The organism is Paraburkholderia sp. NPDC080076, from assembly GCF_050281145.1.
In the GTDB taxonomy this organism is placed as follows: Bacteria; Pseudomonadota; Gammaproteobacteria; order Burkholderiales; family Burkholderiaceae; genus Paraburkholderia.
Genome location: NZ_JBNNWQ010000001.1, coordinates 56,474 through 114,144, shown reverse-complemented (window position 1 = coordinate 114,144; position 57,671 = coordinate 56,474). Strand labels below are relative to the sequence as shown.

At 63.9% G+C, this 57,671-nt stretch carries 37 protein-coding genes and 1 pseudogene (2 of these 38 running past the window's edge); 16 read left to right on the top strand and 22 right to left on the bottom strand.

Translation table 11 applies throughout. From position 1 onward, the window contains the following. Window positions 1-434, top strand: partial view of an MFS transporter gene (locus ACQKRQ_RS00450; RefSeq protein WP_132379474.1) — the 3' end only. Its footprint begins 1,075 nt before the window's first position; the window shows 434 of its 1,509 coding nt (coding positions 1,076-1,509); the start codon falls outside the window, past its left edge; it ends in the stop codon at window positions 432-434. A 43-nt stretch (window positions 435-477) separates the two neighbouring features. On the opposite strand, the gene kdgD is transcribed toward ACQKRQ_RS00450, so the two are convergent. From kdgD to ACQKRQ_RS00435, 3 genes are all read right to left on the bottom strand, one after another. Further along, window positions 478-1,395: a 5-dehydro-4-deoxyglucarate dehydratase gene (gene kdgD / locus ACQKRQ_RS00445; protein WP_427474641.1), complete on the bottom strand. Its 918-nt coding sequence runs from the start codon at window positions 1,393-1,395 to the stop codon at window positions 478-480. Between the two features lie 74 nt (window positions 1,396-1,469). Continuing rightward, on the bottom strand, window positions 1,470-2,819 hold the full coding sequence (gene gudD, locus ACQKRQ_RS00440) for a glucarate dehydratase (protein ID WP_408314242.1): 1,350 nt from the start codon (window positions 2,817-2,819) through the stop codon (window positions 1,470-1,472). A 132-nt stretch (window positions 2,820-2,951) separates the two neighbouring features. Further along, window positions 2,952-4,283 carry an MFS transporter gene (locus tag ACQKRQ_RS00435; RefSeq protein ID WP_408314244.1) on the bottom strand — a complete coding sequence of 444 codons (1,332 nt, stop codon included), beginning with the start codon at window positions 4,281-4,283 and terminating at the stop codon, window positions 2,952-2,954. 424 nt (window positions 4,284-4,707) lie between these two features. On the opposite strand from ACQKRQ_RS00435, the gene ACQKRQ_RS00430 reads away from it, so the two are divergent. From ACQKRQ_RS00430 to ACQKRQ_RS00410, 5 genes are all read left to right on the top strand, one after another. Continuing rightward, window positions 4,708-5,418: a FadR/GntR family transcriptional regulator gene (locus ACQKRQ_RS00430; RefSeq protein WP_427474640.1), complete on the top strand. Its 711-nt coding sequence runs from the start codon at window positions 4,708-4,710 to the stop codon at window positions 5,416-5,418. Between the two features lie 259 nt (window positions 5,419-5,677). Continuing rightward, window positions 5,678-6,424 carry an SDR family oxidoreductase gene (locus ACQKRQ_RS00425; protein ID WP_132378738.1) on the top strand — a complete coding sequence of 249 codons (747 nt, stop codon included), beginning with the start codon at window positions 5,678-5,680 and terminating at the stop codon, window positions 6,422-6,424. Between the two features lie 81 nt (window positions 6,425-6,505). Then, window positions 6,506-7,639 (top strand): Gfo/Idh/MocA family protein, encoded by a 1,134-nt coding sequence (locus ACQKRQ_RS00420; protein WP_427474639.1) that lies wholly within the window; start codon window positions 6,506-6,508, stop codon window positions 7,637-7,639. 78 nt (window positions 7,640-7,717) lie between these two features. Next, complete coding sequence (locus ACQKRQ_RS00415) at window positions 7,718-8,302, top strand: TetR family transcriptional regulator C-terminal domain-containing protein (protein WP_408283827.1); 585 nt, start codon at window positions 7,718-7,720, stop codon at window positions 8,300-8,302. Window positions 8,303-8,315: 13 nt separating this feature from the next. Then, entirely contained in the window at window positions 8,316-9,332 is a 1,017-nt protein-coding gene (locus ACQKRQ_RS00410; protein ID WP_427474638.1) for a LysR family transcriptional regulator, read from the top strand. 119 nt (window positions 9,333-9,451) lie between these two features. Here the strand turns inward: ACQKRQ_RS00410 and ACQKRQ_RS00405 are convergent, their stop codons facing one another. Both ACQKRQ_RS00405 and ACQKRQ_RS00400 read right to left on the bottom strand, forming a co-directional pair. After that, on the bottom strand, window positions 9,452-10,561 hold the full coding sequence (locus ACQKRQ_RS00405) for an alkene reductase (protein WP_427474637.1): 1,110 nt from the start codon (window positions 10,559-10,561) through the stop codon (window positions 9,452-9,454). A 235-nt stretch (window positions 10,562-10,796) separates the two neighbouring features. Beyond that, window positions 10,797-12,056 carry an MFS transporter gene (locus ACQKRQ_RS00400; protein ID WP_427474636.1) on the bottom strand — a complete coding sequence of 420 codons (1,260 nt, stop codon included), beginning with the start codon at window positions 12,054-12,056 and terminating at the stop codon, window positions 10,797-10,799. Window positions 12,057-12,241: 185 nt separating this feature from the next. On the opposite strand from ACQKRQ_RS00400, the gene ACQKRQ_RS00395 reads away from it, so the two are divergent. Continuing rightward, on the top strand, window positions 12,242-13,159 hold the full coding sequence (locus ACQKRQ_RS00395) for a LysR family transcriptional regulator (protein WP_427474635.1): 918 nt from the start codon (window positions 12,242-12,244) through the stop codon (window positions 13,157-13,159). Between the two features lie 19 nt (window positions 13,160-13,178). Here the strand turns inward: ACQKRQ_RS00395 and ACQKRQ_RS00390 are convergent, their stop codons facing one another. Genes ACQKRQ_RS00390 through ACQKRQ_RS00380 form a run of 3 tightly spaced genes read right to left on the bottom strand, consistent with a single transcriptional unit; the run spans window position 13,179 to window position 16,183 of the window. Further along, window positions 13,179-13,493, bottom strand: coding sequence for an AtuA-related protein (locus ACQKRQ_RS00390; RefSeq protein ID WP_427474634.1), 315 nt, complete (start codon window positions 13,491-13,493; stop codon window positions 13,179-13,181). Window position 13,494: 1 nt separating this feature from the next. Beyond that, a complete protein-coding gene (locus tag ACQKRQ_RS00385) occupies window positions 13,495-14,853 on the bottom strand; it encodes an acyclic terpene utilization AtuA family protein (RefSeq protein ID WP_427474633.1) in 1,359 nt (452 codons plus the stop codon). Window positions 14,854-14,878: 25 nt separating this feature from the next. Beyond that, window positions 14,879-16,183, bottom strand: a complete 1,305-nt coding sequence (locus ACQKRQ_RS00380) for a CitMHS family transporter (protein ID WP_408180211.1) — start codon at window positions 16,181-16,183, stop codon at window positions 14,879-14,881. A gap of 99 nt (window positions 16,184-16,282) precedes the next feature. Between ACQKRQ_RS00380 and ACQKRQ_RS00375 the strand changes: the two genes are divergently transcribed. The 5 genes from ACQKRQ_RS00375 to ACQKRQ_RS00355 all read left to right on the top strand — a co-directional run bounded on the left by ACQKRQ_RS00375 (window position 16,283) and on the right by ACQKRQ_RS00355 (window position 20,962). After that, on the top strand, window positions 16,283-17,176 hold the full coding sequence (locus ACQKRQ_RS00375; RefSeq protein ID WP_132378756.1) for a LysR family transcriptional regulator: 894 nt from the start codon (window positions 16,283-16,285) through the stop codon (window positions 17,174-17,176). A gap of 158 nt (window positions 17,177-17,334) precedes the next feature. Further along, window positions 17,335-17,841: a DUF2844 domain-containing protein gene (locus tag ACQKRQ_RS00370; protein ID WP_132378758.1), complete on the top strand. Its 507-nt coding sequence runs from the start codon at window positions 17,335-17,337 to the stop codon at window positions 17,839-17,841. Window positions 17,842-17,871: 30 nt separating this feature from the next. Further along, window positions 17,872-19,200, top strand: a complete 1,329-nt coding sequence (locus ACQKRQ_RS00365) for a DUF3443 domain-containing protein (RefSeq protein WP_427474632.1) — start codon at window positions 17,872-17,874, stop codon at window positions 19,198-19,200. A gap of 317 nt (window positions 19,201-19,517) precedes the next feature. Continuing rightward, window positions 19,518-20,336 carry an alpha/beta fold hydrolase gene (locus tag ACQKRQ_RS00360; protein WP_427474631.1) on the top strand — a complete coding sequence of 273 codons (819 nt, stop codon included), beginning with the start codon at window positions 19,518-19,520 and terminating at the stop codon, window positions 20,334-20,336. Between the two features lie 395 nt (window positions 20,337-20,731). Continuing rightward, window positions 20,732-20,962: a hypothetical protein gene (locus tag ACQKRQ_RS00355; RefSeq protein WP_132378762.1), complete on the top strand. Its 231-nt coding sequence runs from the start codon at window positions 20,732-20,734 to the stop codon at window positions 20,960-20,962. A gap of 89 nt (window positions 20,963-21,051) precedes the next feature. Here ACQKRQ_RS00355 and ACQKRQ_RS00350 read toward each other — a convergent pair whose 3' ends face one another. Continuing rightward, window positions 21,052-23,280 carry an NADP-dependent isocitrate dehydrogenase gene (locus tag ACQKRQ_RS00350; protein ID WP_427474630.1) on the bottom strand — a complete coding sequence of 743 codons (2,229 nt, stop codon included), beginning with the start codon at window positions 23,278-23,280 and terminating at the stop codon, window positions 21,052-21,054. A gap of 412 nt (window positions 23,281-23,692) precedes the next feature. On the opposite strand from ACQKRQ_RS00350, the gene ACQKRQ_RS00345 reads away from it, so the two are divergent. After that, window positions 23,693-25,876: a TonB-dependent siderophore receptor gene (locus ACQKRQ_RS00345; protein ID WP_427476024.1), complete on the top strand. Its 2,184-nt coding sequence runs from the start codon at window positions 23,693-23,695 to the stop codon at window positions 25,874-25,876. Here the strand turns inward: ACQKRQ_RS00345 and ACQKRQ_RS00340 are convergent. Further along, a complete protein-coding gene (locus ACQKRQ_RS00340; protein WP_427474629.1) occupies window positions 25,873-26,811 on the bottom strand; it encodes a LysR substrate-binding domain-containing protein in 939 nt (312 codons plus the stop codon). The genes ACQKRQ_RS00345 and ACQKRQ_RS00340 overlap by 4 nt on opposite strands. Window positions 26,812-26,939: 128 nt before the next feature. Here ACQKRQ_RS00340 and ACQKRQ_RS00335 point away from each other — a divergent pair, with 128 nt between their 5' ends. Beyond that, window positions 26,940-28,649 (top strand): MFS transporter, encoded by a 1,710-nt coding sequence (locus ACQKRQ_RS00335; RefSeq protein WP_427474628.1) that lies wholly within the window; start codon window positions 26,940-26,942, stop codon window positions 28,647-28,649. A 65-nt stretch (window positions 28,650-28,714) separates the two neighbouring features. Here the strand turns inward: ACQKRQ_RS00335 and ACQKRQ_RS00330 are convergent, their stop codons facing one another. The 5 genes from ACQKRQ_RS00330 to ACQKRQ_RS00310 all read right to left on the bottom strand — a co-directional run bounded on the left by ACQKRQ_RS00330 (window position 28,715) and on the right by ACQKRQ_RS00310 (window position 48,123). After that, on the bottom strand, window positions 28,715-29,557 hold the full coding sequence (locus ACQKRQ_RS00330; RefSeq protein ID WP_427474627.1) for a N(5)-hydroxyornithine transformylase PvdF: 843 nt from the start codon (window positions 29,555-29,557) through the stop codon (window positions 28,715-28,717). Between the two features lie 34 nt (window positions 29,558-29,591). Beyond that, window positions 29,592-31,817: a TonB-dependent siderophore receptor gene (locus tag ACQKRQ_RS00325; protein WP_427474626.1), complete on the bottom strand. Its 2,226-nt coding sequence runs from the start codon at window positions 31,815-31,817 to the stop codon at window positions 29,592-29,594. A gap of 45 nt (window positions 31,818-31,862) precedes the next feature. Continuing rightward, entirely contained in the window at window positions 31,863-33,233 is a 1,371-nt protein-coding gene (locus ACQKRQ_RS00320) for a lysine N(6)-hydroxylase/L-ornithine N(5)-oxygenase family protein (RefSeq protein ID WP_427474625.1), read from the bottom strand. A 115-nt stretch (window positions 33,234-33,348) separates the two neighbouring features. After that, a complete protein-coding gene (locus ACQKRQ_RS00315) occupies window positions 33,349-38,373 on the bottom strand; it encodes an amino acid adenylation domain-containing protein (protein ID WP_427474624.1) in 5,025 nt (1,674 codons plus the stop codon). 63 nt (window positions 38,374-38,436) lie between these two features. Continuing rightward, complete coding sequence (locus ACQKRQ_RS00310; RefSeq protein ID WP_427474623.1) at window positions 38,437-48,123, bottom strand: amino acid adenylation domain-containing protein; 9,687 nt, start codon at window positions 48,121-48,123, stop codon at window positions 38,437-38,439. 281 nt (window positions 48,124-48,404) lie between these two features. On the opposite strand from ACQKRQ_RS00310, the gene ACQKRQ_RS00305 reads away from it, so the two are divergent. Further along, on the top strand, window positions 48,405-50,171 hold the full coding sequence (locus ACQKRQ_RS00305) for a cyclic peptide export ABC transporter (protein WP_427474622.1): 1,767 nt from the start codon (window positions 48,405-48,407) through the stop codon (window positions 50,169-50,171). A gap of 63 nt (window positions 50,172-50,234) precedes the next feature. Here the strand turns inward: ACQKRQ_RS00305 and ACQKRQ_RS00300 are convergent, their stop codons facing one another. The 7 genes from ACQKRQ_RS00300 to ACQKRQ_RS00270 all read right to left on the bottom strand — a co-directional run bounded on the left by ACQKRQ_RS00300 (window position 50,235) and on the right by ACQKRQ_RS00270 (window position 57,213). Next, window positions 50,235-51,335 (bottom strand): ABC transporter substrate-binding protein, encoded by a 1,101-nt coding sequence (locus tag ACQKRQ_RS00300; protein ID WP_427476022.1) that lies wholly within the window; start codon window positions 51,333-51,335, stop codon window positions 50,235-50,237. A 5-nt stretch (window positions 51,336-51,340) separates the two neighbouring features. Next, entirely contained in the window at window positions 51,341-52,156 is an 816-nt protein-coding gene (gene fhuF, locus ACQKRQ_RS00295) for a siderophore-iron reductase FhuF (protein ID WP_427474621.1), read from the bottom strand. Next, window positions 52,156-54,261 (bottom strand): Fe(3+)-hydroxamate ABC transporter permease FhuB, encoded by a 2,106-nt coding sequence (fhuB, locus tag ACQKRQ_RS00290; protein ID WP_427474620.1) that lies wholly within the window; start codon window positions 54,259-54,261, stop codon window positions 52,156-52,158. The genes fhuF and fhuB overlap by 1 nt, the downstream gene beginning before the upstream one ends. Continuing rightward, on the bottom strand, window positions 54,258-55,103 hold the full coding sequence (locus ACQKRQ_RS00285) for an ABC transporter ATP-binding protein (protein WP_132378785.1): 846 nt from the start codon (window positions 55,101-55,103) through the stop codon (window positions 54,258-54,260). Before ACQKRQ_RS00285 ends, fhuB begins: the two co-directional genes overlap by 4 nt. Beyond that, window positions 55,100-56,122: a TauD/TfdA family dioxygenase gene (locus ACQKRQ_RS00280; RefSeq protein ID WP_427474619.1), complete on the bottom strand. Its 1,023-nt coding sequence runs from the start codon at window positions 56,120-56,122 to the stop codon at window positions 55,100-55,102. Before ACQKRQ_RS00280 ends, ACQKRQ_RS00285 begins: the two co-directional genes overlap by 4 nt. Before the next feature lie 85 nt (window positions 56,123-56,207). Continuing rightward, complete coding sequence (locus ACQKRQ_RS00275) at window positions 56,208-56,447, bottom strand: MbtH family protein (protein WP_427474618.1); 240 nt, start codon at window positions 56,445-56,447, stop codon at window positions 56,208-56,210. A 133-nt stretch (window positions 56,448-56,580) separates the two neighbouring features. Beyond that, window positions 56,581-57,213, bottom strand: coding sequence for an RNA polymerase factor sigma-70 (locus ACQKRQ_RS00270; protein ID WP_427474617.1), 633 nt, complete (start codon window positions 57,211-57,213; stop codon window positions 56,581-56,583). A 275-nt stretch (window positions 57,214-57,488) separates the two neighbouring features. Between ACQKRQ_RS00270 and ACQKRQ_RS00265 the strand changes: the two are divergent. After that, window positions 57,489-57,671 (top strand): annotated as a pseudogene (locus ACQKRQ_RS00265) (glycerol-3-phosphate responsive antiterminator); its annotated part runs 72 nt beyond the window's last position; the annotation flags it as partial.

Here is a 57,671-nt window from a genome sequence, read left to right as displayed (position 1 = left end):
TCGGTTTCATCCTCAACAATCTGAATGTGTTCGGCCAGGAGATTGCCGGACGCGAACGCTTCGGCATCACCACGGCACTGCTGCAATCCACGCGCATGGTGGGCGGCATGCTGGGCACGAGCATTGTCGCGACTGTGGTGCAGCATCACTATCGCGACGTGGTCACGCGCACGATGAGCGTGCTCGGCGAGCCGGCCGCGTCGCAATGGCGGCCTCGCTTCGTCGACCTGCGCATTCTTATCGACGAAGCGTCGCGTCTGAAGCTGATCGCGGATATGAAGCCGTCAGGGCTCGATACGTTCGCGTTGATCGACACGGCGCGCGATGCGCTGGTGCAGTCGATTCATATCGGCGTGTGGCTGACGGCAGTGGCGGCGCTAGCGGCCGCGCTGCTGGTGCAGCGGATCTCGCACGTGGTGTTTCGCAAGAGTTGAAAACGGCGGTCGGCCCCGACCGCCGCTATAGCTGGCACGTTGCTTACTGCGCGCCGAGCTTCCTGATCAGCGCATCGAGTTGCGCGATCTCTTCGTCCGTCAGATCGGTCAGCGGCGCGCGGACCGGACCGGCGTCGTGGCCTGCCAGCTTCGCACCCGCCTTCACGATGCTCACCGCGTAACCCGCGCGACGATTCCGGATCGCCAGATACGGCAGGAAGAACTCGTCGAGCAGCCTGCCTTGCGTTGCATGATCGTCCGCAGCGACCGCGCGGTAAAACTCCATCGCCGTCTTCGGAATGAAGTTGAATACCGCCGACGAATACACCGGCACACCCAGCGCCTTATAAGCCGCTGCGTAGACTTCCGCGGTCGGCAGCCCGCCGAGATATGAGAAACGGTCGCCGAGACGGCGGCGAATCGTCACCATCGCTTCGATTTCACCCACGCCGTCCTTGAAGCCGATCAGGTTCGGGCAGCGGTCCGCGAGACGCTCGAGCATGTCCGCGTTCAGCTTCGAGTTCGCGCGGTTGTACACGATCACGCCGATGTTCGGCACGGACTTGCACACCTGCTCCACGTGCGCCGCGATGCCTTCCTGCGACGCCTCGGTCAGATAGTGCGGCATCAGCAAGACGCCGCTTGCGCCGAGACGTTCGGCTTCCTGCGCGTAGTCGATCGCCACGCGGGTCGGGCCGCCCGCACCCGCGAGAATCGGCACCTTGCCTCTGCAGGTATCGGTCGCCGTGCGGATCACGTCCGTGTAGTCGCTTTTCGTCAGCGAAAAGAATTCACCCGTGCCGCCCGCGGCGAACAGCGCGGTCGCGCCGTAGGGCGCCAGCCATTCGAGACGCGCAGCATAGGTGTCGGCACGGAAATCGCCGTGCGCGTCGAAGTCGGTCACGGGAAAGGACAGCAGCCCTTCGGAAACGATGGCTTTGAGTTCTTGAGGTGAAGTCATGGCGTGAATAGCGTTTAAGGCTTCAAGTGTGGTGAGCGCGCGGTCATGCGCGCCAGATCCGGATCATCGTCGGTTTAGCGCACCAGGCACGGGCGCTTGTTATCGAACTTCCAGTTCGGAATCAGATATTGCATCGCCACGCCGTCGTCGCGCGCGCCCAGGCCGTGCTGCTGATAAAGCGCGTGCGCCTTCTCGATCTCATCCATGTCGAGTTCGATACCGAGCCCCGCGGCCTGCGGCACCTTGACCTTGCCGCCGACGATCCGCAGCGGCTCACGCGTCAGACGCTGGCCGTCCTGCCAGATCCAGTGCGTGTCGATTGCGGTGATCTTGCCGGGCGCGGCGGCCGCCACGTGCGTGAACATGGCGAGGGAAATGTCGAAGTGATTGTTCGAGTGCGAACCCCACGTGAGGCCCCAGTCATTGCACATCTGCGCGACGCGCACCGAGCCTTGCATGGTCCAGAAGTGCGGATCGGCAAGCGGAATATCCACGGACTGCAACTGGATCGCGTGGCCCATCTGGCGCCAGTCGGTGGCGATCATGTTGGTCGCCGTCGGCAAGCCGGTCGCGCGGCGGAATTCGGCCATCACCTCGCGGCCCGAATAGCCGTTTTCCGCGCCGCACGGATCTTCCGCATAGGCGAGCACGTCGTGCTGGTCGCGGCACAGGCGCACCGCTTCCGCCAGCGACCAGGCGCCGTTCGGATCCAGCGTCACGCGGGCCTTCGGGAAACGTTCGGCGAGCGCGGTGACGGCTTCGATCTCGGCGTCGCCGGACAGCACCCCGCCTTTGAGCTTGAAGTCGTTGAAGCCGTAGCGCGCCTGCGCGGCTTCGGCGAGACGCACGACGGCCTCGGGCGTCATGGCTTCTTCGGTGCGCACGCGCTCCCAGTCGTCGCGGCCATCGGCGCCGCTCGCGTATTCCAGGTCGGTCTTCTTGCGATCGCCGATGTAGAACAGATAGCCGAGCATTTCCACTTCGTCGCGTTGCTGGCCTTCGCCGAGCAGCGCGGCGACGGGCACGCCCAGATGCTGGCCGAGCAGATCGAGCAGCGCGGCTTCGAGGGCGGTCACCGCATGAATGGTGGTGCGCAGATCGAAGGTCTGCAAACCGCGGCCGCCTGCGTCGCGGTCGGCGAATTGCGTGCGCGCCTTGTTCAGGACCGCTTGCAGATTGCCGATCGACTGACCGACGACGAGCGGACGCGCGTCGTCGATGGTCTTGCGGATGCTCTCGCCGCCCGGCACTTCACCGACGCCGGTATGCCCCGCGCTGTCGCGCAGAATGACGATATTGCGCGTGAAGAACGGGCCATGCGCGCCGCTCAGATTGAGCAACATGCTGTCGCGGCCGGCGACAGGCACGACACGCAGTTCAGTAACGACCGGAGTGGCGTTCGATTCGGAAGGTTTCGTGGACATGATGTTGGACCGGATGAGTTAGTGAGCCGGGCGGCGGAAATCAAGGCGCTGTGCAGTCGCGCTCGACACGGGCACCGGACGGAAACTGGAAAGTGCGCGACGCATGATTGGCGGTTCTGTCAGTCAGTGTAGTCAGTGGACTTCATGCTGGAGCGATTCCGGCAGCGCGTCGTGGTTCACGCGCCGGTTGCGGGTCAGGAAACCGGCCGCCGCCGCAATCAACGAAGCCACGGCAAGGCCATACAGGCCGCCGGTAATCGACCCGGTGTGCTGCTGCAAATAGCCGAACGTGGCCGGCGCGAAGAATCCGCCGAGGTTGCCTACCGAGTTGATCAACGCGATCACCGCTGCGGCCACGCGTGCGTCCAGGTAACCTTGCGGGATCGGCCAGAAGAGCGAAGCCGCCGCCTTGAAGCCAATCGCCGAGAAACAGATGGCCACGAACGACAGCACCGGATTGCCCGAAGTCGAAGCGAACAGCCCGCACGCCGCAATGACGAGCGCCACGGCCAGCCACGCCTGCTGGAAGCGCCATTTCGCCGACAACAACGCGAAGCAGTACATCGCGACCATGGCGATGAGCCAGGGAATCGCGTTGAGCATGCCGACCTCGAAGTCGGACAGGCCACCCATTTTGCGGATGATCGTGGGCAGCCAGAAGGTGGCCGCGTAGATGGTCAGTTGAATGGCGAAGTACAGAAAGCAGAACAGCAGAATCTGCGGATCCTTCAGCAGCTTCATGGCCGGCAGATGCGCGCCGCCGTGCGCCTCGCGTTCGGCCTGCTCGGCCGCGATCGACGTCTGCAGCACGTTCTGCTCTTCAGCCGTAAGCCACGAGGCATCGCGAATACGCGACTTCAGCAGCATCCAGCTCACCGCGCACAGCACGATCGAAAAACCGCCTTCGATGAGAAACATCCATTGCCAGCCGTGCAATCCGAAGCCGCGAATGGACAGCAGACTGCCGGTGACCGGACCGGACAGAACCGATGCGAGCGCTGAGCCGCCGAGAAAAACCGCCACCGCCTTGCCGCGCTCCTTCTGCGGCAGCCACTGCGTGAAGTAAAAAACCACGCCGGGAAAGAAGCCTGCCTCGGCGACGCCAAGCAGGAACCGCAGCACGTAGAACGAGGTGTCGTTCCAGACGAACGCCATCGCCGCCGCGACCAGCCCCCACGTGCCCATGATGCGGGTGAGCCACGCGCGCGCGCCGTACTTCTGCATCAACACGTTCGAGGGCACCTCGAACAGCGCGTAGCCGATAAAGAACAGACCGCTCCCGAGGCCGTACGCCGCAGCGCCAATGCCCAGGTCCGTCTGCATGTGGGAATTGACGAAGCCGATGTTCACGCGGTCGATGTAGTTCGCGATGAACATGATCAGAAACAGCGGCAGCACGTGCCGCTTGACCTTGGAGACCGCGGATTCGAGCGGATCGGCGGCGGTGGTGAGAGCAGAGGTCAAGATGGTCTCCAGTTTCGGCCGCTCTGGCGACCTGATCGAGCGCAACGCTCCGCATTCAAAAGGCCGGTGTCCCGTCCCGAAACGCGTGATACGTTGTCTGACGACAGTCTACCGTGCTTTTATTTGCAATTCCAATGCAGTGTTTACCCTAAAAATGTGCCCATACCACCGTACTGGTAACGCATTCAGCCCGAATGAAGTCGAATATTTAGAATTTGAACTAGGATGTCTGATGACATCGAAATCACTCTCGTTTTTCATCTGTCATGCCGGGGCCAAACCTCATCTCCGCCAACCATAGCGAACGCGAGGATCAAATCGTTCTGATCCGGACAGGCGCTATGATGGCTATGTCGAGGCGTCGCACGACGCCACTCGCACGCAACGTGTGTATTTCCAGCCGAACAATCAACCAGCCACAGAAATGAGCAGCCTAACTGAGAAGGTGGTGGCCACCCTTTCCGATGAAATCCGCCGCGGCACCTTGAGGCCGGGCGACCGCATTCCCACCGAAGTCGCGATGATGAAGCAGCTCTCGGTGAGCCGCTCCGTGGTGCGCGAGGCGATTTCGCGGCTGCAGGCGGCCAAGGTGGTCGAGACACGTCACGGCATCGGCACCTTCGTGCTGGCGCCGGCCACGGAAAAATCCATGCAGTTGCCCGCCGCCGATCTCTCCAGCATGCTGGACGTGATGGCGATCATCGAATTCCGTATCGACGTCGAAGCCGCCTCCGCCGCGCTCGCCGCGGCGCGGCGCACCGACCAGAACCTCAAGCAGATCCGCGGCGCGCTGGAGCGTTTCGAGTCCGAACTCGAGCGCGGCAGCACCGATACGCTCGCGCACGACATCGAGTTTCATTTGCAGATTGCACGCGCGAGCGGGAATCGCTATTTCTTCGACGTGCTCAGCCAGCTTGGCCGCGCGGTGAGTCCTCGCACGCGGCTCGGCTCCGCGGAGATCGCGGAACTCGACCATATCGAGCATCTGCGCAACGTGCTCAGCGAGCATCAGATGATCTGTCGGGCGATCGAACGGCAAGACCCGGACGACGCGCGCGCCGCCATGCGCATGCACCTGAGCAACAGCCGTGAACGGCTGCGCCGCGCTCACGAGTTGAGTAAAGCGGGCGGCTGATTCGCCGGTGAGCGGGCGGCCGCCCACCGCCCTCCTTTCTTCTGAAAAATACAATCGTACTGGTTGACGTATGGACCGGGTGGAACGGCGCGACTGCAAGCGTCGCCGCCCGTGCAGCATTGTTAGTCTCAGCGGAATAGTGCATTCATGTCGAGCCGCTTGATGGGTTTAATACGTTCGTCCATATTTCTCCCATCGCGCGCTTGCTGTCCAACCCCGACAACAACGCGGACCTTGAATCCACTTTGAGATATCCATCATGAAACTCACGGGCAACACTATTTTCATCACCGGCGGCGGTTCGGGCATCGGCCGCGGACTCGCTGAAGCGTTCCACAAACTCGGCAATCAGGTCATCATCGCCGGCCGCCGCAAGGCGAATCTCGAAGAAACGATTGCCGCCAACCCCGGCATGCAGTCGGTCGAGCTGGATATCACGGACCCGCGGAGCATTGCCTCGGTCTCGCAACAACTGATCGCGCAGTACCCGTCGCTAAACGTGCTGATCAACAACGCCGGCATCATGCAGATCGACGACCTCAGCAAACCGGTCGACGACGCGCTGATCGTCTCCACGCTCACCACCAACCTGATGGGCCCGATCCGCCTGACGGGCGAACTCGTCGAGCATCTCAAGCAGCAAGACGACGCGACCATCATCAACGTGTCGTCGGTACTCGGCTTCGTGCCGATGGCCATCTCCGGCGTCTATTCGTCGACCAAGGCCGCGATCCACTCGTACACGCAATCGCTGCGCTACAAGCTGAAGGACACCTCGGTGCGCGTCGTCGAAATTGCGCCGCCGTGGGTGCAGACGGACTTGCTCGACAGCAAGAACGAACCGCGTGCCATGCCGCTTGCACCGTTCATCGAACAGACCATGCATGAACTCGGCACGGACGCCGACGAAGCCGTCGTCGAGATCGCCCGCCCCATGCGCAACAACCCCGGTCCGAACGAAGCCGCATTCGTCACGCAGTTCAACGACCAGTTCGCCGGCGTCTAATCCATTGTTGTTTGGTCCGGCCGGAAACAGGCTAGTGCGTTTCCGGCCGGACCCGTCGCGCGCTCTCGCGCAGGTGTTTCCATGACTCAAAATTCCGCAGTAAATTCCGCAGTATCCAGCGCCGCGCCGATCCGCGTCGGTATCGTCGGCGTGGGCAACTGGGCGCAACACGGACACGTACGCGTGCTGAGCCTGCTGCCCCAATACGAACTCACCGCCGTGTTCAGCCAGCGTCGCGAGGCGGCCGAGGCCGTGGCCGAACGCTACGGCTTCAAATATGTGGTCGATTCACTTGATGAGTTGGTCAAGCATCCCGAAGTCGATCTGGTCATCGTTCTGACGACGGCACCGCAGCACGCAGAAGGCGTGCGCGCCGCGATCGCGGCCGGCAAGGACGTCTACTGCGAGTGGCCGCTGACGCCACGCGTCGCCACCTCGCAGGAACTGATCGATCTGGCGCGCGAGGCCAACGTGCGTCACGTGGTCGGGCTGCAAAGGCGGCTCGCGCCGCACAACCGTTACGTACGCGATCTGCTCGCGCAAGGCTATGTCGGCAAGCTGCGCTCGGTACGCATTCACGTGAGCATGAACTACTTCCAGGCGCTGCGTTCGCAGTCGCTGCGCTGGACCGTGCCGCCGGAAAACTTCTCGAGCGTGATCGCGATCTACGCGGGCCACTTCCTCGACATGCTGTTCGAAGCGACCGGGTGGCCGCACAGCATTGCCGCGCTCAGCATCAATCAGTTCGAGCAGGTGACGATCGCGCAGACCGGCGAAGTCATGCCGACCACCACGCCCGATCAACTGGTGCTCGCCGGCCGCCTTGCAGACGGCGCGGTGCTGTCGGTGCATATCGAAGGCGGCAAGCGCAATGGCTCGGGCGTGCAGATCGACATCACGGGTACGGAAGGCGATCTGCGCATCACGAATCGTTCGGCGTTCGGCAATGTCGGCGACGACTACGTGATCGAGGGCGCGCACGGCGACAACCTGCCGCTCGCGACGCTGCCCGTGCCCGCGTCGTATGACCGGCTGCCGCCGTCCGATCTGCCATCGGCGGTACTGGAGCTCGCCCAGTTGTACGCAGCCTTCGCCGACGACGTCCGCACCGGCACCCATACCGCGCCGACCTTCGAACATGCGGTGCGTCTGCACAAGCTGCTCGACGCCGCCGTAGAATCATCGGACAGCGGCCGCCATATCGAACTCGATTGACGCGGTCCATTCATCAGCCGCCCCGCACTTGTGCATGACACAATGCGGGGCGCCTGTATTGCCAGAGAACTTCCGCCCATGCCGAAACCTTCACACAAAGACACGCTGATCGCCGAAGGCATGCGCGTCATCCACGAATTCGGCTTCAACGGCGCGAGCGTGCGGGACATCGTCAAGGCGGCGGGCGTGCCGCATGGCTCGTTCACGAACCACTTCACGTCGAAGGAAGCATTCGGCCTCGAAGTGATCGAACTGTATTTCGACCGGGCACAGGCCGAGATGCGCGAGACGCTGCTCAACGACGAACTGAAACCGCTATTTCGTCTCAGCAAATACATCGACGTGCATATCCGGCTCATCAGCCAGAACGATTCGCGCAATGGCTGCCTGCTGGGCAATTTCGCCGCCGACTCGAGCGACAGCGAAGCGATCCGCTCGCGGCTCAATGCGATCTTCGCCGAAATCGAAAAGTCCGTTCTGTATTGCCTGCGAGCCGCTGTCACGGCGCGCGAGGTGCGAGCCGATACGAACTGCGAGCAACTCGCCACCTTCATCGTATCGTCGATGCAAGGCGCGTTTCTGCTCGCCAAAGCGCAGCGCGATCCGGCGCCGGTCGTCAATCTGAAGGAAGTGCTGTTTTCCAGCGTTTTGCAGCGGGCCTGACAAGGAGCTCCCGATGACGCCGCCCAATCACGCAGGCCGTCCTGCCGCAGTCACGGCGCGTTCAACGACGCCGGCTGCTACCGGCGAGAGCGGCGCTTCGCAGGGTGCGATGGACCGGTTCGGTTCGCTCAACGTGTTCGTGCGCGCCGCCGAAACCCGCAGCTTCACTGAAGCGGGCCGCCAGTTGGGCATTTCGTCGTCGGCGGTCGGCAAGGCGATCTCGCGGCTCGAAGGACGGCTCGGCGTGCGCCTCTTTCACCGCAGCACGCGCAGCATCGCGTTGACGCCCGAGGGCGCGACCTTTCTGACGCGCTGCCAGCGCATCATCGGAGAAATCGAAGCGGCCGAGACCGAACTGGCGCTCGCCAATTCCGCGCCACGCGGACTGCTGCGCGTCAGTATGCCCATGGTGAGCACGCTGATGATGCCGGTGATCGGCGCGTTTATGAAGGAGTATCCGGATATCACGCTCGATATCGATTTCTCTGATCGTATGGTCGATGTGATCGAGGAAGGGTTTGACGTCGTGACCCGCACCGGCGATGTGAGCGACTCCACGCTGGTTACGCGCGCGATGGGCACGTACCGGCATGTGATCGTCGGCTCGCCCGCTTACTTCGAGCAGCGTGGTGTGCCTGGCGAACCCGAGCAACTGCGCGAGCACGCCTGCCTGCAACATCGTTTTCCGACCACCAACAAACTGCGCCGCTGGCCGCTGAGCCGCGATGGTGAAACGCTGGACATCGACCTTCCAACGGTGGCCATCGCCACCGCCGTCGAGCCGTTGACCATGCTTGCCGAACAGGACCTGGGCCTTGCCTGCGTGCCCGACTTCACGATACGCGCGCAGCTCGCGCGAGGCTCGCTGGTTGCCGTGCTGCAACCGTACACGGATACGCCGACCGTGTTTCGCGCGCTGTGGCCGTCCGGGCGTCAGATCTCGCCTAAGGCGCGAGTCTTCGTCGATTTTCTGAGCGAGCATCTGTTTCCTGACTCCGCTGCGGCGGCACGTGGCGCTGGCCGCGCTTGAGTGGACGATCCGCGCTCGGGACTTTTCACCGCGTACTGCCTCGCACGAAAAAGCCGGCGTATTCATCAACTCACTGAACACACCGGCTTTCACAACATCCGCTTCGACAAGCAACGAGCTTATGCGCTCACCGCCTCTTCTTCATAAAACGGATAGTCCGTGTAGCCCACTTCCGTGCCGCCGAAAAACGTCGGCCGATCGTACGTATTGAGGGGCAACTTGCGGCGCAACCGCTCCGGCAAATCCGGATTGGCGATGAAATCGCGGCCGAACGCGACGAGATCGGCATCTCCATCAACAAGAATCGCTTCCGCCGAATCGCCCTTAAAACCACCCGCAGCGATGATCGTCCCCGCGTAGTGCCGGCGGATCGTCTGCGCGGCGACCGGGTTCGGATCGCGGCTTTCATCTTCGACATTGCCGGCAATGCGCGGCTCGATCAGGTGCAGATACGCGAGATCGAGCTTGGCCAACTCGGCCGCAACGTAGGTGAAGAGACCGACCGGATCGCTGTCCGACATATCGCCCCACGACCCGCTCGGTCCGAGACGCACGGCGACCTTGTTGCTGCCCCACACGGAAATCACCGCACGGGTGGCCTCCATCAAAAAGCGCGCGCGATTCTCGAACGACCCGCCATAGGCGTCCGTGCGCTTGTTGCTGCCATCTTGCAAGAACTGGTCGAACAGATAGCCGTTCGCAGCGTGCAGTTCGACGCCGTCGAAACCCGCCTTCACGCCACGTTCAGCCGCCGTGCGAAAACTCTCGACGATCGCCGCAATCTCGTCGATCTCCAGCGCGCGGTTCGGCGTGTTCGGAATCCAGCCGGCCTTGGTATAAGCGACGCCGCCGTGCAGCACTTCCGACGGGCCCACCGGCCGGCGTCCTTCAGGCTGCAATTCGGCATTCGACTGACGTCCTGCGTGATAGAGCTGCAGGAAGATCTTGCCGCCTTTCGCGTGCACCGCATCGGTGACTTCGCGCCAGCCGGCGATCTGGCTGTCGTCGTAAAGGCCGGGGGCGCCGAGGTAGCCGTTGCCATCGGGCGCGGCAATCGTCGCCTCGCCGATCAGCAATGCGCCCGCGGAAGTGCGCTGCGCGTAATACCCGGCCATCAGGCGACCGGGGCGCGCGCCGTCTTCGGCACGCATGCGGGTCAGCGGTGCGAGCACGACGCGGTGTGCGAATTCATAAGGTCCTACTTTGACGGGGGTAAACAGCTTGCTCATGATGTTCTTTTCTCTTGAAGTCGATCCGGTGAATGATTGCCGCCGAGCGCTTCACGGCGCTGTCCGGCGTTGATTGACAATCTATAGGCGCGGCCCGCGCAGAAAAACGGGCCGCCGCTCCGAAGACTTCGGAGCGTGCAGTCCGCAATGCGCCGAAACCCTTGCGCCTGCTGGACTGCACTCCCATCACCGATTGTTTGGATTGCGCGGCAACTGTGTTTCAACAGCGTGCCGGCTACTTGTCGAGCACGTCCTTCAGGCTCGCGTGACGCGTGCTGAACGTCATGATTACGAGCATGCTCAGCACAGCTAGCAAGCCGCCGAAGTGCATCGTCGAGGCGATGCTGAGGTGATCGACCACCGCGCCGCCGGCCAGCGAGCCGAGCGCGATCGAAGTCTGCACGGTGCTGACGAACATCGACGAACCGGCTTCAGGGCGGTCCGGCGAAGTCCATTGCATCCAGATGCTCAGGCTCAGCGGAATCGCGCCGTACGCGATGCCCCACGCCATCACCGCGGCGATCACACCCACACGCGAGATTTGCAGCATCGGCAACGCGAACAAGGTGAGCGCCATCAGCGCGCCCAACATCAGCAGCGAGACCTTCAGATGGCGCGTCACTACAACGGAAACCGCGAAATTCGCAGCGAAGCCGACCACGCCGAAACCGAGCAACAGCGCCGTGACCCACGACGGACCGAACGCCGCATTGCGCTCGAGGAACGGCGCGATGTACGTATAGGCCGCGAAGTGCGCGCCGAACAGCAACCCGACCAGCCACAGACTGCGGCGCACGTTCGAGCGTTGCAGCATGGCGCGGAAGTCGTTCATGCGGATTGCGGCCTTGGGCGGCAGCGACGGCAGAAATACGGCCTGCGCGGCCAACGCGACGGCGGCGAGCACCGAAGTCGCGATGAACGACATGCGCCACGAACTCAAATCGGCGATCAAGGTGCCGAGCGGCACGCCGATCACCGTCGCCAGCGTGATGCCCATGAATATTGTCGCGCCGGCGCGGGCCGCCTGGTCCTCGCGCACGAGTTGCCCCGACGCGCCGAGCGCGACGGTCCAGAACCCGCCGAGGCTTGCGCCCAGCAACGCGCGGCCCACCAGCATCACGGCGAAGCTCGGTGCGATTGCGGAGATCACGTTCGACGCGAGCAGCAGCACGGCCAGCAGCAACAGGATCAAACGGCGGTTGATGCGCCCCGCGGCAAGCAGCAGCGCCGGCGCCGAGATCGCGGCGATGATGCCCGGCGTCGTCACCATCAGTCCTGCTGTGCCGGGCGTGACGCCGAGATCGTGCGCGATCTGCGACAACAAGCCGACGGGCATGTACTCCGTGGCGACGAAAGCGAATGAGCCGACCGCGACGGATAAAACCGCGGCCCATGACGGTCCGCGCGTGGCCGCCGCCACGGTCGGCATGAGCGGCGTACCGTCGCTCGCGAGTGCCGGTCTCGCGGACGAGCTGGCAAATTGATTGGCATCCATGGATGTTTCTCCGATTCAGACATTGAAATTGAGGGCATTGCGTCCTGAACGGAGAGTAGGAGGATCGATGGGGAATGTGGCTCCCCTTCACCGCGACAGACGGGCGACGCGCTATCATCGGAGCGCGACGGATCGCGCGAAGCCGCTCATCCACGTTGCACACACCCGTTGGGGAGGACCTCGACTTGGCGCTCGGCAACATCAACGACATCGCGACCTTCGTCACCGTGGTCAAGGCCGGCAGTTTTACGTCGGCGGGGCAGCAACTCGGGATCACGCGCTCGGCGGTCGGCAAGATCATTGCCCGTCTCGAAGCACGCTTGCAGGTGCGGCTGCTGCATCGAACGCCGCATAGTCTGGGACTCACGGACGACGGCTCCGTGTTTTACGCGCGCTGCACGCAGATACTCGAAGACCTCGAAGAGACCGAGACGGCCATGGCGGTGCGCAGCGGGACGCCGGCAGGCACGTTACGCATCAGCCTGCCGATTGCGCTCGGTCACCGCCAAGTGTTGCCGATCATCACGTCGTTTCTTGAACGCTGGCCGGCGGTCAGCGCCGAGGTGAGCTTCACGGACCGCTTCGTCGATCTCGTCGACGAGGGGATCGACGTCGCCATCCGCGTCGGCGAACCGAAACCGGACTCGCGGCTCATCGCCCGCACGGTGGCCACGCAAAAGCTGATCACGTGTGCGTCGCCGGCCTATCTGGCGAAGCGCGGCGCGCCGCTCTCGCCGCTCGATCTCGCGCACCACGAGTGCCTGCAATTCGTCAGCCTGGGACGACCGCAACCGTGGCTCTTTGCCGGCGTCGAGCAACAGGTCGTGGAAACCGGCGGCAGATTGAAGATGGACAGCGCCGAGGCTCTAATCGGCGCGGCGGTGAAAGGCGTGGGCATCATCAATCTGCCCACCTATCTGGTTGCGAGCGAAATCCGCCAAGGTCGCTTGCAACCGTTGCTGCAATCGTTCGCAGCGCAGGCGCTGCCGATTCGCGCAATCTATCCGACGCGCCGGCACCTGACTCCGAAAGTGCGGCTTTTCATCGATGAGTTGATCGAAGCCTGGCAGCCGGTGCCGCCTTGGGAAGAAGCGGACGCCTGAAGGCGGCCGCATTCGCGTACTACGCGGCCGGCGCCTCGACATCGAGATCCATCAACGACGAACTCAGCGACTTGCCGTGTGCGTCGAGTGCGAGCGAACGCGTCACGCCGCCGCCGAGCGCATTGCCCAGCACGAAGTTGAACGCGGCAATCGCGGGCAGGTCGTAGCGCGCCACCTCGCCCTGCACTACATCACGCAGATGCGCTTTGACCCGCTCCGGCGTCAGCACCGTGCGTAGATGTTCGTAGTTCTTCGCGTCATAGCAGACCACCGAGATGTTCAGCGTATTGCCTTTGTCGCCGGTACGCGAATGAGCCAGCTCACGTAATTTCATCTCACGCCTCCACCATCGAGAATGCCGGCGTCACATGCTCGCGCGGCAGTAAAACCGATTGCACCGCGACGACTTCGCGCGCCAACTTCGTGACGCCGCCTCCGCCTGCCGGACCATTGGTGTAAAGCGTCTCCACCTCGTTGCCGATCCGCACCGCTTCCGCGAGCGAAGCCGTGCGCCCCGCCACTCGCACACGCACCTCGTACGGCTCGGCATAACCGGCAACCGCCGTTTCGCCATGCAATGCGTTCACGCCGATCAAATCGAAACGCAATTCACGCGTCTGCACGCCGGTCAGCGTGAGCCGTTCCCGCACTATATCGAGCGCGAGCCGCGCGCGCGCCAACGCGCCGGGACCGCCGTACGAAATTTGCCCTTCGCCGATATAACCATCGAAGTAAGCAACCGACACCTTCAGCGTATCCGTGTGCGGCGTGCCTCGTCCGCCGCTCACGCGAACGCGATCCGGCGCTTCCTGCGCGACACGCACCTGTGAGAAATCCGCGACCACATCCGGTTGCAGATAGCGCTGCGGGTCATGAATCTCATACAGCAGTTGCTCCTTGCAGGTCGCCTCAGTGACTCGTCCGCCGGCTTGCGCAAGCTTGGTGACGACCACCGCGCCGTCCGGCCCGACTTCGGCAACCGGAAAGCCGAGTCTCGCCAGGTCAGGAACATCCTTGAAGCCCGGATCCGCAAAATAGCCGCCGGTGATTTGCCCCGCGCATTCGAGCAGATGGCCGATCACCGTCGCCTGCCCGAGCGTCTGCCAGTCGTCCATGCGCCAGCCGAATTCGTGAATCAGCGGCGCGACGAACAGCGACGGATCGGCCACGCGTCCGGTCAACACGATCTGCGCGCCGGCCACGAGCGCATCGACGATCGCGCTCGCGCCGAGATACGCATTCGCGGACACGAGCCGATCCTTGTAGTCCGACACACGCTCTCCGGATTCCACGAAGCAGAAATCGCCCTGCCGAACGACGTCGAGTACATCGTCGCCGGTGACCGCTGCGATCTTCACCTCGCCAAGCCCTAGCGAGCGCGCGATCTCCGCGGTCTTGCGCGCCGCCGCGAGCGGATTCGCCGCGCCCATGTTCGAAATGATCCGCACGCCGTTGCGCAACGCGGCGGGCAGCACCGCCTTCATGCGCGTTTCGAGCAACGGGTCGTAGCCGAGTTGCGGGTCCTTGCTGCGCGCCTGCTGCGCGATCGCAATCGTGCGCTCCGCGAGGCACTCGAAGACGAGGTAATCGAGCGCGCCGTGCTTCGCCAGTTCGACAGCGGGTTCGATGCGGTCGCCGGAATAACCCGCGCCCGCGCCGATGCGCACGGTCCGTTGAGTTTGAGTGGCTGTCATGCTGGTCACATCCATTCGGTGAAGCTCACAGTGAGAATATCCCCAGCGCGACGCAGGCGATCGTCATCACGATCGACGCGCCGAACAGCAAGGGGAACGTGAATTTCTGATGGTCGGCGAGATCGATCCCGCACAGGCCGACCACGAGGAAAGTGGCGGGTGTCAGCGGGCTGACTGGAAAGCCGGTGGTCATCTGGCCGAGCAACGCGGCCTGGCCGACGTGCACCGCGGGCACGCCGAGCTGGCCGGCCACTTCGGCGATCACCGGCAGCACGCCGAAATAGAACGAGTCGGGGTCGAACAACATGCTGAGCGGCATCGACAGCAAGCCGAGCGCGACGGGAATATGACTGGCCATCGCGGGCGGCACGAAACCGACCGCCGACTGCGCCATCGCCTTCAGCATGCCGCTGCCTTGCATCACGCCGGTGAACACGCCGGCCGCGAGCAGAATGCCGGCCATCATCAAGGCCGCGCGGGCATGCGCGTCGATCCGTTTGCGCTGCATGTCGACGTTCGGATAGTTCACCATCAGCGCGATGCACAGGCCGACCATGAACATGATCGCCGGCGGAATCTTCTCGCCCATCACGACCATCGTGCCGAGCACAACCAGCGTCAGCACGATGTTGAACCAGAAGTTCTTTGGCCGGCGCAGCGCCTGCTCTTCGGGCGTCAGTTCGCGTTTAGGCATGGGCACCGAACCGCTCGCGGCCGTGAGACCGAGGCGTTTTTCCTCGCGCCGCCCGAGCCAGAACGCCATGCCGAACACGAATACGAGGCCGATCGCCTGCACCGGAATCAACGGATTGAACAGAGCCGAGATGGGCAGATGAAGCGAGGCGGAGGCGCGAATCATCGGCCCCGTCCACGGCAGAAAGTTGATGCCGGCCGCCATCGAAACCGCTGCGGCCAGCACGCGCCGGTCCATCTTCAGCCGATCGTAGAGCGGCAGCATGGCGGGAATCGTGACCAGAAAGCACACGGCGCCGGAGCCGTCCAGATGGATCAGCAGCGCGAGCAGCGTGGTGCCCATCACGATTCGCGTGGGCCGCGTGCCGACCGCGCGCAGAATGCGGTCGATGATCGGATCGAGCGTGCCCGCGTCGGTGATGGTGCCGAAGTAAAGAATCGCGAACACGAACATGCCGACGACCGGCGCAAGACTCTTGAGCCCGTCGATCACGAACTTGCTGGTCTGAAAGCCGAAGCCGCCGATGAGCGACGCCGCAATCGGCACGATGATGAGCGCCACCAGCGGCGACATGCGTTTCGACAGAATCGCGCCGAGCAGCACGACGATGGTAGCGAGCCCCAGTAATGGCAGCATGTGCTTGTCTCCGAGATTGTTTTTTACTGCGATCCAGCGTAAGTTCGAAGCGGCTATAAATCAATTGAAATGATTTGATCGCAGCAATTACAAACTATCATGGATCTGAATCTTCGGGACATCCGCGCGTTTATCGCCGTCGCGCAAACCGGCAGCTTCACGCGCGCGGCGACGCGGCTGCATCTGTCGCAACCGGCGTTGACGGTGCAGATTCGCCGCCTCGAAGAAACGGTCGGCATGCGCCTGTTCGACCGCAACAGCCGCAATGTCGCGCTCACGCCGACCGGCCGTGAACTGCTGCCGCTCTTGCAAAAGTCGCTGCATGACATGGAGCACGTGCTGATCGACGCCCGCGCGCTCGGCGAAGGCGCGAGCGGCACCGTGCGGATCGCCTGCCTGCCCACGTTCGCGGCCAGCGTGTTGCCCGAACTCGTGCAGGGCATCAAGAAGGCCGTGCCGCGCGTGAGCTTCCATGTACGCGACGTGGTCGCCAGCATGGTCAATACATTGGTGCGCAATGAAGAGGTCGATATCGGGCTGACCGGCGGCCCGCTCGACGACGCCGCTTTCGAGGTGCTGCATGCGGGCATCGACCGGCTGGTTGCCGTGTTCCCAAAGCGGCATGCGCTTGCCCGGCGGCGGCACATCACGCTCGCTGATCTTGCCGCCACGCCGCTCGTGCTGACCGCCCAAGGCACGAGCGTGCGGACAGTGGTCGACAGCGCTTTCGCTAACGCTCACTGCACGCCGGAGATCGCGTGCGAGCCGACCTACATGATGAGCGCGGTCGCGATGGTGCGCGCGGGACTCGGCGTGACGATCCTGCCGGCGTCGGCCCGCGAAGTCAGGGCGGAGCCCGAACTGATCGTGCGCGCGGTCGACGACCCCGCGTTCACTCGCCCCATCGCTCTCATCAAAAAACGCGGCCGGACACTGCCGCCCGTGACGGAAACCTTCGTTGCGATGCTGATCGAGAAACTCGCCGAAGATTGAACGGCGGATGCGCGTTACCTTTCATTTTCAAACAGAGCCCGATTTCCACCATTTATCGTCTGATTTAATCAAACACGCTCACGCTAATATCGGCTTCGCGCGAGTTCGAGGATAAATAACCGCTCGCGCGTATTCTCCAAAACTTCGAAAACGAAAAAATGATAATGAGTCAATTTCGAATACTCGCGGTGACCGCGGCGTCGTTTGCTCTGGCCGCTCCGGCGTATGCGGCATTGGGTGGCGCGCCGACCTATCCGGTTACGGCCAGTAGCACGAGTGCAGGGGCGGCTAACCAGAATAGCGCGGCGGTGGCGCGCTTCGCCGCTAGCGGCAGTGCGGCCTCGGCGAGTTACACCGTGAGCCAGACGACGCTGCCATCGGGCACCGTGGTGAGCGAATACATCGGCGCGGGCAATACGGTCTTCGCGTTGAGCTGGGAAGGCCCGACCATGCCGCCGCTCAAAACGCTGCTCGCCACTTACTTCCCGACCTATGTCCAGGCACTCACCGATGCCCACGCCACGCAAGGCGGCGGCTACGGGCCCGCCGTCGTGCATCAGTCGGCGCTGGTCGTGGAGACCGGCGGCCATATGGGCGCCTTCGTGGGCCGCGCCTATTTACCGCAAGCGCTGCCGCAAGGTGTGAGCGCTGACGACATCAAGTAACTCATTAAAATCATTAGAGAGAGAACAACAGTGCGCAAAATCGCAAGGATTATTGCCGCGGCGCTCGGGCTCGGATTGGCACTCAATCTCGCCGGCTGCGGCGGCGGTGGCGGTGGCTCCAGCAGCAACTCCACGGCAAATGCACCGGCTGCCGCCAGCGCGCCGACGGGACCGGGCGGCACGACGTCCAATCCCCTTACCAACGACTCGACACCCAATGTACTCGCCGTCGACGCGTCTGCCGTGCCGACGCCGGCCGGCCCCGGCAACACGATGTCGGTGACGGTGAGCGGAACGGGCATTCACAACCAGCCGATGGTCAGCGTCAAAATCTGCGCGCCCGGCTCCAACGCGACCGCGAGTTGCACGACGATTCCGAACGTGATTGTCGATACGGCATCGTTCGGGCTACGTCTGGTTCGCTCAGCGATTCCGAATGCCACCTTCAGTGCGCTCACCGCCGAAACGGATCAGTCGAGCGGCCTGCCGCTCGCTGAATGCGCGTTGTTCGGCAGCGGCTATGCATGGGGTTCGGTGCATCTCGCGGACATCGCGCTGTCGAGCGAGATTGCACCGTCGGTGCCGATTCATGTGATCGGCGATTCAGCGCTGACCCTTGCCGCGCCGAGCGAATGCCAGGTAGGCCGGCCACTGGCCACCGCGGCCGATCTCGGCGCCAACGGCATTCTCGGCATCGGCGTGAGCCCGACGGACTGCGGCTCGCAGTGTGCCCTGACGACGCTCTCGCAGTTCTATTACACCAATGCCGGCAATGCCACCTCGGTGCCCGTCGCAAAACAGATCAGCAACCCGGTCGCGCGATTCCCGCAGGATAACAACGGTGTGATTCTGGAAATGGCGCAGGTGTCCGATAGCGGCAGCACAACGGCTCAAGGCACGCTCGTGTTCGGCATCGACACGCAGGCCAACAACGTGCTGAACGGCACGGGCGCGCCGATTATCCGAACGGACCTGAACGGCGACTTCACGTCGTCCTATGGCGGCACCACGTTCACGCAGACGTTCTTCGATTCGGGCTCGACGGTGCTGTTCTTCCCGGACACGACCATCGCGCGCGACGTGTCGTCGGGATACTACATTCCGGCTGCGACCGTGGGCCGTACCTCGACGCTGGCGGGGACCAATCCGGCGAGCGTGACACTCGGCTTCAATATCGCAAACGGCGCGACGCTGACTTCATCGGGGAATAACGCATTCAATAATCTCGGCATCTATATGACCCGGCAGTTCGACTTCGGTTTGCCGTTCTTTTATGGCCGTCATGTGTATTACGGGATTTCGGGCCGCGCTTCTTCGGGCGGTGGCACGGGGCCATATGTGGCGTACGTTTCTAGCTAAGTGTCGATAATCCCGCGCGGTGGTTATCGTCAATCCCGTCGATATCCACCGTTCGCGGGACATGCAAAAGCTCGCTTGACGGAGCAGCAATCAAAACAGTGCAGACCGCACGCCTTTTTTCCGTTGTCCCGGGGGGTTCTCCAAGCGTGATCTGATCGTGACCATCGACCCGAATGGGGTGGTATCGGATGTGAGTTACGAGTCGTCCGGTATGCAGTGACAGCGGACTTGTCGGCACGCAAAAACTCGTAGGTCGGTTGATCTTCTGGTGACAACGCTGGCAACCTAGCGAATCCCATACAGCGGAGACAACAGCGATGGAATCCTCCACCAACCCGCACGACGACGACCTCGAACACTTCGAAGCGCACGGCGCGGCGCCGCTGCCGGTCCCGAGCGACGAAGGCTATGCCGAGCACGAAGGCGCGCGAATCTGGTACGCGTCGTATGGCGCCGGCGCGCCGGTGATTCTGCTGCACGGCGGTCTCGGGCACAGCGGCAATTGGGGCTACCAGGTGCCCGCGCTGCTCGGCGCGGGGCATCGCGTGGTGGTCGTCGACAGCCGCGGCCACGGCCGCAGCACTCGCGACGCGCGACCCTACCGCTACGAGCTGATGGCGTCCGACGTGCTGGCCGTCATGGATACGCTGCAACTCGAACGCGCTGCGCTGGTAGGCTGGAGCGACGGCGCCTGCGTCGCGATGGTATTGGGCAGCACCGCGCCGCAGCGCGTGGCGGGCGTGTTCTTCTTCGGCTGCAACATGCACCCGAGCGGCACGAAGCCGTTCGTGCCGACGCCGGTGATCGAGCGCTGCTTCAGCCGTCATGCGAAAGACTATGCGCAGCTATCGTCGACACCGGACGACTTCGAGGCGTTTGTCGGCGCGGTCAGCACGATGATGAAAACCGAGCCCAACTATTCCGCCGACGATCTGGCTCAGATCGATGTGCCGGTCGCGATCGTGCAAAGCGAGCACGACGAATTCATCAAGCCGGAACACGCCGACTATCTCGCCCGCAGCATTCCCGGCGCGGAGTTGATCCTGCTGCCCGGCGTGAGCCATTTCGCCCCGCTGCAACGGCCGGCGCAATTCAATCGCGCAATGCTCGATTTCCTGCGCCGGATCGCGGGTTGATTGGGACGGCGGCGCTCGTCACGCTGCTTTGCCATCCGGCCCGCCCGCGCGAGGGCCGTATCAGAAACCCTAAAATTTCACGATGCGGAACGATCGCGCGCTTCGTAAAAAATCGTGGTGCGTGGCACAAAACCGGCATTTCGCAATGTCGCCCCACGTTGCACATCGCGAAACACAGACGATAAGCCTTTATTTTTGCAGGATATTTTTTGATAAAACGAGGCGTCTAACAACCACTTGCGACACTACCTGCTGACGTAGACTCTTTTACAAGAGCCGGTGCTTCAGTAGTCGAGCGGAGTGGGATAGGCGGAAACATAGTCTGAAGAATCCCAACCTGTGAAACGAAGCCGCCACGGCATCGCGGTTTTTAAATGGCAATTGGGAGACTAAAAATGAAAGGCTTTCGCTTCGGTTCGAATCAGGGTGCTTTCTACATTTTGCCGGGCCACGACGGCTGGGAGGCAACCTACGGCAACGAAACGCTCGGTGAATTCGCCAGCCCGCAACAGGCGGCCGACGACCTCGCACGCGGCTTGATCTGCCCGCATCTCTCGGAAGGCGACGACACGTCGACGCTGGAAATTCCAGAGAAGCTCAGCGATTGGGAAATCGTTCACGTGTGACGGCCGGTATGGCCGCTGCTCACGTTGGAGTAAAAACGACGATGGCGCTCGAAAGCGCCATCGTCATGTTTACCGCTTACTTCGTTGCTTTAAGCAACCGCGTCCACGATCTTGTTCAGCGTGGCGCTCGGGCGCATGGCCTTGCTCGTCAGTTCGACATTCGGACGATAGTAGCCGCCAATGTCCACCGGCTTGCCTTGTGCCGCACCGAGTTCTTCGACGATCTTCGCTTCGTTCTCAGCCAGTGCCTTCGCCACGCCGGCGAACTGCGCTTGCAGCGCAGCGTCTTCGGTTTGCGCGGCCAGCGCTTCCGCCCAGTACATCGCGAGGTAGAAGTGGCTGCCACGGTTGTCGATACCGCCAACCTTGCGCGCCGGCGACTTGTCGTTGTCGAGGAACTTGCCGGTTGCCTGATCCAGCGTCTTGGCCAGAACCTGCGCCTTCGGGTTGTGATAGGCGCTGCTCAGATGTTCGAGCGACGCGGCCAGCGCCAGGAATTCACCCAGCGAATCCCAACGCAGGAAACCTTCTTCGACCAGTTGCTGAACGTGCTTCGGCGCCGAACCGCCCGCGCCGGTTTCGAACATGCCGCCACCGGCCATCAGCGGAACGATCGACAGCATCTTCGCGCTGGTGCCCAGTTCCATGATCGGGAACAGGTCGGTCAGGTAGTCGCGCAGCACGTTGCCGGTGACCGAGATCGTGTCCTTGCCGGCGCGGATACGCTCGATCGAGAACCTGGTCGCTTCGACCGGCGTCATGACGCGGATGTCCAGACCGTTGGTGTCGTGGTTCTTCAGGTATTGCTCGACCTTCTTGATGATCTGGGCGTCGTGCGCGCGCGCCGCGTCCAGCCAGAACACGGCAGGCGTGTTGGTGGCGCGGGCGCGGTTGACCGCCAGCTTGACCCAGTCCTGAACCGGTGCGTCCTTGGTCTGGCACATGCGCCAGATGTCGCCCGCTTCCACCGATTGCTCGATCAGCACCGTGCCGGCCGCGTCCGTCACGCGAACCACACCGTTTGCCGGGATCTGGAACGTCTTGTCGTGTGAACCGTATTCTTCAGCCGCTTGCGCCATCAGGCCGACGTTCGGCACCGTGCCCATCGTGACCGGGTCGAACGCGCCGTGCTTCTTGCAGTCTTCGATCACTGCCTGATAAACGTCCGCGTAGCAACGGTCCGGAATCACGGCCTTGGCGTCGTGCAGCGCGCCGTCCGCGCCCCACATCTTGCCCGACTCGCGGATCATGGCCGGCATGGACGCGTCGACGATCACATCGCTCGGCACGTGCAGGCTGGTAATGCCCTTGTCCGAATTGACCATGGCCAGTTGCGGACGCTGTGCGTATTGCGCTTTGACGTCGGCTTCGATCGCTTCGCGCGTTTCAGCCGGCAGGTCTTTCAGGCGCGCGTACAGATCGCCGATGCCGTTGTTCGGGTTGAAGCCGGCTTGCGCCAGCACGTCGGCGTGCTTGGTCAGCACGTCTTTGTAGAACACCGACACCACATGACCGAAGATGATCGGATCCGACACCTTCATCATGGTGGCCTTCAGGTGCACCGAGAACAGCACGCCCTTCGCCTTCGCGTCGGCGATTTCCGCTTCGATGAAGCTGCGCAGCGCGTTCTTCGACAGCACGGAAGCGTCGATGATCTCGCCTGCTTGCACGGCGGTCTTTTCCTTCAGGACCGTCTTCGAGCCGTCGGCGGCCGTGAGTTCGATCTTCACCGCGCCGGCTGCCGCGATCAGCGCCGATTTTTCGCTGCCGTAGAAATCACCGCCGCTCATGTGCGCGACGTGCGACTTCGAGTCCGCGCTCCAGGCGCCCATCTTGTGCGGATGCTTGCGTGCGTAGTTCTTGACCGACAGCGGCGCGCGGCGGTCCGAATTGCCTTCGCGCAGCACCGGGTTGACCGCGCTGCCCTTGATCTTGTCGTAGCGAGCCTTGACGTCTTTTTCAGCGTCGGTATTCGCGACGTCCGGGTACGCCGGCAGCTTGTAGCCCTGATCGCGCAGTTCCGTGATCGCGGCCTTCAGTTGCGGCACCGACGCGCTGATGTTCGGCAGCTTGATGATGTTCGCTTCCGGACGCGTCGTGAGTCCACCCAGTTCCGCCAGATCGTCGGAGCCCTTCTGTTCCGCGCTCAGGTAGTCGGGAAATGCAGCGATGATCCGGCCGGCAAGCGAAATATCGCGCGTCTCGACGATCACGTCGGACGAGCGCGTGAACGCCTTCACGATCGGCAGCAGCGAGTAGGTCGCCAGAGCAGGCGCTTCGTCGGTAAGGGTGTAGATGATCTTCGGCGGTGTGGACATGTTCGGTGCTTTGCTAGGTGAAGTGTTAGACAGAGCGTTGGGTGGTGCCGACCGGCGCGTTGCGGCAAAACAACAAGGCGGCGCGACGCACGGCACTACTTTCTACGGCCAGAGCGTGAGTATATGCGTGTTTTCCTCTACTCGCTGCTAAACAAACATATCCCGGAAACACCCTCCAAGGGGCCGAGCCCCGCCGGATAAGGCTTTGGGCCGATTTCGCCTTGTCTTATGACAGATGTCTTATAGATGACTAAGGACACGAAACAAACAGATTGTTAATGCGAATCAGATGCATTACCATTTGAGCGCAGTCGCGTTCTTACACTTCGATTACTTAACCACTCGCTTCCGATGACGTCGTTTCGCACATTTCTGGTGCGCGATGAGCGTCACTCTGTCCAATTCGAACAACATGCAGAAATTCTTTGTCGCCGGCCGACCGGCGTTTGTGCGCGGCCAACGCCGTACTCCCTCGCTGCTGAGCGCGGGGCTTCTGGCCAGCGTCGGTTTGACGCTTTCCACGCTGTCGACTCCGGGCTGGGCGCAGGTCGCGGCCAGCGACGCCGCCGCGACGCTGCCGGCCGTGAGCGTCTCGGCGGCAAAAGACACCACCGTGGCGCAGGCCGACACGGTCAGCGCAGGCGCGCTGGGTTCGCGCAAGCAGGTGGACACGCCGTTTTCGACTCACGTCGTGACTAGCGACGAAGCGCAGGATCTGTTCGCGACGACCGCCAACGATCTGTACAAGTACGATCCGGCCGTGTCGGTGATCAGCGAAAACGCGATCAGCGAAAATTCGATGTTCACCGTGCGCGGCATGCCGATCGACACGCTGAACAGCATCAAGGTGGACGGCCAGACCTTCCCGTCGTGGGATACGGACCTCTCGCTCGAACCGTTCGAGCAGGTCGAATTGCTCAAGGGCCTGTCCGGCTTCATGTATGGCTTCGGCTCGCCGGGCGGCATCGTCAACTACGTGTTGAAGCGTCCCACCAACACGCCGTACCGCAGCATCACGGTCGGCTACAGGTCGGCCGGCGTATTCAGCGAGGCCGTCGATCTGGGCGGCCGCTTCGGCAATGACGACCGTTTCGGCTACCGCCTGAACCTCGTCAACGAAAACGGCAACACTGCCGAGGACCACGGCCACGTGCGCCGCCAGGTCGCCTCGCTCGCGTTCGACTTCCGCATTACGCCGGACCTGACGTGGAGCGCCGACGCGTTCTACCAGAAGCGCAGAACCAACGGCACGCTGTTCGGCCTGATGTTCGGCGGCGACGCCGGCGGCATTCCCGACGCAAGCAAAGTCACCCACGCGCTCACGCAACCGCAGAACTACTACGAGACCGAGATGGCCTCGTTCGGCACGGGCCTGGACTACCGCATCTCCGACAACTGGCACGCAAGCATCAAGTACCGCTTCGCCAAGGAGAACCGCACCAATTCGGATAGCTTCCTGTTCGTTTCCGACGCCGCAGGCAACTACTCGAACACGCTCTATGCGGCCATGACGCGTTACTTCTACCAGAACGTCGACGGCATGGTGCAAGGCCATTTCAACACGGGCAGCATCAAGCACGACGTGGTGGTGGGCGCCGGTTTCGAAACGCAAACCAGCGAATACAGCAACAGCACGGGTTGGAACGAAGGCTACTTCCTCGGATACGGCAATCTGTACGCCAGCACCTTGCTGACCAACGACGAAGTCAGCATCGGCTCAAACCTGTACCGTCAGCAGCGCATCACGCAGGCTGCCGTGTACGCGAGCGACACCGTGCAGCTCACGTCGCGTCTGTCGGCGCTGGTCGGCGTGCGCTACACGCAATATCAGCAGCACGTGTACGACCCGAGCGGCGCGGTCACGTCGCAATACCAGGCGGACCCGGTCACGCCGACCTTCGCGCTGATGTTCAAGACCGATCCGTACTCGACGCTGTACGCGAGCTACGTCGAGTCGCTGGAACAGGGCGGTGCCGCGTCGAACACCAACCTCAACTACCCGGACACGTTCGGCCCACTGCGCAGCAAGCAGTACGAAGTCGGCTTTAAAACCGACCACGCCAAGTGGGGCGCCAACCTCGCGCTGTTCCGCGTCGATCAGGGCTACAACTACACGAACGTCGACAACATCTTCGTGCAGGACGGCACCAAGCGCTATCAGGGCCTCGACGCGAGCGGCTGGCTTGCGCTCACGAGCGAATGGCGCGTCATGGGCGGCGTAATGTGGCTCGACACGAAGGCCATGGACGTCAACGATCCGACCGTGGAAGGCAAGCGCATCTACGGCGCGCCGCGCTTCACCGTGACGGGCCGGATCGAATACAACCCGTCGTATCTGCGTCCGCTGACGCTGGCGTTCGGCGGCAAGTACGTCGGCAACCAGGCCGTCGACGCGCAGAACACGCAGTTCGTGCCGGCTTACACCACGTTCGACCTGAGCGGCCGCTACGAGACGAAAATCGCCGGAAAGGACGTGACATTCCGCGCGGGGATCAACAACCTGTTCAACCGCCGTTACTGGACGACGGCGTGGGGCTACTACGTGGCGCCGTCGCCGACGCGCACCGCCGTAGCCAGCGCAACGCTGCAGTTCTAAGCATCGCGTGAACTCGGGGCGCCCGCGGCGGGCGCCCCGATCATGGCGGGAATCTCCGCGACCAGCGCATCGATCGCGCAGCGCGTTTTCAGCGCCAGATAGCGACTCTTCGGCCACACCAGGTGGATCTCCTGAGCAGGCCGGAAACAATTCTCTATGACCGTCACCAGCTCGCCTGTTTGCGCATAACGGGCCAATAGCCAACTCGGCAGCCACGCGAGGCCGAAGCCGGCGAGAGCGGCATCGACAATACCCTTCATGTCGTCGAAACCAAGCTGCGGCTGAACTTGCGCGCGGCGGATTTGCCCGTCGACGTCGACCACATCCCACGGCTGCGCCGACCCTGCCCGCAAGTAGGCAATCACGGCGTGTCCGCGCAATTCGTCGACGCTCGCCGGCGTGCCATGCCGCGCCAGATAGGCTGGCGCGGCGCCGATGCTCGCGTGCTGCATGCCGAGCTTGCGCGCGGCAAGACTCACGCTGTCCGCGAGCGGACCCACGCGCACCACGAGATCGAAACCCTCTTCGATCACGTCGACGAAGCGGTCGGTAATCGAAATGTCGATCTTCAGTTGCGGATGTTTGCGGGCGAGGCCGAGCAGCACGGGCGCCACGCAGTAATGACCGAAAGCCTGCGGCACGCTCACGCGCAATCGGCCTTTGGGCTCGCGTCGTCCAGAGTCCAGATCGGCTTCCGCGGCTTCGAGTTCGGCCAGCGCGCGCACGCAGCGGTCGTAGTAAGCCTGGCCGTCTTCGGTGAGGCTCTGGCTGCGCGTCGTGCGATTGAGCAGGCGCACGCCGAGACGCTTCTCCAACCGCACGATCACTTTGCCGACCGCCGAGCGCGTCAGGTTCATCCGTTCCGCCGCGAGCGCGAAACTGCCCGTTTCGACCACGCGCACGAACGTCGTCACACCATCGAGGATGTCGCTCATACCCTTTGCCTTATTGGTTCCCATTGAGACACATTTCTGGGATTTTCGTGCGTCAATGGGGACATGAATTCCCCTTATATTACACAGTCCGTGGTGGGCAAGCCCATCGACTAACCAGGTGAAATTTCATGTCCAATGATCCGATCGCGCCGCCACGGCGCGAAGAACGGCCCCGCGCGGCTGCAACTGCAGACCATCGAGCGATCTCGCGCGAGCCGCGCCCTGCACGAACCATCGCGAGCGAAACTTCGCAACCGGCCACCTTCCTCTCGCTGCGCAAAAACACGCTGGCGCTGGGCGCGGTGTGTCTTGCGTCGCTGATGTTCGGCCTCGAAATCTCCAGCGTGCCGGTGATCCTGCCGACGCTCGAGCGCGTGTTGCACGGCGACTTCAAAGGCATGCAGTGGATCATGAACGCGTACACGCTCGCGGTGACCACCGTCCTGATGGCGACCGGCACGCTGGCAGACCGATTCGGCCGCCGACGCATCTTCGTGATCGGCATCGCCCTGTTCGGCATCACCTCGTTGATCTGCGGACTCGCGCAAAGCGTGCCGACGCTGATCGTCGCGCGCCTGTTGCAAGGCGCAAGCGGCGGCGCCATGCTGATCTGCCAGGTGGCTGTGCTATCGCATCAGTTCAACGAAGGACCCGAACGCGCTCGCGCATTCAGCGCGTGGGGCATCATCTTCGGCATCGGGCTCGGCTTTGGGCCGATCATCGGCGGGGCGATCGTGGCGCTATCGAGTTGGCAATGGGTCTTCTGGGTGCACGCGCTACTCGCTGTCGTGACCTTGACGCTCGTTTTCAGCGGCGTGCAGGAATCGCGCGACCCGCACGCGCATACGCTCGACGTTGCCGGCATCGTCACGTTGTCGCTGGCGGTGTTCGGGCTCGTGTATTTCATCACGCAGGTTCCGGCGCTCGGCTTCGGCAATCCGCGAGCGCTTTTCATCATCGCGGTAACACTGGTCGCCTTCGTGGCTTTTCTGTTTGCCGAGAAGCTCAGTGCGCGTCCCATGTTCGACTTTTCTGTGTTCAGGATTCCGCAGTTTTCCGGCGCACTGATGGGCTCGACGGGCATGAACTTCAGCTTCTGGCCGTTCATGATCTACCTGCCGATCTATTTCCAGATCGGTCTCGGTTATGACAGCGTGAGCGCCGGACTCGCCTTGCTCGCCTACACGTTGCCGACGCTGCTGTTTCCGCCGCTCGGCGAACGGCTGGCATTGCGTTACGGCTCGGGAATCGCCATACCTGCCGGTCTTTTCACGATCGGCCTCGGCTTCATGCTGATGCGATACGGCAGCAGCGCCGCGCATGCTGACGTGTGGACCATGTTGCCCGGTTGCATGGTGGCGGGCGCGGGCCTCGGCCTCACCAATACGCCCGTCACCAATACGACGACCGCCGCGGTTCCCGCCGAACGCGCGGGCATGGCCTCGGGCATCGATATGAGCGCGCGGATGATTACGCTCGCGATCAACATCGCGTTGATGGGCGCAATCCTGGTCGGCGGCATTCTGTTCAATCTGAAGACGCGACTGCCGAAGTCCCTCGACACCGCGCCGCTCGGCAAGCTCGCGGAGAAAATTGCGGCAGGCGATGTCGAAGCGATCAGAACCGGGATGCCGGCGCTGACACAAATCGACCGTTCAGGAAGCGTCGTGCATGCCGCGTTGATGCAAGGCTTCGGCTGGGTAATGGTCTACGGCGGAGTCGGCGTGTGGGTGCTTGCTGCGCTCAGTTTCGTGATTTCCGGCAGCGCGTCGCAAAGACTTGGCGTCAAGAAGCACACGCCCGCGCAACAGCAACCAGCCCGATGCGACGCGTGCTGACCAGTGTTCCGTCGAAGGCGGCGTGCGCCCACAAGTAAACTCCAAAGCGGCGCACGCTTCGCTAATCACGCCTCGACTTGCACCGACTGCCCGGCCATCATCGCGAGCCCTTCGTTCAAAGCTGGAAAAAGGCTGCGGTTGAAATTGTTCCAGCGCAGTTCGAGGATCGTATCGTCCTTATCGATTTCGGTATTCAGCACGTCGTGAATCACCTCGCCGGAATCGATCCCGTTGTCGACGTAGTGAAACGATGCGCCGGTCAGATAGAGCGGTTCGACCGCCACTGTTTCCATCGTCTTCCAGTTGACCACTTTCTTGCCGCGCGCGCCGTAGAGTGCGTCGAGCGTCGCATACGCGCCGCGCCGCTCGTACGGCGATTCGGCGCGCGTCACGCCCGGATGAATATTCACGATCTTGCGATAGAACGGCGCACCCGGCCGCACCAGTTCGTCGAGAATGATCAGCAAACCATCCAGCACGACGATATCGGCCTTCAACTCCACCAGCGTATCGAGCAGATGCTTTTCAAAGGCGCTCTTGCCTGCCGGGCGGCCTGGCGCATCGAGCGGCTCACGCCTATACGTCGACGGAATCGCGAGCAACAGATCGTTGACCGGCTTGCCCTGCACACGCAAGTTCGGCGGATAGAACCAGCGCTTGCCCGGCTCATAGGCGAAGCCATATTCCTTCAGTTTCTCGCGATCCACGCTGGAGCCCGCATCGTCGTCGTAAATGACTTTTTCGAGCGAGTACTGATCGCCTAGCTCGGTGCCGTTGAGAGCCTCGACGAGCGACTCCAGCACCGACTTCATGTAGCGCGTGCCGCTCTTGTACGCGATCTCCTGGCCGGCCTTGTCGGCGGCGGCGTTTCTGAGCGACCAGATGTAAACGAGTTTCTTCTTCGGCATAGTCGGTTCCTATGTGTGAGTCATTGCCACATGCTTACCAGTCGTATTTCGCGGTTGCGATCACCGTGCGTGGATTCCCATAGAAACAGGTATTCACGGACTGGCAACCGCTCACGAACCGGCGATTGAAAATGTTCTGGCCGTTCACCGCGAAGCGCCAGTTGCGCGTTTCGTAGTGAACCGCCGCGTCGTACACGGTGTAGCTCGGCACATACAGCGAGTTGTCGGCGGCGCCCGCCGCGCCGCTCTGGTAGCGAATGCCCGCACCAAAGCCGAGACCTGCCAGCGGCCCGGCATGCCACGTCCAGTCGCCCCACAACGACGCCATCTGGCGCGGCCGCGGAATATCCACCGGCCACTTGCCGAGCGTGTCGTCGCCGGCCTTGATGTTCTTCACGTCCTGATACACGTACGCGGCAATCACCGAGAAGTTGCGCGTGACATTGCCCACGCCGCTCAACTCGATCCCGCGCGAACGCACCTCGCCGGTCTGCACGCTGGTGCTGCCGGTCGGGTCGATAGCGAGGTCCGGCGTGACGACGTTGGTCTGGTTGATCTGATAAACCGCCGCGCTGAGCATCAGGTTCTTGCCGGCCGGTTGCCAGCGCAAACCGGCTTCGATCTGCTTGCCTTTGGTCGGCTCGGCAATACCGCCGCCGGCGATCTTCACGCCGACCAGCGGATTGAACGACGTCGAGTAGCTGATGTACGGCGACAATCCGTAATCGCCGAGGTACACGAGCCCAACCCGCCCGGAGAACGCATGATCGTTCTGTTCGAGGCGGCTGCCTCCGGCGATGTCGTTCTGCGTGGTGTTGCTCCAGTCCTGACGCCCGCCGAGCGTCAGCACCCAGCGTTGCCACTTGATCTGGTCCTGCGCATACACGCCGAACGCATTCATGGTCGACTTCGTGTCGGTGCGTGGGAACGCGTCCGGTCCGCTGAAGATCGCGTTGGTGATCGGCGTATACACCGGGTTGTACATGTTCAGGCTCGGACCGGTCGCCATCGATTCGCTATCGGTGGTCGACTGCCGGTTGTATTCGAAGCCGAGCAGCACCGTATGATCGAGCGGACCCGTGCCGAAGCGGGCCAGCGCCTGATTGTCGACATCGAAGCGGCTGTAGTTCATCTGGTACAGGCCGACATAGCGCAGCAGCGACGCCTCGGTCGGATCGGCCGGATCGAGACCGCCGCCGAACACCTGCCCCTGATCGAGCGAGAGATGCATCAAGCGCGTGTTCTGCCGGAACGTCCACACCGGATCGAACTTGTATTCGAACTGATAACCCACCGACCATTGCTTCTTGCGGTAGTGCGAAAACTCCGGATCGCCCGTGTACAGGTCCGGTGAAATCTTGCCATTCGGATTCGGCAAAATCGTGCCTTGCGCCGGCAAGAAGTTATTCGATGCGTCGCCCCAATCCTGCAGATAAGTCGCCTCGACCGTCAGCGAAGTCTTCGCGTTCGGCTGCCACTTCACCGAGGGCGCCAACGCCACGCGCTGCTCCGGATTCGGCCCGGTCTGCGAATTGCCGTCACGTCCCACGCCGAGGAAACGATAGGACAGCGTGCCGTCCTTATCGACCTTGTCGCCCACGTCGAATGCGATCTGCTTGCGCGCGTAGTCGCCCAATTGCATTTCCACTTCGCGAATGCGCTCGCCGTTGGCGAGCTTGCTCTGCACGTCGATGATCGCGCCCGGGTCGCCCTGGCCGTACAGCACCGAGGTCGGACCGCGCAGCACGGTGATGCTGTCGATCATGTACGGATCGACACGCCAGCTCGCGAGATTGAGTGTATTGGGCACTTGCAGGCCGTCGACGAACACGGTCGGCGTGAAGCCGCGCAACACCGAATACCAGTCGGAGCGTACATCCGCACCATAGGTCGAGAAGCCCGGAATGTAGCGCAGCGCCTCGTTGATGCTGGTCGCGCCGGTCTCCTCGATCTGCAGTGCGGTAACGACGTTGATCGTCTGCGGAATTTCCTTCAGCGGCGTGTCGGTCTTGGTGCCGGTGCTGCTACGGCGTGCAACGAGGCCCACCGTGTCGTCATTGTCGGCCGAGCCTTCGACGCTGATCGAAGGCAGCGTACTGGCCGACGTCACGCCCGCTTGGCTCGTACTGGTGTTCTGCTGCGCATTGCCCTCGGTTTGCGCCGACTGCTGCGCCTGTGCGGTAGCGGCTGCCGCCGCATAAAACGCCACGCTCGCCGCAGCGGCGGTTGCACTCCGGCGCGTGCCTATTGCCCACTCCATCTCTCGATGCTCCAGGTTCTTCCGCGGCCAAAAGACCGCTTTTTATTAAAGAGCGAAGGCCATGCGGCCCGCGCTCGTCGCGTTTTCCTGTGCTTGTTGTGTCCGGCCGGCCGACCGGTCTTGCGATGTGTGATGTACGAGCGAAGCGGCGATTTCGTCTGAGCGCAGCGCGAGCACCGACAGCAGCGTGTCGGACAACCCGTGACTGTCTTCGCAGCAGCCCTGCAGGTAAATGCGCGGTTTGAAGCTCGCCGGCGTGGCGAGTCGGTAATCGCGTTCGACGTTGCCTTGCGCGAGCGCATCGCCAAGATGCGGCGCAAGCCCTTCCAGCAAGTCGAAATGGGTGTCGCGGCGATATCCCGTTGCAAGCACGAGCGCGTCGAATTGCTCGGCGCGTGCGTGACCGCTCAGACGGTCACGCAATGTGAGTTCGATCTGGCCGCCGGCCGTGCGCACTGCCGTTTCGATGCCGGTGTTCGCCAGCAGCCGGTGGCGCGCATCGGCGGACACGTTCTGCAGATAAAGCATTTCATAGATCTGCTCGATCAGCGGACGGTCGACCACCGCGTAGTTGGTGTCGCGAAACCGCTCGATCAGCGAACGGCGGCCGTCGCGCGGCTGCGCGTAGACGATATCGGTAAAAGCGGGGCTGAAAATTTCATTGACGAACGGGCTGTCGTCGGCGGGTTTCAGCGCGCTCGAACGAATGATGAGGCTCGCGTCCACGTGCGGATAGCGGCGCGTCAGATCGACGAACACCTCGGCCGCGCTCTGTCCTGCGCCGATCACCGCCACGCGTTTTTGCGCGCCGCTCGCGGGTCCGACCACGCGGTCGATGGAAGTCAGGTACTGCGACGAATGCACGATGTTGTGCGTGCCGAGCGCGGCGAACGCCTCCGGCACCTGTGGCCCGCCGCCGATGCCGACCGAGAGCGCCCGCGTCACGCGTTGCCATTCACGGCCTTCGCTGTCGCGCGAGAAAACCCGCAGCGCTTCGACGTCGTTCGTATTCCCAGCGCTCTTGATTGCTTCGATGCCGGTCACGGTCTGCCCATAGTTCACGCGATCGTCGAACGACGCCGCGACCCAGCTCAGGTAATCATGGAACTCCACGCGCGTCGGATAGAAGTTCTTCAGATTGACGAAATCCGCCAGACGTCCGCGTTCGTAGAGGTAGTTGATGAACGTGAAGCGGCTTTTCGGATCGCGCATCGTCACGAGATCCTTGAGGAAGGAAATCTGCATCCGGCAATCGTCGAGCAGCATGCCGCGGTGCCAGCCGAATTCCGGCTGCCGCTCGATGAAGCAATGCGCGAGGTCCGACACGCCGGCCTCTTCGGCGAGGCGCACGGCAAGCGCGAGATTCGACGGTCCGAAGCCGATTCCGATCAGATCAAATACAGTGTCTCTGTGCATGTCGCAGGTCCTTATCGGTGGAAGCCGGCGCGCCGGGTGCGCGGGCCGGTGAAAATCTTGCGTGATTGATGCGGTTTTTTATTGACTGCGTTTTTTGCCGGGTTTTGTGCTCGGCCTACGCGCCGTCGCGCAACGCAGCGACGTTCGATGCCTGCGCGACGAGCCTCACCGCCAGTTGCGCGAAGGTCGGCGCGGCGAATACGTCGGCGATCTCCAGCGCATGGCCGGCGACTCGCGCGGCATCGACGAAGCGCACCACGTCGAATGAACTCGCGCCCGCCTCGAACAGGTCGTCGTGATGCGCGGGCGTGTTGCCCTCGAAGAGATCGCTCCAGACGCGTTCGAGCGCCTGGGCGCGCTGCGATGCTTCGTCGTGAGAGGTCATGCTTGCCTGCGGGCCGGTCGCGAGGCTTGCGGACTCCAATGCAAAGCGCGCGGCCGAAGCACCCAGTTGCTCATGCGGCGCATCGACGAACTGCTGCACCACGTCCAGATAGTCGGCGGTCAGGACCTCGACAAAGCGGCCGTCCACCAACGCGTTCGCATACGAAAAAGCGCCGGTCACGCGTCCGTCGGCGTGCTCGACCACATCCAGTTCCAGTTCGAACACCACTCGATGCCGCACGTCGTTGAAGTCGTCGAGCGTGAGGCCGGCCCAGTCGCGTTCCGCTGTTCCCGCCGGGCGCAGGTAGTTGAACATCACCGAGAACAAAGGATTGCCGGCTTCGGTGCGAGGCGCGCGCAAAGCCGCCACCACGTCGGCGAATGGCGTGTCCGCGTGCGCATAGGCGGCGAGCGCGGCGTCTCGGACTTCGGCGAGCAGCGTTGCCGGCGTGTCGGTTTTCGCGAGCCGCGTGCGCACGACAACGGCGTTGATGAAGAGTCCCAACGCGCGGCGCGCGGCTTCGCCTGTCAATTCGCGCGTCGAGGCGAGAACGCCGACCGGTTGATCGGTGACGCCCGTCGCACGATAGAAGGCTACGTTCAGCGCGGCGTGTAACAACATCGGCAACGTCGCGTGAACTTCGAGCGCCATCGAGCGGGCGCGGCGCACGAGCGCCGGGCTGAATTCGAACGCGAGACGGCCGGCGCTCCAACTCGGCGACGCGGCACGGCCAGACGAGGGCGACGGCAGCACGTGCGACGGGACATCCGCCAACGCATCGCGCCAGAACGATAGACGCGCTCGCGGCGCGGCGACCGGCAGGATCAGTTCCTGATGCAAGGGCGATCCCGATACCGAAACCGCCGGCGACGCGCCTCGCACAATCGCGACATAAGTGGTCCGTACATCATCGAGCCATAGATCGATCGACTGACCGTCCGACACGATGTGATGCACGACCAGCGACAACACGTGATCCTGCTCGGCAAGGCGCACCAAGCGCACGCGCCAGAGCGGGGCATCGTCGAGCAGATGGAATGGCGTGAGCGCGTCTTCGTCGGTCAGCGCGACAGCGGCATGCTCACGGGCAGCTTCTGTCGGATCGCCGGACAGATCGATCATGCCCAGCTCAAATGACATCGACTCGCCAACTCGTTGGCCCGGCAATTGCCCTTCACGTTCAACGAGCCGCACACGCAACGCCGGATGCCGCGCAGCCGCCTGAGCAAACGCTTCGCGCAACGCATCGACATCGAGCGCGCCGCGCAGACGCAGCGCAACAGGAATGTTGTAGGCCGCGCTATCCGGCTGCGAGCGCCACAGGAACCACAAGCCCAATTGCGCGGAAGAAAGCGGCAGCACGCCGTTCGCATCGGGTGCGAGGCGTGAATTCGAGGCGCCGCTCGAAGCTTCGTTGCCGACATCGGCCATCGCCTCGCTGCGTGCCGCCGCCATCACCCTCTGCGCGTATTGCGCGAGCGTCGGCGCTTCGAAGAGTGTGCGCACCGGCACATCGCGCGCGAGCCGTTCGGCCACGCGCGTCGCGACACGAACCGCCGCGAGCGAATGCCCGCCGAGCTCGAAGAAATGATCGCCGCGGCCGACACGCTCCACACCCAGCACTTCGCGGAAAATCTGCGCGAGCGCGGTTTCGAGTCCCGCTGCGGGCGCCTGATAGGCACGCGCAACACGCTGCGGCTCCGGCAACGCCGCGCGGTCCACCTTGCTGTTGGCATTGCGCGGCAACGCGTCGAGCACGACGATATGCGCGGGCACCATATAGTCGGGCAACGTATGACGCAGATGCGCGTCGAGTTCGGCCGCATCCGTGCGCGTGCTGCGTTCACGCGCTTCGGCGCTCAATTCGACATACGCGACCAGCGCCGCTTGTGCACCCTTGCCATGCACGATCGCCACGGCTTCGCGCACATCGTCGTGCGCGGCGAGTTGCGCTTCGATCTCACCCAGTTCGATCCGCAAGCCGCGCAGCTTCACCTGATGATCGACCCGGCCGATAAAGTCGAACACGCCGTCCGCGCGCCGCTTGACGAGGTCGCCTGTACGATAGAGCCGCGCGCCCGGCACGCCGAACGGATCCGGCACGAAGCGCTCGGCCGTGAGCGCCGGCCGGTCGAGATAACCTCGCGCGACACCCACGCCCTCGCCGCCCAGATACAACTCGCCGATCACGCCGACCGGCAGCGGATTCAAGCGGGCATCGAGCACATGCGCCGAACGCGCGCCGACCAGCGTGCCGATCGGCAGATAGGCGCTGTCCGCGAGCTTCGTACTGTCGTCGGTCGGATAGAACATCCACAGCATCGGCGTGATGACGGTTTCAGTCGGCCCATAACCGTTGACGATGCGCGCATTCGGAAACGCCCGGCGCATCAGCGCGAACGCTTCACGCGACGTGGCTTCACCGCCCACCGTCAGCGAACGCAAGCTCGGCGGCGCACCGTGAGCGAGTGCCCACTCGGCGAGTTGGGTCGCGCAACCGGGCGGCACGTAGGTCATGGTCACGCCTTCGCGCACCATCATCCGGCAGGTCTGCGCGGGCGGCCACAGCGTGTCCGCCGTGATCGCCACGGCCGCGCCCGACATGTACTGCGAGAACCAGCCTTCATGCGCGCCGTCAAAATTGACCGACTGGAACAGCAGGAACACGTCACGCTCGCCTGCACCGTAGCGCTCCGCGATCGCGGCGCAATGCAATGCAAACGAACCGTGATCGACCACCACACCCTTCGGCTTGCCCGTCGAGCCCGACGTATAAATCACATACGCTGCCTGGTGCGGCGACACACGCGGCAACTCGACATCCGTCGCCGACTGTTCGTTAACCGGCGGTTCCTCGTCGATCAACCACAACCGCAGACGGTCCGACTCCGGCAACGCGGCGAGACTCGCGCGTTCCGTGATGACGTGCGTGATCTGCGCATCGTCGAGAATCTGTGCAAGACGCTCACGCGGATGGCTCGGGTCCAGCGGCACGAACGCACCGCCCGATTTCAGCGCGGCGATCAGACCGACCAGCAGGTCCACCGACCGGCTCAGCGCCACGCCGACCCGCATCTCCGCACTCACACCCGCCGCGACGAGACGTCGCGCCAAATGCGCGGCTTGCGCATCCACTTCGCCGCGCGTGAGCGAGCGATGCATATCCGCGACGCCCCGCGCGTCCGGCCGCGCGCTGGCGTGGTCGGCCACGCGCTGATGCACCGGCCTGAACACCGTCTCATGCGGGAGCGCCGTGCTATTCCATGCGTCGAGTTGTGCGCGCTCCTCTCCCGGCAGCCATTGCAAATCTCCCACTGCGGTGGCCGGTGCTGCCGTCGCATTCGACAGCAATTCGATGAATCGCGCAGCGACGCGCTCTATCGCATCGGCGTCGAACAGGTCAAGCGCGTAGACGAAGTAGGCATCGATCGAACCGTCGTCCCGTTCCTCGAAGCTCAACGTCAAATCGAATTTGGCAAACGGCGCACCCGACGGCAACTCCGCCATGCGCACTTCCGCGAGCGACGGCAGACGGCGCCGCGCGCCATAAGCGGCCATCACCTGAAACAGCGGATGATGACTCGCGCTGCGCACCACGCCGAGCGCTTCGACCACCTGTTCGAACGGCACGTCCTGATGCGATTGGGCGTCGATCAGCGTTTGCTGCGTCGCGCCGACCAACCAAGCAAACGACTGCGCTGCGGGAACCGGCGCGGCCAACGTGAGCGTGTTCACGAAGAAGCCGACGAGCCCGGCCACTTCGCCGCGCTCGCGATTCGCCGCGGGTACACCGATCTGAATCTGCGTTTCGCCCGACGAGCGCGCGAGCAAAGCACTCAATGCCGCCAGCAAGACGGCAAACGGCGTCGCGCGCTGCGCATTGGCCAGTGTCTTTACTTGCTGCGCGAGCGCGGCATCGATAACGAACCGATGCCTTGCACCACGCGCGCTGCGCTGCGCCGGACGCGGTGCGGCGCCTGGCAACATCAGCACGTCGCGATTCGCATCCAGCCGTTCGCGCCAGAACGCCAACTGGCGCTCACGTTCTCCCGCGTCGAGCCAGCGGCGCTGCCACAACGCGAAGTCGGCGTACTGGATCGGCAACGGCGCGAGCGACACCGCTTCGCTCTTCGCATACGCGCGATAAAACGACGCCAGTTCGGCCAGTATCACGTCCGCGGACCAGCCGTCGGAGACAATGTGATGCGTCGTCAGCGCGAGCCAGTGCGTGGTCGCGTCGAGACGAATCAGGTGCGCGCGCATCAACGGCCCGAGCGACAGATCGAAGGACTTCGCTTCGTCGGCGCGTGCGGTGTCGGCGGCGCGCGTCTCGCGCTGATCCGCGGGCAATGCGCTCACGTCACTCGCGTGCCACGGGCAGCGAGATGGCGCATGCACCGTTTGCAACACGCCGTCGCCGCTTTCGGTGAAGGTCGTACGCAGCGCTTCGTGACGCGCGATCAGCGCATCGCACGAAAGACGCAACGCGTTGGCATCGAGCGCGCCGTCGAGCCGTAAGCGTTCGGTGATGTGATACGCCGCCGGTTCATCGATCATCCGCGCGTGCAGCCACAAACGCGTTTGCGCAAACGAAGCCGGCACGCTCGCCGTGCGCTCGGCGCGCGGTGGAATCGGCAGCACGCGAAAGTCGATGCCGGCGGCGTCGAGCTTCGTGAGAAAGGCCTTGCGCTGCGCATCCGGCAACAGCGCGAAGCGTGACGCGAGGGAAAGCAGATCCGGTTTGGCAGTGGTCATGCTGGGTTGTCTCAGTACGGGTCGGCTGGTCGATGGATCGACGTGTTGGGCGGCGTATTGGGCTTATTGCAGCTCGAATTCGTCGAGAAGTGCATCGATCGCGCTCGCGGTATCACCCGCGCCGTGTGCACCGCGCTCGGCAAGCGCGCGATCGATCGCGGCGGCACAGCGCTGCAACGTGCGTTCGTCGAACAAGGTGCGCAGCGGCAGAATCAGCGTCCAGTGCAGATTCGCCTGCGCGTTGGCTTGTGTCGCAAGCAGCGAGTGACCGCCCAGCGCGAAGAAGTCGTCGTCGCGGCCAATCGTGTCGACACGCAGCACCCGTCTCCAGATCCCGGCGAGTTCACGCTCGGTCTCGGTGGCGGCCACGCTCACGGCATTTTCTGAGGCCGTGCCGCGCACGGGAGCCGGCAGCGCGTGACGGTCGCATTTGCCGTTCGGCGTGACCGGCAGTGCATCCATCGCGATCAGATACGAAGGCACCATGTATGACGGCAGTTGCGCGCGCAAATCATCGAGCAGCGCCTGCGTGTCGAGCGCGTTGTCCGCGCCGCGCGCCACGTAGCCAATCAATTGCTCGTCACGCACGATCACCACGGCGTCATGCACGCCCGGCGCCGCACGCAACAGCGCTTCGATTTCGCCGGGCTCGATGCGCTGGCCACGTAACTTCACCTGCGTATCCATGCGGCCGAGATAGTCGAGCGCGCCGTCCGCGCGGCGGCGTGCAAGGTCACCGGTTCGATAAAGCCGTGCTCCATGCGAGAACGGATCGGGAACGAAGCGTTCCGCCGTCAACGCAGCACGGCCGAGGTAGCCGCGCGCCAATCCCACGCCGCCCAGGTACAGTTCGCCGATCGCGCCTTGCGGCAGCGGCTGCAACGCCGCGTCGAGCACGTGCAGTTGCACGTTCGCAATCGGATGACCGATCGGCACGGACGCCGCGTCTGCATCGCGCGCGCCGCACGTCCAGTGCGAAACGTCGATGGCGGCTTCGGTCGGGCCGTAGAGGTTGTAGAGCCGCGCATGGGGCAATTGTTTTGCGACGCGAGCCACTAGTTCCGGCGCGAGCGCTTCGCCGCTGGCGACGATCCGCTCGACGCTCGCGCAGCGCACCGCGGCGTGAAAGTCTTCCAGATGAGCGACGAAGGCCGCGAGCATCGACGGCACGAAATGCAGCGTCGTGACACAGTGTGTTTCGATTGCCGCGACGAGGCGCGCCGGATCGCGATGGTCGCCGGGCGCCGCAATCGCGAGCTTCGCGCCGACGGCGAGCGGCCACACGAATTCCCACACCGACACGTCGAAACCGAACGGGGTCTTGTGCAACACGACATCGTTGGCATCGAGTCGATACGCGTCCTGCATCCACGCAATGCGGTTTGCCAGCGCGCGATGCGTATTGCCCGCGCCCTTCGGCTTGCCGGTCGAACCGGACGTGTAGATCAGGTAAGCAAGCTGATCGGGAGCGACTGCCACGGGAGCGCTGAGCGTAAAATCGGCGCCGCGTAGTGCGTCGACGGTCAGGACTTTTGCGCGTGTGCTGTCGACCGCTGCCGCGATGCGTTCCAGCAGATGCGGCTGGGTCAGCACGACTGCGGGCTTCGCGTCCTCGAGCAGATACGCGATGCGGTCCGCCGGATAGTCGGGATCGATGGGCAGATAAGCCGCGCCCGCTTTGAGCACGCCGATCAGCGCCACGACCATGTCGAACGATCGCTCGACGCACAGCGCCACCGCCGTGTCCGCGCGCACGCCGGCTTCGATGAGCGAGGCGGCGACGCGATCGGCGTTCGTATCGAGCTCGCCGTAGGTCATCTGCTGCGTGTGCCCTTGCGAGTCGACGAATTCGAGCGCGATAGCATCCGGCGACGCCAGCGCCTTTTGTTCGAACTGGCGATGCAGCGCCTGCTGTTGCGCGTGCGGCCACACGTGGGTGGTCGAGTTGAAGCGGGCCAGCGTGGTCAGATCGTCGGCGGTGGAAATTGAAATCGTGCCGAGCGGTGCGTCCGGATCGGCAATCAAGCCCGCAAGGCAAGTGGCAAACGCGCGATGCAATGCGGCAACGCGCGTCTCATCGAGTTGCGCGGCATCGTAGCCGTAGTCGATCGTGAGCGTGGCACCCGCTTCGATCACCAGCGTGAGCGCGAAATCCGTCGCTTCGATATTGCGCAACTCACGCAGCTTGAGCGCGCGCTCGTCGCGCCCTTGCCATGCTTCATCCACGGGATAGTTTTCGAACACGAGCAGCGTGTCGAACAATGCGCCACCGCCTTGGCCGGCCCATTGCTGGATTTCGTACAACGGCGTATGTGCGTGCTCCGCAGCCGCGGCGTTGTCGCGCTGCAAATCGTGCAGCCATGCCGATGCGCGGCGTTGCGGCAACGGCGCGGTAATCACCGGCAGCGTGTTGATGAAAAGACCGAGCACGGTGTCGACGTCCGGCAAGGCATCAGGACGGCCGGCGACGGTCGCGCCGAAAGCGACGGCAGTGTGATGCGTCATCCGCTGCAAGGCGAGCGCCCATGCACCCTGCACCATCGTGTTGACCGTGACCTTCAGACGGCGCGCGGTGTCGGTGAGACGTGCCATCGTCGCCGCGTCAAGCGACTCACGCCGCGTGAGATGCTGCGGCTCGCGATGGCTCGCGGATTCACGTTCGGCAACCAGCGTCGGTTCGTCGAGCAATGCAAGACGTTGCAACCAGAAGGCGCGCTCGCTTTCTGAGTCGCGTGCGGCCAGCCACGCGATGAAGTCGCGATAGCGCGTTTTCGCTGGCGCCGCGAAGGGTTGCGGGCGCGGCGGCTCGATATAGTCGCGCAGCACGTCGGCAAAGAAACGCGCCGTGCTCCAGCCGTCGAGCAGCAAATGGTGACGCGTCCAGACGAGACGCCATGCGTCGTCCGTGATGCGGATCAGCGTGACGCGCATCAACGGCGGCGAGGTCAGATCGAAACCGCGCGCACGGTCGGCGCTGAGCCAGCTTTCGAATGCATCATGCGCATCCCCACCGCGCTCGCGCCAATCGAGAATCTCCACCGGCATGCGCGCCTGGCGATGCACGAGCTGCATCGGCGTCGCTTCGACCGGCGTGAAGCTCGTGCGCAGAATGTCGTGGCGCGGCACGGCGGCTTCGAATGCCGCGCGCAGGCGTTCCACGTCCGGCTCGATCAACGTCGCGACCAGTTGATTCACATAGGTCGATTGCTCCGGCGCGAACAGCGAATGGAACAGAATGCCGTGCTGCATCGGCGAAAGCGGATAGATGTCGTCGATGGTGCGCAAGTCGAGCGGCACGCGCTCCAGCGCGGCCTGCGTCAAACCGCCCGCGCGCGCGAGCGGATAGTCGCCTGGCGTTGCGCCACCGCCGCGTTGCGCAAGACGCGCCGCACATGCGGCGGTCAAGTCCGCGAGCGCACTTTCGAAGCGCTGCGCGATGGCTTCCACCGTGGCGCGCTCGAATTGCGTCGCGCCGTAGACCCAATGGACTTTGAGCGTGCGCGTGGCGTCGCCGTCGATATAGGCGTGGATCGCCAACGCGTTGCCGATCGGCCCCGCTGGATCACGCTCGCAGCCCGCGCCGCCGAAACGCGGCACGAGCACCGCATCGCGCGGCGCGTCGAACTGGCCGAGATAGTTGAAGGTCACATGCGGGCGCGGCACGGCGGCGAGCGCGGCGAGCGTCGCCGTGTCGCCGTAGTGGCGCAGCACGCCAAAGCCGAGGCCTTTGTTCGGCACCGCGCGCAGTGTGTCCTTGACCGCGCCGAGCGTGGCCGCCGGCGTGCTTTCAAGCGTGAACTGCACCGGATAGTGACTCGTGAGCCAGCCAGGCGTGCGGCTGACGTCGACGTCGTCGAACAAAGCCTCACGGCCGTGGCCTTCGAGTTCGATACGGCACACGGGCATATCGAGCGACTGCGCCAGCGCCGCGATCAGCAGTTCGATCATCTGCGTACGGTAAGCGGCATTCGCTTCCGTCAACGCGGCCCGCGTCAGATCGGCGCCGATGGTCTGGATCACGGATTGCGCGTCGGCGTTGCTCGCCTTGGCTTGCGGACGGTCGAGCGGCAGATCGTCGCACGGCGCGGCGAGCGCGGTCCAGTACGGCAGTTCGGCGGCAAACGGAGAGTTCGTGATGTCGAGCGCGGCGCGTGCCAGCCGTGCCGCCCATTCCTGTGCGCTCGTTCCCGTCGATGCGAGTCGCACGCTGCGGCGCTCGCAAGCGGCGCGATAGGCGGCGTCGAGATCATCCAGCAGCACACGCCACGACACGCCGTCGACGATGATGTGATGGATCGCCAGATAGAGCTTCGTCGTGCCGTCGGGCAACAGCGCAGCCAATGCGCAGACGAGCGGGCCATGCGTCAGATCGAGCGTGCTTTGCAATGCATCGAATTGGGCTAGCGCGTCGGCTTCGTCGCGTGCGGAAACCGCGGCGAGCGGCAGTGTGTCGAATGCGCGCTCGGCCAAAGTCAGTCGCCATTCGCCTTGCGCACCATCCGGTGTGAAACGCTGGCGGAAAATTTCGTGGTGTGTCAGCAGCGTTTCGAATGCGCGCGCGAAAGCGTCGAAGTCGAAAGGCGCTTGCGTGTCGAGTTCGATGGATTGATTCCAGTGGCCACGCCGCGGAATCTCCAGTGCAAAGAAACGCAGTTGCGCAGGTGTGAGCGCGGCGGACTGCTCAAGTTTGGATGGTGCGGCTTGCGCCTTCGATGCGCCCGGTGCAGCCTGTTGTACAGTAACATCCACCATCGTCGCGACACGTGCGAGTTGCGCGAGCGTGGGCGCATCGAACAGTTGCTTCGGCGTAAAGCGCACGCCGCGCTTGCGCGAACGGGCGATCACCTGCAACACCAGAATCGAATCGCCGCCCAGCTCGAAGAAGTTGTCGTCGCGGCCTACGCGTTCGGCTTTGAGCACGTCCATCCAGACGGCGGCGAGGGCTTCTTCCGTTGCGCCTTGCGGCGCATCGCCCGTGGCCACCAGCGGCGCCGGTGCAGCCGCCAGCGCCCGCAATGCCGCGCGGTCCACCTTGCCGTTGGCGGTCACAGGCAAGGTGGCGACACGCTGCAACACGGCCGGCACCATGTAGTCCGGCAAACGGGCGCTCAATGCCGCGCGTAATGCGGCTTCGTCGAAGCGCGCACCGCTCGTCAACGTGACGAACGATGCCAAACGCAAACGCCCTTCATGCTCGACAGCAAGTGTTTCGGCTTGAGCGATGCCGTCGAGTGCGCGCAGTGCCGCACTGACCTCGCCAGGTTCGACGCGGTAGCCGCGAATCTTTACCTGATCGTCCAGCCGGCCCAGAAAATCCAGACGATGATCTGCGCGCAGTCTCACGCGGTCGCCCGTTCGGTAAAGACGCTCGCCCGGCGCGAATGGATTCGGTACGAAACGCTCGGCGGTCGCGGCGGCGCGATTCAGATAGCCGCGCGCCAACCCCGGTCCGCCGAGATACAACTCGCCGATTGCGCCCGGCGGCACGCTCGCGCCGTGGCTGTCGAGCACACAGGCATAGGCGTTCGGCAATGGCAGCCCGAGCGGCACGGCGTGCGCGCTCAGCGCATGCACTGCGGCTTGCGCTGACGAAGACGTGTCGCACGTCAACGCGCCCACCGTTGCTTCGGTCGGGCCATAGTGATTGATGACGCGGCAGGCCGGCTTGATTACCGCGATTCGCTCGACCAGCGACCAAGGCAGCGTTTCGCCGCCTGTCACCAGCGCATGCGCGGGCAGCACATCGGCCGGATGTTGCGCGTCGAGCAACGCGTGCAGGTGACTCGGCACGATCTTGAGAATGCCGACGTTGCGCGTGCGCATTTCGTGCGCGAAGCGATCGGGATCGAACGCGCATTGCGCAGGCAGCAGATGCAGCGTGCGGCCCGAGCACAGCGCGCCGAATAGCGTCGTATGGCCGAGGTCGGCAGCGACGGTGGAGACCATTGCCATGGATGCGTTGGCGGCGAATGCGAGTTCGTCCAGCATGCCCTCGACGTAGTCGACCAGTGCGCCATGCGAGATGACCACGCCTTTCGGCGTGCCGGTCGAGCCCGAGGTGAAGATCAGGTAGGCGGCTTGATTCGCCAAGGGGGGCGTGTGCGATGCGGTTGCGGTCGTGTCACCCGCGCTCGCCGACGATGACGCTTGCGTGAGCATATCGAAATCGAGCGCGGTCGCTGCGCCTACAGTCGTGACGTCTTTACTTGTTGTCAGGATCCACCGCGCGCCACACGCCTGAACCGAAGCCGTCAGACGCTCATGCGGCGCGGCAGGATCGAGCGGTACGACGTACGCACCGGACTTCATCACGCCAATCAGCGCGGCGGCAAAGCGCACCGACCGCTCGATACACACGGCCACCGGTTGCTCTGCACTTACCCCACGCTCCCGCAAAGCGAACGCGATACGATCCGATGCTGCGTCGACTTCGGCATACGTCAGCTGCGTATCGGCATCCGCGAGCGCCACGCGATGCGGTGTTTCACACGCATGCCGCGCGAACAGCGCGAGCACGTTGTCAGCCGCCGGCTTCAACTCGCGGCCACGTCGCGCGGCGCGATAGTCGGCGCTATCCGCGCAGTCCAGTTCGGCAATCGCACGCTGCGGATCGCGCACGGCATCGGCGACGAGCGCGGCGTAACTGTGCAGCCATGCTTGCGCAGTCCGTTCGTCGATACCGTCGAGCGCATAAGCGACGACAAGCTCGATGCCACGCGGGTCGTCGGTGAAATCGAGCGCGTAGTCGAAGCGGGCGGCGAGGTCCAGCCCCGGCGACATGCGCACCGAAGCGCCCGGCAATTCAGCCGACAGTTCCAGATCGAACTGCTGCGCGAACTTGACCTTCAGCCAGGCATCGCCGCGCCGCACCGGCGGCTTGACCGCGTCGAGCACCTGATCGAACGGTACATCCTGATGCGCGAACGCATCGAACGCGGAACGGCGTACACCGTCGAGCAACGCAGCGAACGATTGGTCCGGCGCGACGCGCGCGCGCAGCGCAAGCGTGTTGAGGAAAAGACCTACCAGCAGCGCAGTCTCCGCCCGCTGCCGATGCGCGATCGGCGCGGCCACGACGACATCGGTCGCGCCGGTCAATCGGTAAAGCCAGGCGTCGAAGGCGGCAAGCAGTACCGTGAACGGCGATGCCTGCGCGCGTCGCGCCGTTTCGCGCACGGCTTCGGATAGCGCCACGGGCAAACGCAGCGCGAGGCGGCCGCCGCGATAGTCGTGCTCCGGCGAGCGCGGCCGGTCTAGCGGCAGTGCTAGCGCTTCGGGCGCGTCGCGCAATGCGTCGCGCCAGTAAGCCAGTTGCCTTTTGCCTTCGCCGGCCGCGAGCCAGTCGCGTTGCCATTGCGCGTAGTCGGCGTACTGCACCGTCAACGCAGGCAATTGCGGCTCGTTTCCCGTCGCGAAAGCGGCGTAGGCGGCACGCAGTTCTTCGAACGCACAGCGCGAACTCCAGCCGTCGCTGATCGAATGATGCGCGGTCAACAGGAAGCGCTGCGTGTCGTCAGTGAGCGTAACGAGCGCGGCCCGCACCAGCGGACCTTTCGACAGATCGAAAGGTCCGCTGACATGCTGTTCCGTGAACGCCACCAGGCGCGATGCACGCTCGGCGTCGCCGGCGCCGCGCAAGTCGATTTGCGCAATCGCAACCGGTAAGCGGGCATGAATGCGTTGCACGACGATGCCGTCGTCGGACTCGACCAGCGTCGTTCGCCACGCCTGATGACGCGCGATCAAACAATCGAGCGCGCGTTGCAGCGTGCCGATATCGAGTGCGCCTTGCACATCCCATTGCACGGCAACGTGATAAGCCGCGCCGGCGTCCTGTGTTTGCGCGAGCACCCAGAACCGCTGTTGAGCGAACGACGTGGCACGATCCATGAACGGCGCATCGGCGGTCCGCACCACAGGGATGCCATGCGAACCCACCGACGTTTCAGTCTCGCTGGCATCGATCAGACGCGCCAGCGCTTCGAGCGGTTGATCGTCGAACAACGCGTCGAGCCGTAGATTCACGCGCCATTCTATGCGGATCGCCGCCTGCAATTGCATCGCTGCGAGGGAATCGCCGCCACGTGCGAAGAAGCGGTCGCCGCAGCCGATCGGCGCAGGATCGTTCAACAGGGTTTGCCAAAGCGTGGCGAGGCGCGTTTCGGTGGCGGTTCGAGGCGCGACATGATTCGCATCGACGACAGCCGGCATCGTGGCAATGAAGTCGCGCAATGCGGCGCGATCGAGCTTGCCGTTCAACGTATACGGCAGGCGCTCGAAGCGCACCAAACGATGCGGAATCCACGCCTGCGGCAAATGCGCGGCGAGATGCGCTAGCAGCGCGGCATCGTCGAGTGTGTCTTGCAGCACGACGCATGCGATCAGTTGCGTTCGGCCATGAGCAGATTCGGCCAGCACACCCGCGTCGGCCACTGCCGGATGCGTCAGCAGACAAGCCGCGATCTCGCCGGGTTCGACGCGCACGCCGCGCACCTGAACCTGATCGTCGATGCGGCCGAGATAATCGAACGAGCCGTCCGCGCGTTCACGCGCGAGGTCGCCGGTGCGGTAAATCCGTTCGCCCGGTTCGCCAGTCGGATCCGGCAGAAAACGTTCAGCCGTCAGTGCGGCGCGGCCGTGATAGCCGCGCGCGAGACACACGCCGCCGAGCAGCAGTTCGCCGCTTTCGCCTTGCTGCGCCGCGCCGTCGATGCGCGCCACGCGTCGCCCGATCGGCCAACCGATCGGCAGCGAGGCAAAACCATTGCCGTCCTCGAGTGCTGGTGTCATGCCCGGATCGACGGGCCACAACATCGGCGAGATCACCGCCTCGGTCGGTCCATAGCCGTTGACGAGGCGCACCGACGGGAACACGCGGCGAATCTCGTCGAAACTGTCTTGCGACATCGCTTCGCCGCCGAACAGCAGCGTGCGCAGCGAAGGCGGCACGCCGAGGCGCTCGCAAACGTTCGCGAACTCGCGCACATAAGCGGGCGGCAGCGTCGTATTGGTGACGCCTTCACGCAGCATGAACGCATGCGTGGTTTCCGGCGCGAACGGCGGTGGATCACTGATCACCACGCTGCCGCCGACGGCAAGCGGTACTAACCACGCTTCGATCGAGACGTCGAAATTGACCGATGCGAAATGCAGCACGCGGTCATTGGCACCGATCGGCAACGAGTCAGCGAGCGCTTCACCGTGCGCGGCAAGCGGCCCGTGTTCGACGGCCACGGCTTTCGGCGTGCCGGTCGACCCCGACGTGTAGATCATGTAGGCCGCCGCGCGCGGATGCACCGGCGTGTCTTCTGCATCGCCGTCGAAACGAGGCGCCGCCACATCTGTCGCAGCAGCGCTTGCAACGTCGAAGCATTGCGTGAAACGCGCACGCATCGCCGCATCCGCGGAACCGTCGACGATGCCGTGCACGAGCCCCGCATCCCGCGCGACCCAATCAAGGCGCGCCGCCGGATGACGCGGATCGAGCGCGACGAACACGCCGCCCGCCTTCAATACAGCGAGCAATGCGACGAACAGATCGCAGGAACGCGCGACGCAAACACCCACACGCACTTCAGTCGTCACACCCGCCGCGCGCAGCTGTGCGGCAAGCCGCGCCGCGCGACTGTCCAGTTCGCCGCGCGTCAGCCGCACGGTATGCGGCGTGAAGGATGCCAGCGCGGGCGCATCGGGATCGATGCGCGCCATGGCGCGGATCTGGTGGTGCAACGCAATCGGGAAGTTCGTCATGGGCATGAAATCCGTTAGAACTGGCCGCATAGGCCAAGTCGCAGGCCGCAATGGGCCGCTTCATTGGTGTGACGATCCGCGATCGCAAATCTTTACCGCGTGCGTTGTTTTTATTTGGACTGCATCTTTTTGACGTGGCAGAGGAACGCGCACGGTAAATGTTTGCTTCGCCCATTCGTCTATCAGGCGAGGGGCGTGTCTTTGCGCCCCGCTGAATGGCCACATGCCCGCATGCGCCGCCATTCGCCGATCCATTTGCGACCCACTGCGACACATTGCCGATGACCGCTGCCAACGAGCGCTACGACGCGCCACCCTCGTCTGCTTCACCTCCCTCCAACCCTGCGGGCAAACCCGCCATGCGCCTGATCGTGGCGCTGCTCAAGCGCTCTCGCGGTTCCTTCGCGATCGCCTTGACGGCCTGCGTGCTGAACGGCATCGCCAGCGTGCTGCTCGTGGCGACACTTAGCCGCGCGCTCTCACAACCGGGCGCCGCCGATATGTCGCTGGCGATGCGTTTCGCGTTGTGCGCGGTCGTCGCGCTCGTCACGCGCGTGATCACCGGCGTGCTGTTCGCGCGCCTCTCGCAGGACACGATGGCGCAGTTGCGCGAACACGTCGCACGGCGCGTCGCCGAAGCCGAGTTGCGCGATGTCGAACGTATCGGCGCGGCGCCCGTGCAGTCCGTACTGACCGACGACGCCACCAACGTGTCGATGCTGTTCTTCGCGCTGCCCAATCTGGTGATGCATGGCTCGATCGTGTTCGGCTGCCTCGGTTATCTGGCGTGGCTGTCGTGGCCGGTCTGCCTGCTCGCGGTGGCCGCGATCCTGGTCGGCTCGCTCGGCTATCACGCCGGCGACAAACGCGCGATCGCCTCGCTCGAAGCCGCGGGCCGCTCGCAGGACAAACTGTTCGGCTATCTCGGCGCGCTCTTCACCGGCGCGAAGGAACTGAAGCTGCATCAGGCGCGTTCGCGTCAGTTCGTGGACGGCCAACTCGGCTCGGCCATCGACGAAGTGCGCGACCATCGGCGTAAGGCGTTCAGCGCCTATGCGGTCGGGGTCGGCTGGATCGTGTTCCTGTTTTATGTGTTTCTGGGCGTCGCCGCGTTCTGGCCGGCACTCGGCGTGCACGCCGATGCGCCGTCGGCATCGGGCTACGTGGTGGTGTTCCTGTTCATGCTGCTGCCGCTGGACGGTCTGCTCAACAACGTGCCGACGCTGAATGCGGCGCGCGTCTCGCTCGATCGCATCGAGAAGGTGATGGGCGAATTCGGCGCGCTGCGCACCTCGCCGCCGCCCGATGAAAACGCTTCGCACGCGCCGTATCGCACGCTCACGCTCAGCAACGTCACGCATTCGTACTTTCATGAGCGCGACGAGCGGATGTTCCGCGTCGGGCCGGTCAATCTGACCTTCAGGCCTGGCGAGCTGGTGTTCATCGTGGGCGGCAACGGCAGCGGCAAGACGACGCTCGCGAAAGTGCTGACCGGTCTCTATGAACCCGAAGACGGTACGATCGAACTGGACGGCAAGCCGGTCGGCTTAGCTGAACGCGCCGCCTATCGTCAGCGCTTCACGGCCGTGTTCAACGATTTCCATCTGTTCGACGCGCTGCTCGGCATCGTCGATCCGAACGACGCCTCGCGCGCGCAGGCGGATGCCCGTGCCAACGCGCTGGTCGCGAAGCTCGCGCTCGATCACAAGGTGCAGGTGGTGAACGGTGCGTTCTCTACGCGAGCGCTTTCCACTGGCCAGCGCAAACGCCTGGCGTTGGTCGTCGCGTATCTGGAAGACCGCCCGTTCTATCTGTTCGACGAATGGGCCGCGGATCAGGACCCACAGTTCAAAGCGGTGTTCTATGAACAACTGCTGCCGGAACTGCGCTCGCGCGGTAAGACCGTGCTGGTGATCAGCCATGATGACCGGTACTTCCATCTCGCGGATCGGGTGTTGAAGCTGGAAAATGGCAGTATCGTCAGTGAGACGCATGGTTCGGCACAAGCGGTGCTGAAGCCGGCAGTGGCCAACGGTACGATAGGATGATGAGGTGAACAGACTTGCTGGACGCCGTTGTTCAGGCGCTCAGCAAGACTCAATAGAAGCCGCTTATTTCTTCACTGCGGGTGCCGGCAACGACAACAACGTATTAGTCATCGTATCCGCAAGCCGCAGCGCCGACATCGGCCCACCAAAGCCCCAGATATTCCTCTCGACGAGCCCAACGCGCCCCGCGCTGCGAGCCGGCACGAATCGCCAGATCGGCGAATCGAGTTTGATGGCAAGCGGGACATCCGTTTCAGTCGCGCTGACGAACAGCACGGTCAGTTTCGGTTTCTTCAACAGATCTTCCGAACTCACGTACGCCGTGCCTTCGCGAGTCGCCTCGGCGGGCCACAAGTTGAGCCCGAGCGCATGCGCGACGCCCGCCGCCGTGCTGTTGCCGGTGAATGCCCAGTAACGGTCCGGCAAGCCCAATTCCTGCAACCACGCGACCTGTTCGCCACGACGACCCGCTTCGGCGAGACGCTGCGCGTCGCGGGCAAAGCCTGCGTCGACCTTGGCTTCGACGGCGCGCGCCGCCTCCTCGCGTCCCGTGAGACAGCCGATGGTGCGCAAAATCTTGCGGCCCCAATCGAGCTGCGTGACGCGGGCGCCGTCTTCGCTAAAGTTCGGGCCGTACTTGAACAGTACGGTCGGCGCGATGCGTTCGAGCGCCGCAAAAATGGGTGCATGTCGCAAACCCACGCCGAGAATCAGATCCGGTTTGGCCGCTGCAATCGCCTCGAGACTCGGCTCCTGCCGCGTGCCGATATCGGGCACCGTCGCCAGACGTGCGTTGTCGTAGCCGATCCATACCGGGTAATACGCGGGATCGGCCATGCCCACCGGCGTGATGCCGATCGCCGCGAGGTCTTCGGCGAACATGAATTCGAGGACGACGATGCGCTTCGGCTGTGCGGGCAGCGACGGACTCGCTTGCGAGACGATCGGGTTGTCGGCGAGCGGCGTGCAGGTTTGCTGCTGCGCTTGTGCGGTGTTCGTGTGAACTGGATGACTCGTGCCCGCTGAAGGCGCGACGCTGCCACTGCCTTGCGCATGCGCATACGAGTTGGAGAACAGCGTGGCCGCCACCGCAACACTTATGCAAAGTCGCCTGAAACAGGGGGTTTTCTTCGTGCGGCGCGACCACGGCACCGACGGCGTCATTGGTGTCAATGCGAAGCGGCCTGCAATGCGATTTCCGCATCGCTCATCGTCAATAGCAGGGGGCAGCGTCCACACAGTTGCGTCTCTCCAGGAATTTCATAACGTACGCAGCACACGCGCCGTGCGCTGAACGGATTCGGCAAACTCGCAGCGCGCGGTTTTGCAAGGCGCACCGGCAGACGCAGCGGATTGGCCTCGCCATCGGCAGCGATTGGACCGAACAGCCACGCGATGTCGTCGGTCAGATCGAATTGCGGCGCGCATTGTTCGAACAGGTAGTCCAGCAGATTGCCCGCGTTGCTCCACAAGACGCGCGGCGCGATTCTGGTCATTGCGCACAGCGTCTCGATCACCGCATTGAGATGCTCGACGAGCGGCGCGTAACGGCGTGACGGGTCGCACTCAACCGGCTGCAATGCGCCGTGCTCGAAATACGCGGCGATAGGCAAGCCGTCGCGCAGCACGATATGGGTTTTATCCGGCGACATCGCAAGCGGCCGGCGCAGCAGTGCTGCCGCAACGAACCCAGCCGTCGCCGCAAAACCGAAGTAGTACTTGGTCCATTGCGACAACAACGCGCGTGCATGCGTTTCGCGCTCGCCGCCGTAGAGCGTGACCATCGCATCGAGCAATTCGGCGCGATGCTCCGCCAGTTCGCTGACGCGGGCCACCTTCAGCGAGCCGGCGTGATCGTTAGCCAACGCGGGCTCCTCACTCGCGTTTGGCGTGCCGAGCCATACATGCTCGAGATAATGCGCGATCGACTCCGGCGCGAAGCCTGCGAAACACTGCGCGCGCTTGTCGTGATCAGGTTGCCGCATCACCGTTGGCCCCGCTTCTCGCGCCGAGCCTCCACGATCAGCAGCGCAAGCAGATAAGGCGCGCCGATCAGCGCAGTCAATACGCCGGCGGGAATTTCGCGCGGCGCCAGCAGCGTGCGCGCCGCGATATCGGCCACGACCAGCACCAGCGCGCCACACGCCGCCGCCAGCCACAAGCGCGTGCGATGAGCACGCGCGCCGAGCATCGACGCCAGATGCGGCGCCATCAAACCGATAAAGCCCACCGGCCCCACCGCGGCCACCGCCGCGCACGCCGCCAGCGTCGCGACGGTCAGCACCAGTGGACGCAGCACGCCGATCGGCAAGCCCAGCGACGCGGCCTGGTCGTCGCCCAATGCAAGCAGATCGAGCGGCCGCGCGAGCAGCGCGAACACCGGCAGGGCCAGCACGCACCACGGCAGCAGCGTCGTCACTTCGCCCCAACTGCGTCCATACGTGCCGCCGACCAGCCACACGACGAAGCGCGCCGGCTGCACACTTTGCTGCGTGATGAGCCATTGCGACAGCGTCGTCCACAGTGTTCCGATAACGATGCCCGTGAGCGCGACCGCGAGCGGCGCATAGCGATGCCGGCGATTCAGCAAGAGCGTCAAGGCCAGCGTGACACCGCCACCCGCGAGCGAAGCGGCGGCCAGCGTCGAATGTGCGGCAAGCGGCCACATCACGAGCGCCGCGAGCGTCGCGAGGCCTGCGCCTTGCGTCACGCCCAGCACTTCAGGTCCGGCCAGCGGATTGCGCACGATGCTTTGCATCAGCACCCCGCTCGCGGCAAGCAACGCGCCCGCCAGCAATGCGCAGATGAGGCGCGGCAAACGCAGATCGAGCAACATCCTCGCGAGTTCGTCGCGGTGATCGAACGCGGCGAGCCAGCGCGGCACGCCGATCGTCGTGAGGCCGAACGATGCGCCCGCGCACACGAGCACGATGCCGAGCAGCACCAGCACGCTTGCGGTCAGCGGCCACGGCCACGCATCGACCATGCGTACGAAGCGCGTGGCGCGCACGACGGCACGCTCCTGACCGGCATGCAGCGCGCCCGACCACGCGGCGCCGCTGCGGATCATCGCGAGCATCAACGGCGTGCCGACGAAGGCAATCGCCACGCCGGTCGAGAGGGTCGCATCGAGATCGAGCGCCTGCACGGCGCTGTCGGTGACGAGCACCAGCGCGCCGCCCACCAATGCGGACAAGGGCACGAGCGCGGCGAGCCGTGACGATTTCGCACCGCGCACCTGACGCAGCAGATTGGGTGCGATCAGGCCGACATACGAGAGCGGTCCCGCGACACTCACCGCGACGCTAGCGAAGCCCACCGCCACCAGCATCGCCGCTAGCCGCGTCGCGTCCACGCGAACGCCGGCCGCCGCTGCCGCGTCATCGCCGAGGGCGAGCGGATCGAGTGGACGAATCACGAAGGGCAAGGCGATCAGCGGCAGCACGAGCCACGACGCGGCGATCTTCAAACCCGTCGCGCCAGGTTGATAAAGACTGCCGCTCGCCCACAACGACACGCCGACGATGCTCTGCTCGAAGAACGCGAGAATCAGCGTGGTCAGCGCGGAGAACAACAGCATGCACACGCTGCCGGCGAGCACGAGCCGCAACGGCGTCGCGCGCCAGCCGCCCGCCGCCGCGGCCACGCACACGGCGGCGCCGAGACCGCACACGAACAGCAGCGGCACGGACGCCACGCCGGCCAGCGACGGCACCAGCATCGCCGCGAGCAAGCCCAGTTGCGCGCCACCGGTGATGCCGAGCAGATCAGGCGAAGCCAAAGGGTTGCGCGTGAGCGATTGAAACAGTGTGCCGGCCACCGCGAGGCAGCCGCCCGCCACCAACGCCGCCAGAATGCGCGGCACGTTCAGGTCGAACAACAGGATGCCGGCGAGTTGCGCGGCGTCGCTGCCCGTGGGCGCGGCAAGCCAGGTGCGAAAACCGGGCGCAAGCCGCATCGCGGCCACGACGACGATCAACGCAATGAGCGCGGCGCCGATGGTCGTGACGCGGCTTTTCACAGGCGCACGATAGCTGTCCATCACCGGCGTGCTACGTCGCAGGCGTTTGCGTGCTGCAAGCGTCGTCATGCGGCGAGGTCCTTGCTCGTGGCTTCTTCGCGAAGCGAAGCCGCATCGCCTTCATACGCCGGCACGCACATCGGCGCGCCCGTTTGCGGGTGCGCGATCTTGAGCATCGGCACGCTGAAGGTCTCATTCAGATGACGCGGGTCGAGCATCGCATCGGGCGAGCCTTGCGCGACGATGCGGCCGGCGCGCATCAACACGATTTCGTCGCTGTAGGCCGCCGCCTGGTTCAGGTCGTGCAGCACCCACACGATCGTGAGGCCGCGCTCGCGATTCAGGCGCCGCAACTCGCGCAGAATGTCCAGTTGATGATGGATGTCGAGATACGTAGTCGGCTCGTCGAGCAACACGATCGGCGCCTGTTGCGCGAGCGCCATCGCGATCCACGCGCGTTGCCGTTCGCCACCCGAGAGCGCGGCGACGTCGCGCGCGGCGTCGTCGGCGAGACCGCTGGTGGCGAGCGCTTCGTCGATCGCCGCGTGGTCGGCGCGCGAGAGTCCGCGCAGCCAGCCGCCGTGCGCGTAACGTCCGTACGCGACCAGTTCGCGCACGGTGAGGCCGGACGGGATCTGGTTGAACTGCGCGAGCATGGTGAGCGTGCGCGCCAATACGCGTCGCCTGTGCGAAGCGAGCGGTACGCCGTTGACGTCGACGCTGCCGGACAGTGCCGGTTGCAAACCGGCTAGCGTGCGCAGCAGCGTGCTTTTGCCGCAGCCGTTCGGTCCGCACAATGCCGTGACGCGGCCGGCCGCAATGTTCAGGTTCAGACCGTGGAGCACGACGTGATCGCGGTAGCCGACCGTCAGCGAATGCGCCGCAAGCGCCGCGCCCTGCGATTTCGTCATGGCGCGGCCGTCCGTTTTTCGCCCTCGGCCTCGCTGTAGCTTCGTGCCATCGCGACCACGACCTTGCGCGGCCCTTCGAACGGATCGCGCGCATGCGCGGTCAACATGTTGTCGAGCATCAGCACGTCGCCGGTCAGCCACGGGAACACAATCCGCTGCTGATCGAGCACGCCGCGGATTTCGGCGAGCGCCTCGGCTTCGAGCGGTTCACCGTCGCCGTAATAGACATTGCGCGGCACGTTTTCGAGGCCGACCGAATCGATCAGCGCTTCCTGCATGTCTTCATCGAGCGACGAAAGGTGGAATAGATTCGCCTGATTGAACCAGACATGTTCGCCGGTGACAGGATGGCGCGCTACCGCCTGGCAGCGCTCGCGCGTGCGCAGCAGCAGTTCGCCGTCTTCGCTGTCGCGCCATTCGCATTCGATGCCGCGCGCACGGCAAATCCGCTCGACCGTGCGCGGGTCGTCCGAACCGAACGCTTGTTCCCACGGCAGATCCAGCCCTTGCCCGAAGTTGCGCACGTAGAGCAGTTCACGCTTCGTAAAGCGCTGGACCAGCGCCGGATCGAGCGCGCGGTGGATCGCGCGGCTATCGGCGATCGGCGTCGCGCCGCCGGTGCGCGCGGCAAGCGCGCAGTGAAACCAGATACGCAACGGCCATTCACGCGTATACGACTGCTCGTTATGTAAAGGAATCGAGCGATGCGGCGGATATTCCGTCGACGTGTACACCGCGCCTTCCACCTGGCTGCGCGGCGTCGACGCGAACTCATAACCGATCAGCGGATGCCCGAACGAGCCCGCGAAACGTTGGAACGCGTCGATCGAAGCCACGCGAAAACCGGTGAACAGCACGCCGCCCGCGCGTTCAAGCGTGTCGTCGACGATCGCATGCAAGAGCGGCGCCGCTTCCTCCAATGAAATCTCCGCGCCCGCGCGCGGCGAGACGACAGTCGGCAAGCCCGGCTCGATCGACAAATCGGCGAGCGTGGGCAGCGGCATCGAAAGCATGGTCATACTCTGAATCCTTTTGCTGAAGCGGCGTGGCTGGGCGCATGCCCGAGCCCGCCGGATTGCACTGCGCGCGCGTTAGGTCGACGCGTTAGGCCGCCGCGTCCATGTGCCGGCGCAGGCTGGCTGGACGCATGTCGGTCCACACGGTCTCGATGTGCGCGAGGCACTCGGCCTTCTGGCCGCGCACGCCCACTTCGCGCCAGCCGGGCGGCACGTCGCGGAATGTCGGCCAGATCGAGTACTGCTCTTCGTCGTTGATGACGACGGTGTAGACGAGGTCGTCCGCCTCGCCGGCTGCCGCGTTGGAGGTCTGCTGTGCTTGCGTCATGATGAAAGGCTCAGTCGATGAAAAGGTCAGGAAGCGCCTGGACAGACAGCGCACTGGCATGTCCCGGCACGGCGGCGCCGGCATTCGCTCGCGCACCGCTTCTATTCAGTTGACGTTTGACACGCGCGCTTTTTTACCGCCGGCGCGCGCGGCCGCTGCAGAATGCGGGGCCGGCCACGCCGCGATTGCAGGCGTCGAGGCAATCGGCGCAATGCTTCTCGGCGTCGCGCACCATGAAATGCACCAGCGTCTGCGAGACGTCGAGGGCGCGCGCCGTGCTTTGCAGCGTTTCCTCGCGCAGGCGCACCATTTCGAAGGCGGCGCGGCTGCGCGGCGGCAGCTGCTCGAGCGCGTTGTACACGTGCCGCAGCGTGTCGCGCACGAGCAGCGCCGCTTCCGGCGAAGGTTCCGGCGACGGCACGTGCAGGCCGTCGTCCTCGTCGGCGTGATAGGTGTTTTCGAGGCTCTGGCGGCGAAAGGCATCGATCGACGCATTGCGCACCATGCGCGTCACGTACGCGACCGGTTGACGCACCGCGTCCTGATCCGGAAAGTCGACCAGCTTGATGAAAACGTCGTGCACCACGTCTTCCGCCAGACTCGCGCAACCCACGAAGCCGCGCGCCAGATTGACGAGCATCGGGCGGTTGTCGATCAGCACGTCGAGCAGCGTGCCCTTCTCCCAATCAACCGGACGCGCATGGCTGCGCGCACGCCGCGAAACGGGTGGACAGGCGCCTCCAGCGTTGAGAACCGATATCGGCATCGCTGTTGAAGCCTCTCGCCGGACGAGCACCTCAGCCATAGATTCGCTCCGTTTTCTCAAAAGGACAGGGCGTCAATCTAACGTAAACGCGAATCATTCTCAATCAAGAATTGGAATAACCTTACAATTTCCAATAGCTTTGTCTGATGATTCCAAATGCATAAGGGTGGCCGACCGATGTTTTCCGCTACGGGCAAGCAGGCGTGAAACTGTATAGGCATCCGTACTATTGACGGTGAAGCGTGTCGTTCGAAACAGCCGCGTAATCGCAGCGCGTCGACACATTGGAGCAAAGCGACCCGAATCTGGTACAACTGATGCCTGCGGCCATGCTCTCGCATCTGTCGAAGCAGGACCCCAAGGCCCTGCCGCCGATCGTCACGTCGGGTTTCGTCTGCAATAAGGGCGACGTGTTCGATGCGTTGAAGAACGGCGCCGCCGCGGTCTCGACCCGCGAC

Coding starts and splice junctions, on each gene's coding strand:
- ACQKRQ_RS00415 (WP_408283827.1), top strand. CDS start 7,718: ATGCCGAAACCTTCACACAAAGACACGCTGATCGCCGAAGGCATGCGC.
- ACQKRQ_RS00270 (WP_427474617.1), bottom strand. CDS start 57,213: ATGCCGATATCGGTTCTCAACGCTGGAGGCGCCTGTCCACCCGTTTCG.
- ACQKRQ_RS00280 (WP_427474619.1), bottom strand. CDS start 56,122: ATGACCATGCTTTCGATGCCGCTGCCCACGCTCGCCGATTTGTCGATC.
- ACQKRQ_RS00285 (WP_132378785.1), bottom strand. CDS start 55,103: ATGACGAAATCGCAGGGCGCGGCGCTTGCGGCGCATTCGCTGACGGTC.
- gudD (WP_408314242.1), bottom strand. CDS start 2,819: ATGTCCACGAAACCTTCCGAATCGAACGCCACTCCGGTCGTTACTGAA.
- ACQKRQ_RS00275 (WP_427474618.1), bottom strand. CDS start 56,447: ATGACGCAAGCACAGCAGACCTCCAACGCGGCAGCCGGCGAGGCGGAC.
- ACQKRQ_RS00350 (WP_427474630.1), bottom strand. CDS start 23,280: ATGTCCACACCGCCGAAGATCATCTACACCCTTACCGACGAAGCGCCT.
- ACQKRQ_RS00330 (WP_427474627.1), bottom strand. CDS start 29,557: ATGCCGAAGAAGAAACTCGTTTACATCTGGTCGCTCAGAAACGCCGCC.
- ACQKRQ_RS00355 (WP_132378762.1), top strand. CDS start 20,732: ATGAAAGGCTTTCGCTTCGGTTCGAATCAGGGTGCTTTCTACATTTTG.
- kdgD (WP_427474641.1), bottom strand. CDS start 1,395: ATGACTTCACCTCAAGAACTCAAAGCCATCGTTTCCGAAGGGCTGCTG.
- ACQKRQ_RS00315 (WP_427474624.1), bottom strand. CDS start 38,373: ATGACCACTGCCAAACCGGATCTGCTTTCCCTCGCGTCACGCTTCGCG.
- ACQKRQ_RS00325 (WP_427474626.1), bottom strand. CDS start 31,817: ATGGAGTGGGCAATAGGCACGCGCCGGAGTGCAACCGCCGCTGCGGCG.
- ACQKRQ_RS00300 (WP_427476022.1), bottom strand. CDS start 51,335: ATGACGCCGTCGGTGCCGTGGTCGCGCCGCACGAAGAAAACCCCCTGT.
- ACQKRQ_RS00335 (WP_427474628.1), top strand. CDS start 26,940: ATGTCCAATGATCCGATCGCGCCGCCACGGCGCGAAGAACGGCCCCGC.
- ACQKRQ_RS00385 (WP_427474633.1), bottom strand. CDS start 14,853: ATGACAGCCACTCAAACTCAACGGACCGTGCGCATCGGCGCGGGCGCG.
- ACQKRQ_RS00430 (WP_427474640.1), top strand. CDS start 4,708: ATGAGCAGCCTAACTGAGAAGGTGGTGGCCACCCTTTCCGATGAAATC.
- ACQKRQ_RS00340 (WP_427474629.1), bottom strand. CDS start 26,811: ATGAGCGACATCCTCGATGGTGTGACGACGTTCGTGCGCGTGGTCGAA.
- ACQKRQ_RS00375 (WP_132378756.1), top strand. CDS start 16,283: ATGGATCTGAATCTTCGGGACATCCGCGCGTTTATCGCCGTCGCGCAA.
- ACQKRQ_RS00400 (WP_427474636.1), bottom strand. CDS start 12,056: ATGGATGCCAATCAATTTGCCAGCTCGTCCGCGAGACCGGCACTCGCG.
- fhuB (WP_427474620.1), bottom strand. CDS start 54,261: ATGACGACGCTTGCAGCACGCAAACGCCTGCGACGTAGCACGCCGGTG.
- ACQKRQ_RS00410 (WP_427474638.1), top strand. CDS start 8,316: ATGACGCCGCCCAATCACGCAGGCCGTCCTGCCGCAGTCACGGCGCGT.
- ACQKRQ_RS00345 (WP_427476024.1), top strand. CDS start 23,693: ATGCAGAAATTCTTTGTCGCCGGCCGACCGGCGTTTGTGCGCGGCCAA.
- ACQKRQ_RS00390 (WP_427474634.1), bottom strand. CDS start 13,493: ATGAAATTACGTGAGCTGGCTCATTCGCGTACCGGCGACAAAGGCAAT.
- fhuF (WP_427474621.1), bottom strand. CDS start 52,156: ATGCGGCAACCTGATCACGACAAGCGCGCGCAGTGTTTCGCAGGCTTC.
- ACQKRQ_RS00420 (WP_427474639.1), top strand. CDS start 6,506: ATGACTCAAAATTCCGCAGTAAATTCCGCAGTATCCAGCGCCGCGCCG.
- ACQKRQ_RS00405 (WP_427474637.1), bottom strand. CDS start 10,561: ATGAGCAAGCTGTTTACCCCCGTCAAAGTAGGACCTTATGAATTCGCA.
- ACQKRQ_RS00425 (WP_132378738.1), top strand. CDS start 5,678: ATGAAACTCACGGGCAACACTATTTTCATCACCGGCGGCGGTTCGGGC.
- ACQKRQ_RS00360 (WP_427474631.1), top strand. CDS start 19,518: ATGGAATCCTCCACCAACCCGCACGACGACGACCTCGAACACTTCGAA.
- ACQKRQ_RS00380 (WP_408180211.1), bottom strand. CDS start 16,183: ATGCTGCCATTACTGGGGCTCGCTACCATCGTCGTGCTGCTCGGCGCG.
- ACQKRQ_RS00310 (WP_427474623.1), bottom strand. CDS start 48,123: ATGACGAACTTCCCGATTGCGTTGCACCACCAGATCCGCGCCATGGCG.
- ACQKRQ_RS00370 (WP_132378758.1), top strand. CDS start 17,335: ATGATAATGAGTCAATTTCGAATACTCGCGGTGACCGCGGCGTCGTTT.
- ACQKRQ_RS00305 (WP_427474622.1), top strand. CDS start 48,405: ATGACCGCTGCCAACGAGCGCTACGACGCGCCACCCTCGTCTGCTTCA.
- ACQKRQ_RS00320 (WP_427474625.1), bottom strand. CDS start 33,233: ATGCACAGAGACACTGTATTTGATCTGATCGGAATCGGCTTCGGACCG.